General features: G+C 44.9%; 25 protein-coding genes and 1 pseudogene. 12 read left to right on the top strand and 14 right to left on the bottom strand.

Annotated elements, in window-relative coordinates; all coding sequences use genetic code 11:
* Window positions 1–370 precede the first annotated feature (370 nt).
* Together CXF82_RS16365 and CXF82_RS16360 are read right to left on the bottom strand one after the other, a co-directional pair.
* Entirely contained in the window at window positions 371–673 is a 303-nt protein-coding gene (locus tag CXF82_RS16365) for an Mpo1-like protein (protein ID WP_101092713.1), read from the bottom strand.
* Window positions 666–1,304 (bottom strand): GNAT family N-acetyltransferase, encoded by a 639-nt coding sequence (locus CXF82_RS16360; RefSeq protein ID WP_101092712.1) that lies wholly within the window; start codon window positions 1,302–1,304, stop codon window positions 666–668. The genes CXF82_RS16365 and CXF82_RS16360 overlap by 8 nt, the downstream gene beginning before the upstream one ends.
* Before the next feature lie 119 nt (window positions 1,305–1,423).
* Here CXF82_RS16360 and CXF82_RS16355 point away from each other — a divergent pair, with 119 nt between their 5' ends.
* Window positions 1,424–1,753 (top strand): DUF2789 domain-containing protein, encoded by a 330-nt coding sequence (locus CXF82_RS16355; protein WP_308304388.1) that lies wholly within the window; start codon window positions 1,424–1,426, stop codon window positions 1,751–1,753.
* A 32-nt stretch (window positions 1,754–1,785) separates the two neighbouring features.
* Here CXF82_RS16355 and CXF82_RS16350 read toward each other — a convergent pair whose 3' ends face one another.
* Window positions 1,786–2,157: a DUF3192 domain-containing protein gene (locus CXF82_RS16350; RefSeq protein WP_101092711.1), complete on the bottom strand. Its 372-nt coding sequence runs from the start codon at window positions 2,155–2,157 to the stop codon at window positions 1,786–1,788.
* A 148-nt stretch (window positions 2,158–2,305) separates the two neighbouring features.
* Here CXF82_RS16350 and CXF82_RS16345 point away from each other — a divergent pair, with 148 nt between their 5' ends.
* Both CXF82_RS16345 and CXF82_RS16340 read left to right on the top strand, forming a co-directional pair.
* Window positions 2,306–2,665: a hypothetical protein gene (locus tag CXF82_RS16345; RefSeq protein ID WP_101092710.1), complete on the top strand. Its 360-nt coding sequence runs from the start codon at window positions 2,306–2,308 to the stop codon at window positions 2,663–2,665.
* A complete protein-coding gene (locus CXF82_RS16340; RefSeq protein ID WP_101092709.1) occupies window positions 2,665–3,438 on the top strand; it encodes a Zn-ribbon-containing protein in 774 nt (257 codons plus the stop codon). The genes CXF82_RS16345 and CXF82_RS16340 overlap by 1 nt, the downstream gene beginning before the upstream one ends.
* Window positions 3,439–3,526: 88 nt before the next feature.
* Here the strand turns inward: CXF82_RS16340 and syd are convergent, their stop codons facing one another.
* Window positions 3,527–4,174 (bottom strand): SecY-interacting protein, encoded by a 648-nt coding sequence (syd, locus tag CXF82_RS16335; RefSeq protein ID WP_102039344.1) that lies wholly within the window; start codon window positions 4,172–4,174, stop codon window positions 3,527–3,529.
* A gap of 59 nt (window positions 4,175–4,233) precedes the next feature.
* On the opposite strand from syd, the gene queF reads away from it, so the two are divergent.
* Complete coding sequence (gene queF, locus CXF82_RS16330; protein WP_180961077.1) at window positions 4,234–5,091, top strand: NADPH-dependent 7-cyano-7-deazaguanine reductase QueF; 858 nt, start codon at window positions 4,234–4,236, stop codon at window positions 5,089–5,091.
* A gap of 39 nt (window positions 5,092–5,130) precedes the next feature.
* Here queF and CXF82_RS16325 read toward each other — a convergent pair whose 3' ends face one another.
* Window positions 5,131–6,045 (bottom strand): LysR family transcriptional regulator, encoded by a 915-nt coding sequence (locus CXF82_RS16325; RefSeq protein WP_101092706.1) that lies wholly within the window; start codon window positions 6,043–6,045, stop codon window positions 5,131–5,133.
* Window positions 6,046–6,219: 174 nt separating this feature from the next.
* On the opposite strand from CXF82_RS16325, the gene CXF82_RS16320 reads away from it, so the two are divergent.
* Window positions 6,220–8,217, top strand: coding sequence for an alkyl/aryl-sulfatase (locus tag CXF82_RS16320; protein ID WP_102044580.1), 1,998 nt, complete (start codon window positions 6,220–6,222; stop codon window positions 8,215–8,217).
* An 82-nt stretch (window positions 8,218–8,299) separates the two neighbouring features.
* Here CXF82_RS16320 and CXF82_RS16315 read toward each other — a convergent pair whose 3' ends face one another.
* Together CXF82_RS16315 and fusA are read right to left on the bottom strand one after the other, a co-directional pair.
* The gene (locus CXF82_RS16315) at window positions 8,300–9,211 is read right to left on the bottom strand and encodes a 4'-phosphopantetheinyl transferase family protein (protein ID WP_102044579.1); all 912 of its coding nucleotides are present in this window, start codon (window positions 9,209–9,211) and stop codon (window positions 8,300–8,302) included.
* Between the two features lie 116 nt (window positions 9,212–9,327).
* A complete protein-coding gene (gene fusA, locus CXF82_RS16310) occupies window positions 9,328–11,361 on the bottom strand; it encodes an elongation factor G (RefSeq protein WP_102044578.1) in 2,034 nt (677 codons plus the stop codon).
* Window positions 11,362–11,724: 363 nt separating this feature from the next.
* On the opposite strand from fusA, the gene CXF82_RS16305 reads away from it, so the two are divergent.
* The 5 genes from CXF82_RS16305 (at window position 11,725) to pfaD (ending at window position 30,902) form a co-directional block, all read left to right on the top strand.
* Complete coding sequence (locus CXF82_RS16305) at window positions 11,725–12,591, top strand: helix-turn-helix domain-containing protein (RefSeq protein ID WP_101092702.1); 867 nt, start codon at window positions 11,725–11,727, stop codon at window positions 12,589–12,591.
* Window positions 12,591–20,819, top strand: coding sequence for a type I polyketide synthase (locus CXF82_RS16300; RefSeq protein ID WP_102044577.1), 8,229 nt, complete (start codon window positions 12,591–12,593; stop codon window positions 20,817–20,819). The genes CXF82_RS16305 and CXF82_RS16300 overlap by 1 nt, the downstream gene beginning before the upstream one ends.
* On the top strand, window positions 20,819–23,197 hold the full coding sequence (locus CXF82_RS16295) for a PfaB family protein (protein WP_308304387.1): 2,379 nt from the start codon (window positions 20,819–20,821) through the stop codon (window positions 23,195–23,197). The genes CXF82_RS16300 and CXF82_RS16295 overlap by 1 nt, the downstream gene beginning before the upstream one ends.
* Window positions 23,197–29,073 (top strand): hotdog fold thioesterase, encoded by a 5,877-nt coding sequence (locus CXF82_RS16290; RefSeq protein ID WP_102044576.1) that lies wholly within the window; start codon window positions 23,197–23,199, stop codon window positions 29,071–29,073. Before CXF82_RS16295 ends, CXF82_RS16290 begins: the two co-directional genes overlap by 1 nt.
* Before the next feature lie 200 nt (window positions 29,074–29,273).
* A complete protein-coding gene (gene pfaD / locus CXF82_RS16285) occupies window positions 29,274–30,902 on the top strand; it encodes an eicosapentaenoate synthase subunit PfaD (protein ID WP_102044575.1) in 1,629 nt (542 codons plus the stop codon).
* 126 nt (window positions 30,903–31,028) lie between these two features.
* On the opposite strand, the gene CXF82_RS16280 is transcribed toward pfaD, so the two are convergent.
* On the bottom strand, window positions 31,029–31,877 hold the full coding sequence (locus CXF82_RS16280; protein ID WP_102044574.1) for a KTSC domain-containing protein: 849 nt from the start codon (window positions 31,875–31,877) through the stop codon (window positions 31,029–31,031).
* Window positions 31,878–32,136: 259 nt separating this feature from the next.
* Entirely contained in the window at window positions 32,137–32,940 is an 804-nt protein-coding gene (locus tag CXF82_RS16275) for a hypothetical protein (RefSeq protein WP_102044573.1), read from the bottom strand.
* A gap of 147 nt (window positions 32,941–33,087) precedes the next feature.
* Here CXF82_RS16275 and CXF82_RS16270 point away from each other — a divergent pair.
* Window positions 33,088–33,314: pseudogene (locus CXF82_RS16270) on the top strand (2-nitropropane dioxygenase); the annotation flags it as partial.
* A 284-nt stretch (window positions 33,315–33,598) separates the two neighbouring features.
* On the opposite strand, the gene CXF82_RS16265 reads toward CXF82_RS16270, so the two are convergent.
* Both CXF82_RS16265 and CXF82_RS16260 read right to left on the bottom strand, forming a co-directional pair.
* Entirely contained in the window at window positions 33,599–38,836 is a 5,238-nt protein-coding gene (locus tag CXF82_RS16265) for an Ig-like domain-containing protein (protein ID WP_102044572.1), read from the bottom strand.
* Between the two features lie 2 nt (window positions 38,837–38,838).
* Window positions 38,839–39,960: an OmpA family protein gene (locus tag CXF82_RS16260; RefSeq protein ID WP_102044571.1), complete on the bottom strand. Its 1,122-nt coding sequence runs from the start codon at window positions 39,958–39,960 to the stop codon at window positions 38,839–38,841.
* 1,058 nt (window positions 39,961–41,018) lie between these two features.
* On the opposite strand from CXF82_RS16260, the gene CXF82_RS16255 reads away from it, so the two are divergent.
* Window positions 41,019–42,629 carry a sensor domain-containing diguanylate cyclase gene (locus tag CXF82_RS16255; protein WP_145991699.1) on the top strand — a complete coding sequence of 537 codons (1,611 nt, stop codon included), beginning with the start codon at window positions 41,019–41,021 and terminating at the stop codon, window positions 42,627–42,629.
* On the opposite strand, the gene CXF82_RS16250 is transcribed toward CXF82_RS16255, so the two are convergent.
* The 3 genes from CXF82_RS16250 to CXF82_RS16240 form a co-directional block, all read right to left on the bottom strand.
* Window positions 42,613–43,581 carry a lipid A deacylase LpxR family protein gene (locus tag CXF82_RS16250; protein WP_101092695.1) on the bottom strand — a complete coding sequence of 323 codons (969 nt, stop codon included), beginning with the start codon at window positions 43,579–43,581 and terminating at the stop codon, window positions 42,613–42,615. The two genes, CXF82_RS16255 and CXF82_RS16250, sit on opposite strands and share 17 nt — an antisense overlap.
* Window positions 43,582–43,783: 202 nt before the next feature.
* On the bottom strand, window positions 43,784–44,284 hold the full coding sequence (locus CXF82_RS16245; RefSeq protein ID WP_102039333.1) for a hypothetical protein: 501 nt from the start codon (window positions 44,282–44,284) through the stop codon (window positions 43,784–43,786).
* 314 nt (window positions 44,285–44,598) lie between these two features.
* On the bottom strand, window positions 44,599–44,947 hold a 349-nt coding region (locus tag CXF82_RS16240), incomplete at its 5' end, for a penicillin acylase family protein (RefSeq protein ID WP_145991698.1).

The raw sequence follows: 44,947 nt of genomic DNA, 5'->3' as shown, positions 1-44,947 counted from the left end.
TAGATATGACTAAAATATCTATATCCAATGGCTGCTAACTTATCCTTAAACTAGCAGCTGGCCTATCCACTCACTAAATATGTAAACTTGAGAATCAAAATGGTAATGATGATTTACAGCGAACTCTATCGCTAACAAGGCTTACCAATTGATTGCTTGAGTTAACTTTATACGCTTATCAGTCCAGTGCGACGGTCTTTTAGCAAACACTCAAGATCGTAACATTTACGCAACTTGTAGGGGTTTTTATAACGTACTGATTATAAACAACTAAGACTATCTATAGTGACTATATCAACAGTATTACCATTTGATGTCCCACATAAAAGTAAGAGATCTCTTACGCCAAGGACATCCGAATCCGATATTTTTATCTCTTCTTGCCTGAAAAGGCTTCAAATAACATCACCCAATCAGCCATTAAACTATAAATGGGATATTTAAATGTCGCCGGTTTGTTCTTTTCAAATACAAAGTGCCCAATCCAAGCAAAACTATAACCAATGACGGGTAACAAACATAACAGTAACCATTGCCCTGAATAGAGCGCGAAAATAGTCACTAAGATAACCAGAGAGCTGCCAATATAGTGTAGCGCTCTGCACGTTATATTTTGATGTTGCGACAGGTAAAAGGGATAGAATTCAGCGAAATTATTAAAACGTTTAGTCATTAGTCTGGCCTCGATAAAACATCAATTCCCCCGTCACCTTGCCTATTTCTAGATCCTCCAATTTGTCGAAACCATGATTCGAAAATAATGCAATATGTGCTGGATCGCTAACAAACACACCAACGCCATCAAGCTGCAACTGTTCATCACACCAACTCAATACTGTTTTAACTAATTGACTACCGTAACCTTTGCCTTGCTCATTTGTTGATATAGCAATGAACTGCAAAATACCGCAACGACTATTGGGCAGGTTTTCTATAATTTGGTGTTCTTTTTTGATCCAAGCTTGGGTCGATTGCCAACCAGCACTTATCAACATTTTCAAACGCCAATGCCAGTAACGGGCTTCACCAAGCGGGACTTGTTGAGTGGCAATACAGGCAACCCCTATCAGTCGTTCTCCAGAAAACATGCCGATTAACCCTTGTTCCTGTTGCCACAGCGCATTTAACTCTTCACGAATAGCGCCACGCAGTTTTTGCTCATATTGCACCTTGTCATCATCATAGAGTGCATCCATAAAAAATGGATCATCGTGGTAAGCATTGTAAAGAATTGAGGCGGCAATACGTAAATCTTCAGCCGTTAGATAGACCGCTCGACACTCTTCCATGATTTGATTTTCCATTGTTATTTTCCTTGACCTAGATCACATAAATACCAATGTAACAAGCCCATAGAAAAGTGCAATTAATAATCAACATTCACTTTGTCAGAAATTTAATGTTGTTCTAAAACGAGCATCTGATGAGTCATTGGGTGTCAAAAAGTATCGATACTAAACTTGGAGGATTAGGTCGTTTTCTACCATACTGGAAGCAACACGATAGCAACGGAGCGTTAATCATGGACACCACCCCTTTGGATCTAGAACATCTATTTCAACAGCTCGGTTTACCAAGTGATGCTAAAGCAATTGAACTGTTTATACGAAAACATACGATTACTAAAGGGCTGCTTATTCATCAAGCGGGATTTTGGACAATATCACAGCAACATTTTCTAGCAGAGGCATTAGCGGAAGATGCCCAATGGTCGGATTTAATTGACCATTTAGACACCCTATTAAGAAAGTAACTTCACCATATTAAAGAAATATAGAAAGATAATTATATTTTGGTGTAGGCCTTTTCGCCCCATCCAACAACGGCATTATTGCTAATAACCACGGGAGTACACTCATCTTTGGTTGTCTTGCCGTCGCCCTTAACTCGTTGTGTGCGATAAAACAGCACATGCACTTCTTTATCTTGTTGGATATAGGCTTCATTAAAATCAGCAGTACCCATTAGCGTTGTCACCTGCTCTTTTGACATCCCCAGTGAGATCCTCGATAGGCCGTCACGGTTACTTTCTTGGATTTTCTCCCAAGCTCCATTGTTATCCCAATCAGATTCACCATCACCTACATTGATAACGCAACCAGTTAACCCTATGCTTGCTATCCCAAAAAACGCTAAACTTAGTAGATTATTCTTCACATTAACTTCCTGTATTTATATTGATTTTATAAATATCATTAAAGCAAACTACATGCCACATGTTAAAGCATTGTTTAATAATGATTTAATTTTAATTAATTACTGTTAATGAACTAAATATACTAATGAGTAAGGAATTTAACCAACGATGAGCCCTCTAGACCAAGTACTCTGCGCCGCCAAACAGCTCAGCGATGAAGGTAAAAAACCCACTCTTGCATTAATTAAAACTAAGCTAGGTGTCAGTGTTGCAATGCTGACTTTGATCCAAGGCTTACAACAGTACAAATCGATGAATGCTGTAGACAAAGCCGCAATCCCGACTAAGGCGCAGTTAACCGCATCAGCGCAAGCACCTCTGCAACTTCCAACCAACACTCAACAACAGCAAAGAATTACGCAACTTGAGCAGGAGCTGTTAACCCTTAAAACCAACTATCAAGCCGTAATCAACAGATTAACAGCGCTTGAATCAGCATCGCTTAATGCTAGTGGAGCCAAGAAATAATGCATGTTGTTGAATTAAGATTTGAATGCTTCGATAACACGACAATCACTGCCGCCGAAAAAGCCATTAATGGCTTGTTAGAAGCTTATCGCGCCAATGGTCAAATACTCGGTCGAGAATTTGCTGTCGCTTTCAATGACGGTGAGTTTAGAGCTCGCTTGTTGATGCCAGAAAAAAGTAGCCTTGCCAAGCGATTTAATAGCCCTTGGGTCGAGAAAACCTTAATTGAATTAACAGACGCTAAACTACTTGCTCCTCGCGAGAAGTATATTGGCCAAGATATCAATTCAGAAGTGTCTAGCCAAGAGACACCAAGTTGGCAGCTGCTTTATACCAGTTATGTGCATATGTGCTCGCCACTAAGAAATGGTGATACGCTGCAGCCAATTCCACTTTACCAAGTACCAGCGACAGCCAATGGCGATCATAAACGGCTGATCCGCTGGCAAACCGAATGGCAAGCTTGTGATGAAATACAAATGGCCGCGGGGACTAAAGCCGAGTTTGCAGCACTTGAGCAGCTAACCAGCCACAAAAGTGACCTCTTTAGACGCGGCTGGGACTTGCGTGGCCGAGTTGAATTCCTGACAAAAATCCCAACCTATTACTATCTTTATCGCGTTGGTGGAGAAAGCCTAGCCAATGAGAAAAAACGTTGCTGTCCAAAATGTGGTAGTGACCACTGGCTATTAGATGAGCCGCTATTGGATATGTTTCACTTCCGCTGCGAACCATGCCGTATCGTGTCGAATATCTCTTGGGATCATCTCTAAAAGAGACAAAAAAGGTCTAAATTGCAGTGCAATTTAGACCTCTTCTTTCAAGCTAATAGTTTAAGCTTCTAGCGTTAAATTTTACCCGCTATTTCCCACGTAAGTTCTGCCACATTATTTTCATACGCTGCCAAATACCTGGGTGATCGAGTACTGGCATATCTTCTTCCACCAGCTTAACCGGTGGCGTCACTCGCGCCGTAAGCTCAGCGATAAAACCATTTAACGAATCTGCTAACTTTTTACTCTGATTTTCCCCAGGGATTTCAATCCAAACGCTGCCATCGGTATTGTTAATAGTGATCATTTTATCTTCATCATCAAACACACCAATAAACCAGGTAGGATCTTGTTTGAGCTTCTTTTTCATCATCAAATGTCCGATGATATTCTGCTGTAGATACTCAAAATCAGTCTGGCTCCACGCCTGCAATAACTCTCCCGTTCCCCAAGGTGAGTCAAACATCAATGGCGCGGCAAAATGTGCCCCATAAAATGCACTAAGATCGGCATGTAAAGATAGCTCTAGTGCATGTTCGACATTATCAAAAACACCCGGCACGTCACGCGAGACTGATTTCCATTGCAATGCTTCTTCAGAACCAACGTCAACATCGCCCAAAATACACTCTGACGCTTGTTGCTGCGCATAATATCGAGGGTACTCTCCCAACGCATCTAAGTAGGCTTGTTGGTAGTCGTTTAAAAAAATATCCAGAGCAGGTAAAGAAGACACTTAAGCCGATCCCAAAATCAGTTATAATAAGAGTCTATTTTGACATGGAAACCGTATTGATGACACAACATCATGATCCCTATAGTGACGCACCCGAACTTTCAGAGCTTACATTAGGAAAGTCCACAGGCTACCAAGAACATTATGATGCGTCTTTACTGCAGGGCGTGCCGCGTAAGTTGAACCGTGACGCAATAGGCCTTACTACCGAACTGCCGTTTCACGGCTGTGATATTTGGACCGGATATGAGCTTTCATGGCTAAATGCCAAAGGTAAGCCAATGGTCGCCATCGCGGAGTTTAGCCTAGACTTTCAAAGTGCCAACCTAATTGAGTCTAAGTCGTTTAAGTTATATTTGAACAGCTTTAACCAAACTCAATTTGATGATGTTGAAGCGGTTCAATCTACCTTGACCAAAGATCTATGCCAATGTGCACAAGGTGATGTTAGCGTTAAAGTAATTGAACCGAAAAACTTTAGCCATCAACGTATTGTAGAACTACCAGGCACTTGTATCGATGATTTGGATATTGAAGTCAGCGACTACAACTTTAACCCAGACTACCTTGTCGACAGTGTTGATGACAAAGTGATGGTTGCCGAGACGCTAACCTCTAATCTACTTAAATCAAATTGCTTAATTACCTCTCAGCCTGATTGGGGTACGGTAATGATCCGCTATCAAGGCCCTAAAATTGATCGCGAAAAACTGCTTAGATACTTGATCTCATTTAGACAGCACAATGAGTTTCACGAGCAATGTGTCGAGCGTATTTTTGTCGACTTAAAACGTTTCTGCCAATGTGCAAAATTAACGGTTTATGCGCGTTACACTCGACGTGGCGGGTTAGATATCAACCCCTATCGTAGTGATTTTGAAAACCCAGCTGAGAACCAACGCTTAGCAAGACAATAAGACATCACGAAACCGAGTATTAATGCTCGGTTTTATTTTTTAAGTCTCTAGCGCCTGCATTTGTAAAGCTATCATCTCTCTTAGCCAAGCATTGGCGCTATTGCTCTGCAACTTTTTACTCCAAATCATATGGTACTCAATTGGCCTTGTATCAAAAGGCAATGGGTATTGCGTCAGATTAAACAGCTCAGCATACTCTTTAAGATAATGAGTGGAAGCGATGGCAATAGCATCGCTTTTTGATGCTGTGGCTAACATGGTCAGTAGCGACGATTGCTCACTATAGGTTTTACGTTGCGGCATGACGGCTTCGCTATAAAGTTCCGCGATGGCTAGATTTGAGCGCCGCATTTTGAAGATGACATGCTTTTCAGCAAAATAGGCATTAACGTTAAGTGTATCTTGGATCCTTGGATGATCTTTTCTCGCCACACAGACCAACTTATCGCGCATCAACAGGGCTGCATTTAACGCCACTGGTATTTGGCTCATTATGTCAACGGCAAGATCTATACGCTCAAACTGCAAGTCAGACTGTAACTGCTCCTCATTGGATGGCGGCTCCTTAAAGATAATATCAACCGCCAAGTCAGCCGTCAGCTTATCTATTGGCGCTTGCAATAGTTGCATTATCACTTCATTGGCATACACGTAGAATTCACGCTGATGTATTTTAGGGTCAAACTTCTCCAAACCCGCAACAACACCATCAATAGCATTGAAATGCTGCTCCAACTGTTGATATAAATCATGTCCGGCAGCTGTAGGTTCAACACCGCGTCCAACACGATTAAACAACTCTTCATCTACCTGTTTTTTAAGGCGGTTAATCGCATTACTGACTGAAGATTGGGTTAAATCAAGTTGTTCTGCGGCGCGGCTAAATGAGCGGCAGCGATACACGGCAAGAAATACCGGAAATAGATTAAGGTCAAACTGTTTTGTCTGCGGCATATGACTCAATACTATTTACACTGTGAATATTAATTAGCAATCTAGCGATAATTACTAAATAACACAAGCACTCTACACTAGCCTCAATTCAATTTGTATTGACTCGGTTCAGGCTCCCCTACTCTGCTAAGAGCCTGCTATGAACCTTCTATGAACGACCTTTGAGGAATCACAATGAAAATATCTCCGCTTACAATCGCGATCATCAGTAGCGTAACACTGGGCCTGTCTTCAACTGCAAATGCTGCACAACATGAACACGACCATATAACCGTGCACTATGAGGGCAAGGCCGCGACTGCAGATACGATTAAGCATAACCAAGCCATTGCCCAAACGCTCAACTTTGCAGATACCACCGCATTTGAGCAATCATCTAAGAATCTTATCGCAAAATTTGATAAAGCGACTGCAGACATTCTGCGCGCTGAATTTGCCTTTATTGGTGAGCAAACCCCCGATTCGGTCAACCCATCACTTTATCGTCAAGCTCAACTTAATATGGTGCCTAATGGCTTATATAAAGTGAGCGACGGGATCTATCAAGTACGCGGGACAGACTTATCAAACCTAACTCTCATTAAGGGCGATTCTGGTTGGATTGCTTACGATGTATTACTGACTAAAGAAGCGGCTAAGGCGTCACTGACCTTCGCACTAAAACACTTGCCAGAAGGCAGTGAACTTCCTGTGGTAGCCATGATCTATTCTCATAGTCATGCTGACCACTTTGGTGGTGCTCGCGGCGTTCAAGAGATGTTTCCTGACGTGAAAGTCTATGGATCACACAACATCGCCAAAGAGATTGTTGATGAAAACGTACTGGCTGGAAACGCGATGAGTCGCCGCGCAGCTTATCAATATGGGGCCACTTTAGGTAAGGATAACCACGGTATTGTCGATGCCGCGTTGGGCAAAGGTTTATCAAAAGGTGAAATCACCTATGTCGCACCAGACTACACCTTAAATGGCAAAGGCAAATGGGAAACGCTTAAGATAGATGGGCTTGAAATGGTGTTTATGGATGCATCAGGTACTGAAGCAGAATCTGAGATGATAACTTTTATTCCTTCAAAGAATGCACTTTGGAGCGGCGAACTGACCTACCAAGGTATGCATAACATCTACACCTTACGCGGGGCAAAAGTGCGTGACGCACTAAAATGGTCAAAAGATATCAACGAAATGATCACTGCCTTTGGCAGCAAAGTTGAGGTACTGTTTTCTGCACATTCGGCGCCAGTTTGGGGCAATGAAGAGGTCAATCAATTCTTGCGCCTACAACGTGATAATTATGGTCTGGTACATAACCAAACTTTAAGGCTGGCCAATAATGGCGTAGGCATTCAAGATATTGGCGATGCAATACAAGCGACTATTCCTGAGACTGTCTATAAAACCTGGCACACCAACGGTTATCACGGCACCTATAGCCATAATGCCAAAGCGGTTTACAATAAGTACTTAGGTTACTTTGATATGAACCCTGCCAACTTAAACCCATTAACAACAAAGTTAGAATCTGCCAAGTTTGTAGAGTATATGGGGGGCGCGGAAGCAACGGTTAAACGAGCCCAAAGTGACTACATCCAAGGGGAGTATCGCTTTGTTGCTACAGCATTAAACAAAGTCATTATGGCCGATCCTAATAATGATACAGCAAGACAACTTTTAGCCGATACCTATGAGCAATTAGGTTATCAATCTGAAGGTGCAGGCTGGAGAAACATCTACTTAACCGGCGCCCAAGAGCTGCGTGTAGGCATTCAAAAAGGGGCTCCTAAAACAGCATCAGCAGATGTGATTAGTGAGATGGATATGCCAACCTTATTCGATTTTTTAGCCGTGAAAATCGATAGCCAAAAAGCAGCGAAACACGGTCTAGTGAAGATGAACATCATCACGCCAGATACCAAAAGTATTCTCTACATTGAGCTTAGCAACGGTAACTTGAGTAACAATGTGGTGGATGATGAACAAACAGCAGATGCTAACCTCATCGTCAATAAATCAGACGTGACCCAAATCCTACTTGGCAAGACAACCCTCAAAGCACTACTGGCATCGGGTGATGCTAAAATTACAGGCGACAAAACAGCCTTTAGTAAAATAGCGGGCAGCATGGTGGAATTCAATCCAGAATTTGAAATTGTGCCAACACCTAAGAAATAACAAGCCAAGAAAGCTAACACATCACAAGGGACGCATATCGCGTCCCTTCTCTATCAGCCATATTGACACCGCTTCCCCAGCGCTAAGCCATCGCTTTAACGACATCATTAATCGAGGCTATTTCTGCGTCATACTCGATGGGTTTGTGTTGGCAACTTAGCCCTTTAACACTAATAGCAAAGCGATAATCGTCATCCAAATGTCCCAAAGCACAATGCCAATTGGCCGCTTCCTCCACCAGCGTGTCATTTGTAGCAGCAACCATCACCTCTGTTTTGCTGCTAAAGAGCTGTAAAGCAACCCCCTGCTTGAACACCATCTGCTGACTAAATCCCGATTTTAACTGTCCAAATTTAGTGTGTTCGCTCGATTTAAGTGCCAATATACGCTGCTCCATTGTGCTTAAATCAAAGCCAAACGATTTAAGCGACAACGCTAAACCCAACCCTTTAGCCTTGATATAAGACTCTTTCAATGCCCATAAATCAAAGAAGCGATCACGCTGTAACTCATTGGGTAAAGCAAGTAACGCGGCGGTTTCTGGCTCAGAGAAGTAGTGATTTAATATTGAATGGATATTGGTACTTGTGCGGCAGCGCTCAATATCGACTCCCAGCTCCAGTGTCGATGGAACCTTGTCCTCTATAGGCTGTTGATGGATAGCTAACAGCAACCAATCGCCACTATGGCTAAGATTAAAATCTATTCCTGTTCGCTCAAACTGAGCTTGCGTTAACCGCGGTTTACCTTTTTCACCATATTCAAATTGCCACTCATCAGGCTGTAATTTTCCATGGTGAGACAACAATGCGCGTAAATATCCGCGAACCATCAAACCTTGTACTTTGGCGGTTTGCTGAATATAACGATCGACCTTGTCAATTTCATCTTGTGGTAACCACGAGCGGATCGTCGCCGCTATTTCACTCTTAATCAATGAAGATGATAACGGGCAGAAATACAAGTTTACGCAGGGAGGATTAGAGTTAGACAACGACAGCTCAATAACGGTGATTTATAGGATCATTGTGGCCTCTTTTACCGCAAAACAACAGAGGGGCATACCGCAAAATAGCGTGTAGCCCCACAAGATGTTACATAACATACTGATTATTCAATTAACGCCAAAGCCTTAAATGCTTTATCAGGAATAATGCCATAGCGACTAAAACTCATCGAAAAGACACCATCGCCACCCGTCATCGATTTGAGCCTGGTGGAGTAATCGCCAACATTCGCCAGTGGTGCTTCAACGCTCACGACAACAATGCCACTAGCCTTAGCTTGAGTGCCACAAATAATGCCCCTAGAAGCGTTCATGTCACCCGTGATTTCACCGACATGACTTTGCTCTACCGAGATCTGCATATCAACAATAGGCTCTAAAATCACAGGTTGTGCCAGTGCAACTGCATCAATGAAGGCTTTCTTACCCGCCATAACAAACGCTATCTCTTTCGAATCAACATTATGATGTTTGCCGTCTAATACCGTGACTTTGATATCCTGCATAGGGAACCCGCCAAGCGCGCCAGCTAACATGGCTTCGCGAACGCCTTTTTCAACTGCGGGTATATATTGACTCGGTACAGTCCCTCCCACCACCTTACTGACAAATTCAAACCCTTGCCCCCGCGGCAGTGGTTCAACCTTAAGTTCAACTTCGCCAAACTGCCCCGAACCACCTGATTGTTTTTTATGCCTAAAACGGGCTGCAGCCTCTGCCAATATCGTTTCTCGATAAGCGACGGCTGGTGTATCTGTGTCCATATCGACATTAAACAAGGTTTGCGCTTTTTCTAATACTATTTGCAGATGGAGATCCCCCAGCCCTTGTAAAATAGTTTGTCCCAGTGCTTCACTGCGTCTAATCTGAAGGCTGGGATCTTCCGCCACTAATTTATGCAGCACTTCGGATATTTTTTGCTCATCCCCGCGCCGCTTTGGTGATACGGCTAAACCAAAAATGGGCTGAGGCAGCTTAATTTCAGGTAGATGAAACTCGTCTTCATCGTGGCTATCATGTAACACAGCGCCCACTTCTAGTTCATCAATTTTGGCTATCACGCAGATATCACCTGGAATGGCTTGGCTAACATCAATCAGTTTATCCCCCTGTAGCTTAGCCAAATGGCTCACTTTAAAGGGCTTGCGTCCGTGACCAACAAACAATTTCATTCCAATATTTAACGTGCCTTGGTAAAGCCTAAATACACCCATTCGGCCGAAGAATGGATCAATTGACACCCTAAAAACATGTGCTAATACGTGATCATTTGGACTTTGGCTGACATCGATCGGCACAGCATCTTTGCCAAACCCTTTAACAAATAGCGGCGGATTGGCTTCAAGTGGATTTGGCAGTAATTTCACTAACAGTTCTAGCAACGAACCTATGCCGATATCTTGTTCTGCACTGGTAAAACAAACGGGCACTAGATGCCCCATACGCAATGCAGTCTCAAGCGGAGCATGCAGCTGCTCTGGCGTTAACGACTCGCCCTGATCCAAATACAGCTCCATAAGCTGCTCATCTTCTTCAAGCACTGTATCGACTAACTCATCACGGGCGGCCTGTGCCCCGATAAAGGCGGTTTCAGCTTGTTCATCACAATGAAGATAGCAATCAACGACTTGGTCGGCTGCGGCATTGGGCAAGTTAATGGGCAGACAACGATGGCCAAATTGTTGCTGAATATTACCCAATAACTCCGCTAATCCAGCTTCATTACCATCAATATGGTTAATCGCAATGAGTACGACTTTGCCTTGGCTACGCGCTGCTTCAAATGCACGTTTTGTAACGGTTTCAATACCAACACCCGCATGGATCACCAATAGCACCGACTCAACACCCGGTAGCGGCAACAGTGCACGGCCGAAAAAGTCGGGTAAACCGGGAGTATCGATAAGGTTGATGTGGTGGTTGGCGTAATCAAGATTGAGAAATGAAGGTTCTAAGCTGTGGCGATGGGATTTTTCTTGGGCAGTGAAATCAGCATGATTTGTGCCCTTATCGACCCTGCCTTTTAAGGTTATCGCATTCGCACGAAACAGCAATGCTTCTAATAACGAGGACTTTCCTGATCCTGTGTGTCCGAGCACAGCCAAATTGCGGATCTGCTCAGTGTTGAACTCAGCCATAACGGCCTCCTTTGTCACATTATTAAACTTAGGTGTTTTCAATAAGACAATATTCCGGAGTTGTTAACACCAAGTATAAACGTGTAACAAAGTACAATATTTGACCTAGGTCACTCTTTAACCCATTTACGTTACTTGGTACACAAAATAACACTTTAACTTACAAGTGTTCGCTGAATCTGGTCGTATCTGTAATTATTAAGTCCCAGGTGATTGTATTGCCCTGAAACCTGATGTAGTCTGCTCATCCAGTAGTCAAATTATACCGATTAAATTACGATGTACGGTGAACTCTCGCGAAGTTTACTCGTCACAAAAACGTAATCAAGTCCCAGTAGATTATTAACGGATACCGCTAAATTGATGGCTGAGCAAGTTAATGAAAGTGTAAGTTCGGAAAGCACTAATTCGAATAAGCGTACGCAAAGTACCACTGAAACTCGGCACAGCAATGCCACCACGACACCAGAGATGCGTCGATTCATCCAAGAGTCAGACCTCAGTGTCAGTCAACTTTCAAAAGTGTTGAATATCAGTGAAGCTACAGTTCGAAAGTGGCGTAAGCGTGATTCAATAGAAAACACGCCTAATACACCGCACCATCTCAACACGACGCTAACGCCGCTACAGGAATATGTTGTTGTTGGATTAAGATATCAGCTGAAAATGCCACTCGATAGATTACTGACAGCCACGCAGAAATTTATTAACCCTAATGTTTCTCGCTCAGGACTGGCGCGCTGCTTAAAGCGCTACGGGGTCTCCCGTGTGGGCGATATAAAAAGCCCGCATGTACCGATGCGCTATTTTAATCAGCTGCCGATCACCCAAGGCAGTGATGTAAAAACCTATACCTTGCATTATGAAACGCTAGCGCAGACTTTAGCGTTGCCAAGCCCTGATGCAGATAATGTGGTGCAAGTGGTCTCTTTGACTATCCCACCACAATTAACCGAACAACAACCCAGCTCAATCTTGCTTGGCGTCGATCCTCATAGTGACTGGATCTACCTCGACATCTACCAAGATGGTAATACCCAAGCAACCAACAGATACATGGCCTATGTGCTTAAACATGGGCCGTTCCATTTACGAAAGTTACTTGTCAGTAACTATCAAAGTTTTATACAGCGCTTTCCTGGTGCGACGCCAAATCGCCGCACCTCAAAAGACAAGCCCAAAACAAACAATAAGATGCCTGAAAAACAAGCATCCACTGGAGACTCATAATGAGCCAGACCTCTAAACCTGAACAATCATCAGCTACACCAGAGCAAGCACAAGACTCGCAAGCTGATATTCGCTTAAATAAACGTTTAAAAGACATGCCAGTGGCAATTGTTGGTATGGCGAGCATTTTTGCTAACTCGCGTTATCTCAACAAGTTTTGGGATCTTATCAGCGAAAAAATTGATGCTATCACCGAGTTGCCAGACACCCACTGGAAGAAAGAAGATTACTTCGATAGCAATAAAAGCACGCCAGATAAAAGCTACTGTAAGCGCGGTGGCTTTTTACCCGATGTCGACTTCAACCCTATGGAGTTTGGCCTGCCGCCAAATATCCTAGAACTGACTGACTCATCACAGCTACTGTCTTTGATTGTCGCAAAAGAGGTCCTTGCCGATGCTAACCTGCCTGAAGGTTACGACAGAGACAAAATAGGTATTACGCTAGGCGTGGGTGGCGGACAAAAAATCAGCCACAGCTTAACAGCGCGTCTGCAATATCCTGTGCTTAAGAAAGTATTTGCCAACAGTGGCATTAGCGACGAAGACAGCGAAATGCTGATCAAAAAGTTCCAAGACCAATATGTACATTGGGAAGAGAACTCGTTCCCAGGTTCACTCGGTAACGTGATTGCCGGCCGAATTGCTAACCGTTTCGATTTCGGTGGTATGAACTGCGTGGTTGACGCTGCATGTGCAGGCTCTTTAGCCGCTATGCGTATGGCGCTTAGTGAACTTGTTGAAGGTCGCTCAGAGATGATGATCACTGGCGGCGTCTGTACCGACAACTCGCCTTCTATGTACATGAGTTTTTCAAAGACGCCTGCATTCACCACTAACGAAACGATTCAGCCATTTGATATTGATTCAAAAGGGATGATGATTGGTGAAGGTATCGGCATGATCGCGTTGAAGCGTCTTGAAGATGCTGAGCGCGATGGCGACCGAATTTACTCGGTCATTAAAGGCATGGGGTCTTCATCAGATGGTAAGTTTAAATCTATCTATGCACCACGCCCTGAAGGTCAAGCAAAAGCGCTTAACCGCGCTTATGACGATGCTGGTTTTGCACCGCACACGTTAGGGCTTATCGAAGCGCACGGAACAGGTACTGCCGCAGGTGACGCCGCAGAATTTGCCGGTCTGTGTTCAGTCTTCAGTGAAGGCGATGACACCAAGCAGCACATTGCTCTTGGCTCAGTGAAATCACAGATTGGCCACACTAAATCAACCGCGGGTACCGCTGGACTGATTAAAGCGGCTTTAGCACTACACCATAAAGTATTGCCAGCAACGATTAACGTTAGCCAGCCGAGTCCAAAGCTTGATATCGAAAACTCGCCTTTCTATCTCAATACTGAAACACGCCCTTGGTTACCACGTGTCGATGGTACGCCGCGCCGTGCGGGTATTAGCTCATTTGGTTTTGGTGGTACTAACTTCCACTTTGTATTAGAAGAGTACAAACCAGAACATAGCCGTATCGACAGCGAAAAAGCAAAATATCGCCAACGCCAAGTGGCGCAAAGCTTCCTAGTCAGTGCTCAAAGCAAAGATGCACTCATCAAAGAACTGAATGCATTAGCAGCCTCAAGCGCTGAATCTGCCTTTAACCTTAAAGATGCTGCTGAAAACTTCACAGTACGTGAGCTCGCCGCCAACGCACCGCGTATCGGCCTTGTCGCCAATAACGCTGCAGAATTAACCACCTTTATTAAGCAAACCGTCGCTAAGCTATCAAATAGTGATGACACTCAATGGCAACTACCGGGTGGCATCAGCTACCGTGCTAGCGCCATTGTCGATGCTGCAAACAAAGCCTCAGGCAAAGTCGCTGCATTGTTCGCTGGTCAAGGTTCGCAGTACCTCAACATGGGACGCGACCTTGCTTGTTACTACCCAGAGATGCGTCAGCAATTAGTCACTGCAGATAAAGTGTTTGCCGCCAACGACAAAACACCTCTATCGCAAATCTTGTATCCAAAACCTGTCTTTAATAAAGATGATGTGAAGACACAAGAAGCGGTATTGACTAATACCGCTAATGCGCAAAGCGCTATCGGCGCTGTTTCAATGGGTCAATACGCACTATTTACTGCAGCTGGTTTTAATGCCGATATGGTTGCAGGTCACAGCTTTGGAGAGCTAAGCGCATTATGTGCTGCTGGCGTTATTTCAGCTGACGACTATTACAAACTGGCCTTTGCCCGTGGCGATGCCATGGCAACTAAAGCCGCGGCTAAAGACGGTGTTGAAGCTGACACTGGTGCCATGTTTGCCATCATTCATAAAGCGGATGATTTAGCCACGCTTGAAAGTACTATCGCTAAGTTCGATGGTGTTAAAGTGGCTAACTATAACGCGCCGACACAATCAGTCATTGCCGGCCCTACAGCCACAACAGGCGACGCTGCAAAAGCACTAAGTGAGTTAGGTTACAAAGCGATTAACTTGCCAGTGTCAGGTGCTTTCCACACCGAGCTTGTCGGTCACGCTCAAGCGCCTTTCGCTAAAGCAATTGATACTGCCAAGTTTACCAAGCCAAGCCGCGCGTTATATTCAAACGCAACGGGTGCACTCTACGACAATACAGCTGCCAAGGTTAAGGCGTCGTTCAAGAAACATATGCTTCAATCAGTGCGTTTCACTACGCAACTAGAAGCTATGTATGATGCTGGCGCGCGAGTATTTGTTGAGTTTGGTCCGAAGAACATTTTGCAAAAGCTAGTACAGGGTACGTTGAGCGACAAGTTAAACGAACTTTGCATCATCTCTGTTAACCCAAGCCCTAAGGGCGACAGTGACCTACAGCTTAAACAAGCTGCAGTGCAACTTGCCGTTGCGGGTGTGCAACTTGATAATATCGATCCATACCAAGCTGATATTGCCGCGCCAGCTAAACGCTCACCGATGAATATCACACTGAACGCTGCTAACCATATTAGCCCAGCGACTCGCGCTAAAATGGCTAAGTCGCTTGAGACTGGAACAGTTACAAGCACAATCATCATCGAAGAGAAAATCGTCGAAAAGATTGTTGAAGTTGAAAAAATCGTCGAAGTGCAAACTGTTATTGAAAAAGAAGTAGAGAAGATCGTGGAGATTGCAGTACCAATGTCTAATGAGCATGTAGCGCCTAATGGCCAAATCGTTCCAAGTGCAGCCGCACAACCTGCCAAAGTTCAGGCAGCAAGAGTTCAGCCAGCAACCGTCAGTGTTAGCACTGATGCATTGTCGCAGTTCTTTGCCGCGCAGCAACAAGCAGCGGAGCTGCATCAGCAATTCCTTAGTATTCCACAGCAATATGGTGAGACGTTTACCACCTTAATGACTGAGCAAACTAAACTGGCTGGCGCAGGTGTTGCTTTACCTGAAAGCTTGCAACGTTCGATGGAGCAGTTCCATCAGCTACAAGCACAAACAGTACAAAGCCACACTCAATTCTTAGAGATGCAAGCAGGCAACAATAATGCCGCGCTTAACATGCTTAACGGCACTGCGATTGTCAGCCCAGTTTATGCGCCTGTTACTCAAAATCTTGCACCTGCACTAGCAGCACCTGTTGTTGCAACAATCGTTGCGCCAAGAGTAGCGGCTCCTGTAGTTGCTCCAGTAGTGAATGCGCCACACGTTACAGCGACGCAAGTTCAGCGCCAAGCTGCACCCGCAGCGCGTATCGAACCTGTTGCCGCGCCAGTTGTCGCTGCACCAGTATCTCCTACAGTCAGCGCGACTCTGTCTGCAGAGAAGGTACAAGCGACCATGCTTGAAGTTGTGGCAGAAAAGACTGGTTACCCAACCGAGATGCTTGAACTTGAAATGGATATGGAAGCCGATTTAGGTATCGACTCTATCAAACGTGTTGAGATTTTAGGTACTGTGCAGGATGAGCTACCAGGCTTACCAGAGCTAAGCCCAGAAGATTTAGCCGAGTGTCGTACACTGGGTGAAATCGTTAGCTACATGAACAGCAAACTCTCAACAAGTGCCGCTGAAGGCTCTCAACTTTCTTCAAATGTTGCTCCTCAAGTAAACGTAGCTCCAGTAACTAATGGCCTATCAGCAGAAAAAGTACAGGCGACCATGATGTCTGTTGTTGCTGAAAAGACCGGTTACCCTACCGAGATGCTCGAGCTTGAAATGGATATGGAAGCCGATTTAGGTATCGATTCTATCAAGCGCGTTGAGATCTTGGGTACTGTGCAAGATGAGCTACCTGGTCTGCCTGAGCTTAACCCTGAAGATTTAGCTGAGTGTCGTACTCTTGGCGAAATCGTGGCTTACATGAACAGCAAACTCTCAACAAGTGCCGCTGAAGGCTCTCAACTTTCTTCAAGTGTTGCTCCTCAAGTGAACGCAGCTCCAGTAACCACTGGCCTATCAGCAGAAAAAGTACAGGCGACCATGATGTCTGTTGTCGCTGAAAAGACCGGTTACCCTACCGAAATGCTCGAACTTGAAATGGATATGGAAGCCGATTTAGGTATCGACTCTATCAAGCGTGTAGAAATTCTAGGTACAGTGCAGGATGAGCTACCAGCTCTGCCTGAGCTTAACCCTGAAGATTTAGCTGAGTGTCGTACTCTTGGCGAAATCGTTAGCTACATGAACAGCAAGCTTTCACCAGCAGCAAGTGTTAACGAAGCGCCAGTGACTGCAGTTTCATCTAACGACCTATCTGCTGAGAAAGTACAAGCGACCATGATGTCAGTGGTTGCAGACAAGACCGGTTACCCAACTGAAATGCTTGAACTGAGCATGGATATGGAAGCTGATCTTGGTATCGACTCTATCAAACGCGTTGAAATTCTCGGTACGGTACAAGATGAGCTTCCTGGTCTGCCTGAGCTTAACCCTGAAGATTTAGCAGAGTGTCGTACTCTTGGCGAAATTGTTAGCTACATGAACAGCAAGCTTTCTACATCTGCAACACCCGTTATTAATGAAGCACCTGCTGCTTCAACAGCAACTAGCGGTTTGAGCGCAGAGAAAGTACAAGCCACCATGATGTCAGTGGTTGCAGACAAGACCGGTTACCCAACTGAAATGCTTGAACTGAGCATGGATATGGAAGCTGATCTTGGTATCGACTCTATCAAACGTGTTGAAATTCTCGGAACGGTACAAGATGAGCTTCCAGGTTTACCTGAACTCAACCCTGAAGATCTAGCAGAGTGTCGTACTCTTGGCGAAATCGTTAGCTACATGAACTCTAAGCTGTCTGCTGAAAATTCTACAGCACCAAGCACAAGCGTTGCAGACACTTTACCTTTACAAGCCGCTGAGGGCTCGCTCTCTGCAGAGAAAGTACAAGCCACCATGATGTCAGTAGTTGCCGACAAGACTGGCTACCCAACTGAAATGCTTGAATTGAGCATGGATATGGAAGCTGACCTTGGTATCGACTCTATCAAGCGCGTTGAGATTTTAGGGACTGTACAAGATGAGCTTCCGAGCTTGCCTGAACTCAATCCTGAAGATCTAGCCGAGTGTCGCACCTTAGGCGAAATCGTTAGCTATATGAACTCTAAGCTGGCTGATGGTTCTTCAAGTGCAACAGCAACTCAAACAATTGCAGTCTCTGCAGAGCCAAGTGTTGAACTACCACCTCATAGCGAGGTGGCGCTAAAAAAGCTTAGTGCGGCGGACAAATTAGAAAACTGTTTCGCCGCAGACACAAACGTTGTGATCACAGATGATGGCCACAACGCAGGTGTACTAGCAGAGAAACTGGTTAAACAAGGGCTAAAAGTGGCTGTTGTTCGACTACCTGAAGGCAATGCTCATTCACCGCTTTCAAGCGATGTAGCAAGCTTTCAAGCAACATCAGCAGACGAAGCTGGTATTAACGCTGTCATTGCACAAATCGAGCAACAGCTCGGTGCAATCGGTGGATTCATTCACCTACAGCCAGAAGCCAGTGATAGTAATCAAGGCGACGCAGTAAACTTAAATGAGCAAAGCTTTAACCACCTGAGCCAAGCGTTCTTATGGGCTAAACTGCTGCAACCAAAGTTGACTGTCGATAACAATGCACGTCGTTGTTTCGTGACAGTCAGTCGTATTGATGGTGGCTTTGGCTACCTCAATACTCAAGCATTACAAACTGCAGAGCTTAACCAAGCGGCGTTAGCAGGATTAACTAAAACACTCGGTCACGAATGGCCAACTGTTTTTTGCCGCGCATTAGATATCGCCACCGATGTTGATGCAACGCACTTCGCAGATGCTATTACCAACGAGCTTTTTGATGCCAATACCCAATTACCTGAAGTGGGTATTGCAACCGATAAGCACGGCGATATTAGCCGCGTAACCTTAATTGCAGGCGAAGCGAGCAATAAATCGGCGAAAGCAGAGCTAAACAGTTCAGATAAAATACTGGTGACCGGGGGAGCTAAAGGCGTCACGTTCGAATGTGCACTAGCCCTAGCCCGTCGCACTCAGTCTCACTTTATCTTAGCGGGTCGTAGTGAATTACAAGCATTGCCAAGTTGGGCTGCGGGTAAGCAAACCAGCGAGCTTAAATCTGCCGCTATTGCGCATATTATCGCAACGGGTCAAAAGCCAACGCCAAAGCAAGTTGATGCCCTAGTGTGGCCAGTGCAGAGCAGCATTGAAATCAATACTGCATTAAACGCCTTTGCTAGCGTCGGCGCATCAGCTGAATACGTCAGCATGGATGTCACCGATACCACTGCTATTAGCGCAGCACTACAAGGTCGTTCAAGCGAAATAACCGGCCTAATACATGGTGCTGGCGTACTTGCTGATAAGCATATTCAAGACAAAACACTGGCAGAGCTAGCACGAGTTTACGGCACTAAGGTTAATGGCCTTAAAGCACTGCTTGCTACACTTGAGCCAAGTAACATCAAACTGCTAGCGATGTTCTCATCGGCTGCAGGTTTTTACGGCAACACTGGCCAAAGTGATTACGCCATGTCTAACGACATCCTTAACAAGGCGGCGCTGCAGTTCACTGCTCGCAACCCACAAGCTAAAGTCATGAGCTTTAACTGGGGCCCTTGGGATGGCGGCATGGTCACAGCAGCATTGAAGAAGATGTTCACCGACCGCGGTGTATATGTCATTCCTTTGCAAGCAGGCGCTGAACTATTTGCGACTCAGCTACTCAGTGAGACGGGGGCACAGTTGTTAGTTGGTACCTCTATGCAAGGCGCTGACGCTTCGACTGGAGCAGCATCTGTAAAAAAGCTTAATGCGGGTGAGGTGCAAACTGCATCGCGCTCGCAGCATGATGCAAAAAAGTTCGGCCACGGTCAGCTAACTGCAGTCACACTCACTCGTCGCCTTAACCCCAATGCATTGGTCTTTATTCAAGACCACCGCATTGGCGGTAACCCTGTGCTACCCACGGTGTGTGCTATCCAATGGATGCGCGAAGCGGCAAGTGAAATGTTAGGTACTTGCGTAAAGGTGATTGATTACAAATTACTGAAAGGCATTGTATTTGACGACTTAGCGCCGCAAGAGATGACGCTAGCGTTAACCCCATCTGATGATGGCAAGACGCTTAGCGCCCTCATCAGTAGCCAAGGTCGCCCGCAATATAAAGCGACATTAATCGCCAGCAGTGATAGCGACTTTGACAATGCATCTGTCCGTACACAACCGCTAACACCGGCGATGTATGCGCTAGATGCAAGCCAAGCGGTAACCACTGCAGCAACCCTGTATGCCAACGGAACCTTGTTTCATGGTCCACGTTTGCAGGGCATCGACACAGTGACGCAATTTGATGACCACAGTTTAATCACCACAGTGAAACTCGCTGAGGTTGATGCTAATGACTGCGCTCAGTTTGTTGCACAATCACATGTCGGTGGTTGCCAGCCCTTTGCTGAAGATTTGTTACTGCAAGCGATGTTAGTCTGGGCCAGACTTAAACATGGCGCGGCTAGCCTGCCCTCATCAATTGGTGAGTTTGTGGTCAACAGCCCAATGGCATTTGGTGAGCGCGGCTTTATTAAGTTAGACGTGGTTAAAACCAGCGCGCGTTCGCTAGCGGCTAACGTGGCTCTGTACCATGAAAATGGTGAGCTAAGCGCTAAGATGACCGCGGCTAAAGTGACCATTAGTAAAAGTCTGAATGATGCGTTTATCGCCCATTCAACTCTTTCGAATGACAGCACACTTGTTCATAACAGCACACTTGTTCATAACAGCACGCTCGCTCATGACAACACGCTTGGCGAGGCTAAATAGTGACCACTAAACCACTAAGCCCAGCGACTGAGTCAGCCATCGACAAAATTGCGATGCCACTGCGCATCGCACTTTTGGTGTTGCCATCAATAGAGCTAAACAATGATGAACTGACAGCATTGCTGCCAGAACTTAACCGCACTGATTTTAACCGCTCTGTTGTTAACAGCTCAGGGCTTAACAACCCTGGCTCTAACAGTGCAGAGCTAGCCTCTACACAAGAGGCTTCGTTAGTCGACAGTATTGTGAAAATCACTGTCGATGACTTTAAAGACGCTAGTTTTGAAAAACAGTTAGACCGCACAATTAGCGCCATTGAAGATGGTAAGTTAGTACAGCTAAACACAACCGAGCATGCGTTATTAATGATGCCCGCGTTGAAAGCGGCCCAACTTAGAATACATCCACACGCACAGCTCACTGCCATGCAGCGAGCTAATACCAACAGCAACAGTGCAGATAGTAGCTTGACGAGTGCACTCGCGCAGGCAAAGCGTGACGGTGCACATTTAAGTAAGCTTGAGCAACATAATGACCTTGATAGCAAAGCGCAGTTCGCTGCCGTGCATCAACTTATTAGCCAACTTGCCAGTCGCACTCACTATCGAGATGAGCTTAATAACGGCGTAGCATTAAGCCCAAAGCAAGCCAGAAGCCATTATTGGTTTACCGAGTATCATCAAGCCCGCGTTGCAGCTATTAGCTTTAACAATGGTCCGCAATCGGTGAGCTTTGTGATAGCTCAAGGCACTGGTTTTATCGCGGCTAAATCTTTACTTAATCATCAGCGTTTACAGTTTATCGTGTGCGGTGACAACCAAGCAGAGCTTAGCCTTGCGATTACCACGTTAGCGGCAGAACTTGAAGCCCTAACGACTGAACACTCTGGGCACACTGCTCACAGTGATACCAGCGTGTTGCAAGCCATGGTCAATAATTTAAAGCAGTACAAAGCAAATAGCGCTAAAACAGAGACAAAAGCTCAGCTTTGTGCCGTACTCAATGCGACTTCAGTTGCCGCTATGCAGCTTGAACTAAGTGCATTAAAGGCAGCAGTGGCTAAAACCATTGCCGAGCAGACACAGTACAAAACCCCAAGCGGCAGCTACTTCACCGCTCATGCGCTGGGTAATCAAGCTGAGGCAGGCCTTGCCTTTGTCTATCCTGGTGTTGGTACGGTTTACGCCGACATGTTAAGTGAACTGCATCAATACTTTCCAGCGCTATATGCCAAACTTGAACGTGAAGGCGATCTAAAATCTATGCTGCAAGCTGAGCAGATCTATCATTTAGATCCCAAGCATGCAGCCGCGATGGACTTAGGTGACTTAGCCATTGCGGGTGTTGGCAGCAGTTATATCCTGACGCAGTTATTAACCGATGAATTTAAGGTTCGTCCAGACTTTGCATTGGGTTACTCTATGGGTGAAGCGTCGATGTGGGCCAGTCTTGGGGTGTGGAAAAATCCCCATGAGTTGATTAGCAAAACCCAAACAGATGCTCTCTTTACCTCGGTGATTTCAGGAAAATTGACCGCCGTTAGACAAGCGTGGCAACTGGGCAATAATGAGCCCGATATTGTCTGGAATAGTTTTGTGGTTCGCAGCCCAGCAGCGCCTATCAAAGCTTTGCTAGTCGATTACCCGCGCGCCTATATTGCGATCATCCAAGGCGATACTTGCGTCATCGCAGGCTGCGAAAGCCAATGTAGAGCGTTACTGTCTGCACTGGGTAAACGTGGCATTGCGGCTAATCGAGTCACCGCCATGCATACTCCCCCAGCAATGGTGGAGCATCACAATGTGGTTAGCTTTTATCAGCAACCGCTTCGAGACGAACTGCCCAATGAGATTAAATTCATTAGCGCAGCAAACCTCTGTGGTAGTGAGCCACGCCATCAAGCGATTAACCAAGCGAGTCAACTCAATAGCCAGCTTGTCGCCCAATCGATTGCCGACACCTTTTGTCATACCTTGGACTTTACCGCGCTTATCCATAGCGCCCAACGTCAAGGCGCGAAGCTATTTGTTGAGCTTGGGGCTGACAGACAAAACTGCACCTTAATTGACAAGATTGCGAAGCAAGATAGTCAGGATGCAAACGCAGCCGCGCTACTTGAAAACGCACCTTGCTGCACTGTGCCAATGAATGCAAAAGGCAGCAGCGATGCCGTCAACTTAATTAAAGCACTAGGGCAACTGATTAGCCATGGCGTGCCAATGTCAGTCACACCGCTTATTGATGGACTAGTGCGCGAGATAGCCCGCACCACCTTATTGAGCAAGCAACGACCGAATAGCACTGGCCAAGGCCAACAAGACCGCAGCAATGCTGTCGCTTCGTCCTATGACACTACATCACTCAAAGGGGAAGTCTAATGTCTGTAACAGACAACACTTCTAACCACGTTTCGAGCAAGCAAAGCAAGATTGCCATCGTCGGTTTAGCCACTCTGTACCCAGATGCTAATAGCCCGCAACAGTTTTGGCAGAACTTACTCGATAAGCGAGATTCTCGCAGCACCTTGACCGATAAAAAGTTAGGTGCAAACAGCGCTGACTACCAAGGTGTGCAAGGCCAGTCAGACCGTTTTTATTGTGATAAAGGCGGCTACATTGAGAACTTCAGCTTTGACTCAGCCGGCTACAAACTCTCTGCTGATAGCTTAGACGGTTTAGACCATAGCTTTTTATGGGCACTCGACACCAGTCGTAAAGCCCTTGAAGATGCTGGTATTTCACTTGATAACGATGAATTACTCAGCCGCACAGGCGTTATCATGGGCGCATTGTCATTCCCGACAGAGCGCTCAAACGACCTGTTTTTACCGATTTATCACAGTGCAGTAGAAAAAGCGCTGCAAGATAAATTGGCCAGCAACAACTTTAAGCTCAGCCCGACCAATGCAGACACTGCCCGAGCCAATAACGAAGCAACCCTTGAAAGTGCTAACGGCGCAATTGCCCACAACACTTCTAAAGTGGTTGCGGATGCATTAGGCCTTGGCAGCACCCAGCTTAGTCTTGATGCCGCTTGTGCCAGCTCAGTTTACTCACTCAAACTTGCCTGTGATTACTTAAGCACGGGCAAAGCAGATGTGATGCTGGCGGGCGCAGTTTCTGGCGCAGATCCGTTCTTCATCAATATGGGATTCTCAATCTTCCATGCTTACCCAGATCATGGCGTATCAGTGCCATTTGACGGTGATAGTAAAGGCTTGTTCGCCGGTGAAGGTGCTGGCGTATTAGTGCTTAAGCGTCTTGAAGATGCCGAGCGTGACAACGATAAAATCTACGCCGTAGTCAGTGGTGTCGGTTTATCGAATGACGGTAAAGGCCAGTTTGTACTGAGCCCGAACCCTAAAGGTCAGGTAAAAGCCTTCGAGCGTGCCTTTGCTGCCAGTGATATAGAACCAAAAGACATTGAAGTGATTGAATGTCATGCCACCGGAACGCCGCTTGGGGACAAAATAGAGCTCACCTCAATGGAGACCTTTTTTGGAGACAAGCTGCAAGGGTCGAGCGCGCCGCTTATCGGTTCAGCAAAATCCAACCTAGGCCATTTGCTCACCGCGGCAGGAATGCCAGGGATCATGAAGATGATCTTTGCCATGAAAGAGGGTTTATTGCCGCCAAGCATTAACATTAGCGATGCGATTGCATCACCTAATAAGTTATTTGGTAAAGCCACACTGCCAAGCTTAGTCCAAGGTTGGCCAGATAAAGCCAGCAATACGATAGCAGGGGTTAAAACCCGTCATGCTGGTGTGTCGGTATTTGGTTTTGGTGGTTGCAACGCGCACCTGTTACTTGAATCTTATACGCCAACCTCCGCTGATGCTCCCAAGCTAAAAGCGGTTGTTGCACCTGCGGCACCAGCGCCGCTTAAAATTGTCGGGCTAAGCTCGCACTTTGGTCCACTGAGCAATATTAATCAGCTGGATACCGCCATTGCAACTAATAGCGATGCCTTTATTGCCCTGCCAACCAAGCGTTGGAAGGGCTTAGAAAAGCATCCTGAATTATTGGCTCAGTTTGGCCTCAACGGCGCGCCAAAAGGCGCTTATGTTGATAATTTCGAACTGGATTTCTTACGCTTTAAACTGCCACCGAATGAAGACGATCGCTTGATCTCACAGCAACTGATGTTGATGCGAGTCACCGATGAAGCCATTCGTGATGCCAAGCTACAACCGGGCCAGAAGGTGGCTGTGTTAGTGGCGATGGAAACCGAGCTAGAACTGCATCAGTTCCGTGGCCGCGTTAACTTGCACACTCAGTTGCAGCAAAGCCTTGCGGCGATTGGCGTGAACTTAACGGCAGATGAATATCAAGCACTCGAAGCGATTGCAATGGACAGCGTCCTTGATGCCGCAAAACTGAATCAGTACACCAGTTTTATTGGTAACATCATGGCGTCTCGCGTGTCATCGCTGTGGGACTTTAATGGTCCAGCCTTTACCATCTCTGCAGCAGAGCAGTCAGTCAGCCGCTGTATTGATGTGGCGCAAAACCTGATGACTGAAGACAACCTTGATGCCGTCGTTATTGCTGCAGTGGACTTGTCTGGCAGTTTTGAGCAGGTGATCTTAAAGAACAGTATTGCTCCAGTGGCCATGACGCCTAATACTAATACAAGTACTAATACTGGTAACAGTTGGAATGTGGGTGAAGGTGCAGGTGCGGTTGTCTTGGTTAAAGATGAAAGTACCTCTGGCCGTGCCTACGGTCAAATTGATGCACTGGCATTTGGTCATACGCAGCAACTATCAAGTGTTACCGCTACCCTTTTAAGCCAAGCTGCAACCAATAGCGCCTGTGTTAGTGTGCTAGAAACCAACATCGCGCCAGGCAGCTTAACGACCACAACAGCAAGCCACTCGCTTAGCGCAGCGTTTCCTAACGCGATGACCACCAGCGCAGATAGCCGTGTTGGCCACTGCTTTGCCGCCGCCGGTATGGCAAGTTTGCTGCACGGGTTATTAACGGTTTCGCGCACGAAAGTGTCTAATAGCAAAGCGATAGTGACCAACGTGAGCGAGAATCAAGTTTCTCAGCTGCTGCTAAGCCAGAGCGATATCGAGCAACAAGCGCTGCGTGCACGTTTAGCCAGCGAGCTAAAATCTGACGCCAAACATCAGCTAATAAAACAAGTGACCTTGGGGGGTCGTGACATTTATCAGCATATTTATGATGCGCCGTTAGCTGCTCTAAGCTCGATTCAGAACAAATTTGCCAATGGTAGCGCTTCTAGCGTACGCCCGCTGCCAAGCAAACCTATTATTGCCAGAGCGCAACAGACAGCTCAGCAATCTACCTTACCTATGAGTACAACAACTGCCCCCGTTCCAGTAACAGCTGCTGTTTCGGCTCAAGCATTAGGCACTTTATCTATGACGACTCAAGTTAAACCGACTCAAGTAAGCAATACAGCCACTGCAATTGACGTATCAGCAGGTGACTTAGCTGCGTTTCAACAGAATCAGCAATTAGCGCAGCAAGCGCATCATGCCTTTCTGAAAAGTCGCTCAGCAGGAATGCTGGTTGCCGATGCACTATTAAAGCAACAATTGGCACAAGTTACCGGCCAAGCAATCGTATCAGCACCGGCACCCGTGTTAACCGCACCAGCCACTATACAAGCTATGCCGGTAAGCGCTGCTAACGTCGCTGTCATTGCGCCGGATCATGCCAACGTCGCGCCTTATATTGCGCCAAGCCCTGCGCTTAAACCTTGTATCTGGAACTACGCCGATCTTGTGGAATATGCAGAAGGCGATATTGGCAATGTATTTGGTAGTGATTACGCCATCATCGACAGTTATTCGCGTCGCGTTCGCCTACCCACCACAGATTACCTGTTGGTATCACGTGTCACCAAACTTGATGCCACCATGAACGAGTACAAGCCTTGTTCAATGACCACTGAATACGACATCCCTGAAGATGCGCCTTACCTAGTCGATGGCCAGATCCCATGGGCGGTTGCGGTAGAGTCTGGTCAATGTGACTTAATGTTGATCAGCTATTTGGGTATCGACTTTGAAAACAAAGGTGAGCGTGTTTATCGCCTACTTGATTGTACTCTGACCTTCCTTGGCGATTTGCCACGTGGCGGCGACACCTTGCGTTACGATATTAAGATCAACAACTATGCTCGTAACGGCGAAACACTGTTGTTCTTCTTCTCTTACGAGTGTTTTGTTGGCGACACCATGATCCTTAAAATGGACGGCGGTTGTGCTGGTTTCTTCACTGATGAAGAACTGGCTGACGGCAAAGGTGTTATTCGCACTGAAGACGAAGTTAAAGCCCGTAGCTTAGTCGTAAAGAAAACCTTTAACCCACTGCTAGATTGTCCTAAAACCAGCTTTAGCTACCCTGAGATCCATAAACTTCTCAGCGCAGATATCGAAGGCTGTTTTGGTCCTAGTCATCAAGGGGCAGCTCAACCGTCACTTTGCTTCGCATCAGAGAAGTTCTTGATGATCGAACAAGTGAGCAAGATTGACCGCAATGGCGGCACTTGGGGTTTAGGGCTTATTGAAGGCCATAAGCAACTAGAGGCAAACCATTGGTACTTCCCTTGTCACTTCCAAGGTGACCAAGTGATGGCAGGCTCTCTTATGGCTGAAGGTTGTGGTCAACTATTGCAGTTCTATATGCTGCACCTAGGTATGCACACTCAAACGCAAAACGGTCGTTTCCAACCGCTTGAAAATGCATCGCAACAAGTGCGTTGTCGCGGACAGGTATTGCCACAATCTGGCGTACTGACTTACCGCATGGAAATCACTGAAATCGGTTTTAGTCCTCGCCCGTATGCCAAAGCCAATATCGACATCTTGCTTAACGGCAAAGCCGTGGTTGATTTCCAAAACCTAGGCGTGATGATAAAAGAGGAAAACGAATGTGTTCGCTACCCTCTTTTAGAGCGCACGGCAGAGAAACAAGTACCGAGTGCATCAACTAAGCAAGGCTACCAAGCTGCATCAGTTAACGCCCCGCTAATGGCGCAAATTCCTGATTTGAGCAAAGCACCGAACAAAGGCGTTATCCCAATTTCACATGTCGAAGCGCCTATCACGCCGGACTATCCAAACCGTGTGCCTGATACTGTGCCGTTTACGCCGTATCACATGTTTGAATTTGCTACGGGTAACATCGAAAACTGCTTCGGCCCAGAGTTTTCAATCTACCGCGGCATGATCCCACCACGTACCCCTTGTGGCGATTTGCAAGTCACCACGCGTGTTATTGAAGTTAACGGTAAACGTGGCGAATTTAAAAAGCCTTCATCGTGTATTGCTGAGTACGAAGTGCCAAGCGACGCGTGGTATTTCGACAAGAATAACCACGCATCCACCATGCCATACTCGATATTGATGGAAATTTCACTGCAGCCTAACGGCTTTATTTCAGGTTACATGGGCACCACATTAGGCTTCCCAGGACTTGAACTATTTTTCCGTAACCTAGATGGCGCAGGTGAATTACTGCGTGAAGTGGATTTACGCGGTAAAACTATTCGCAATGACTCACGCTTACTTTCTACGGTAATGGCCGGCACCAACATCATCCAAAGCTTCAGCTTCGAACTCAGTACTGATGGTGAACCTTTCTATCGCGGCACCGCAGTGTTTGGTTACTTTAAAGGTGAGGCGCTGAAAGATCAGCTTGGTCTGGATAATGGTAAAGTGACTCAACCTTGGCATGTTGCAAAAGGCATTGCCGCAGACACCACAGTCAACTTACTGGACAAAGGTGCTCGTCACTTTAATGCACCAGCAAGCCAACCACATTACCGTTTGGCCGGTGGTCAGCTTAACTTTATCGACAGTGTCGAGATTGTTGATAATGGCGGCACTGCAGGTTTAGGTTATCTGTATGCTGAACGTACGATTGACCCAAGCGATTGGTTCTTCCAGTTCCACTTCCATCAAGATCCAGTGATGCCTGGCTCACTAGGTGTTGAAGCAATTATCGAAACCATGCAAACTTATGCGATTAGCAAGGATTTGGGTGCGGGCTTTAAAAATCCAAAGTTCGGCCAAATTTTGTCGAACATCAAATGGAAGTATCGTGGTCAGATCAACCCATTAAACAAGCAGATGTCTATGGATGTCAGCATCACTTCAGTCGAAGATGACAAAGATGGCAAGAAGGTCATCACCGGTAATGCCAGCCTAAGTAAAGATGGTCTGCGTATTTATGAAGTGTTTGATATTGCCATCTCTATCGAAGAAGCCCTTTAATGGCTGATTAGCTTGCTATTGTCGCCATGCTTCCTTGTCGAAGGTGCTCACCTATAAATATAGGCTGCGCGCCTTCTCCTAGAAGCAAGACGAACTAGCATCGCCCTCAGCCATTAAAATATCGCGCGATAAGAAAAAATTTAGAAAGAGCTTAAATAGAACAAGTAGCTCAAAACAAATAATTAAGGGTCTTAAATATAATGAATCCTACGACAACAAACGAAATGCTATCTCCGTGGCCTTGGGCTGTAAATGAGTCCAACATCAGCTTTGATGCCACCGTGATGGAGCAACAGCTAAAAGACTTCAGCCGTGGCTGCTACGTGGTCAATCATAGTAATAAAGGCTTTGGTATAGCGCAGACTGCCGACCTAGTCTCTGAGCACGCCGCTAACAGCAATGCCCTGCCTGTCGCAGCATTCACTCCCGCCCTTGGCACTGAAAGCTTAGGTGATAGCAATTTCCGCCGCGTTCACGGTGTAAAGTATGCTTATTACGCCGGTGCAATGGCTAATGGCATTTCGTCTGAAGAGCTCGTTATCGCACTCGGTCAAGCGGGTATCCTTTGCTCGTTTGGTGCAGCAGGCCTAATCCCTAGCCGCGTAGAAGCGGCCATTAACCGCATTCAAAAAGCACTGCCGAACGGCCCTTACATGTTTAACCTTATTCATAGCCCAAGTGAGCCAGCGTTAGAGCGTGGCAGCGTTGAGCTATTTTTAAAGCATAAAGTGCGCACCGTTGAAGCGTCGGCCTTTTTAGGCCTGACACCACAAATCGTCTATTACCGCGCTGCGGGTCTCAGCCGTGATGCACAAGGCAATGTGGTTATCGCTAACAAGGTAATTGCCAAAGTGAGCCGTACTGAAGTGGCTGAAAAATTCATGATGCCAGCGCCAGCTAAAATGCTGCAAAAATTGGTCGATGATGGTTCAATCACTCGCGAGCAGATGGAACTGGCACTCACTGTGCCTATGGCAGATGACATCACTGCCGAAGCTGACTCCGGCGGTCATACCGATAACCGTCCATTAGTGACACTGTTACCTACTATTTTGGCGCTTAAAGAAGAAATTCAAGATAAGTACCAGTACCCAATACCCATTCGCGTCGGCTGTGGCGGCGGCGTTGGAACACCCGATGCGGCGCTCGCAACCTTTAACATGGGCGCGGCGTACATTGTTACTGGTTCAGTCAACCAAGCTTGCGTAGAAGCTGGTGCCAGTGAGCATACGCGTAAGTTGCTTTCGACCACCGAAATGGCCGATGTGACTATGGCACCTGCTGCAGATATGTTCGAGATGGGCGTAAAACTGCAAGTGGTTAAGCGCGGTACCTTGTTCCCAATGCGAGCCAACAAGCTGTATGAGCTCTACACCCGTTATGACTCTATCGAAGCAATTCCAGCCGCTGAGCGTGAGAAGCTTGAAAAGCAAGTTTTCCGCTCAAGCCTAGATGAGATCTGGGCCGGTACTGTTGCACACTTTAATGAACGTGACCCTAAGCAAATTGAACGCGCTGAAGGCAACCCTAAACGTAAAATGGCACTCATCTTCCGCTGGTACTTGGGGCTTTCTAGCCGCTGGTCAAATTCAGGTGAAGTCGGCCGTGAAATGGACTACCAAATTTGGGCGGGTCCTGCATTAGGCGCTTTCAACCAATGGGCTAAAGGCAGCTATTTAGATAACTACCAACACCGAAATGCCGTCGATGTGGCTAAGCACCTGATGTATGGCGCAGCGTACCTTAACCGCGTTAATAGCTTAACTTCACAAGGCGTTAAGTTACCGACACAGTTGCTACGCTGGAAGCCAACGCAGAGAATGGCATAAAGCCGCCTTGAGCGGCTCTTAGATAAAGGTAAGCTGCAAAAAGAGACAAGCCCCCAGCACATCTAGTTCTAAACTAGATGTGCTGGGGGCTTTTTTATTTGTACAAAATACTATATTTATTGCCTCTCAAGGCAAGGATATACTCTCGAAGCTGTAAACTCCCCTTATATTGATATTGAAATACTGCCCCTTAGATAACGCGGCTTCAAACTCTTCAATCGCACTAACTGGAACTGTTCTATATCGATATAAACCACCTTTAATAAAGTTCAAATCAAGAATTTGATTCTTCTTGGACGAACCATAACTTGAGAATGCAGATGAAGAGGATAATGTTTGATTATAAACAGGAACAGGGGTCATATTCATTGCAATATCAAGGATCTGGCTCGCTAAATTGCTAGCTTGTCCAGCAGATAGAAGGTAAGAATCAATTAAACCATGTCCAGACCAATCATGTGCATTAAATTCAGCGTCATAACTTGAAGCGATTGAACCGATAATATTTCTAACACATTGCATAATAAGGTCGTTATCATTGGTTAAATGCCCAACTAAATTTTCATTATTCCTACCAAAATCTCCTGCTACAACCTCTGAGGGATTTGCCACTCCCACTTGACCTAGAATTGGATATTGACTCAGTCTCCACCCACCAGGAAAAGTGAACTGTGAATACATACCTTCTACTACTGAATTCCCATAAAAATTCCCTTGCGAATGAGAGATTAAAACAGTTCTACTGCAACCTTCCATGACACTACTAAGAGCAGTATAGGCTGTCATGTAATCTTGTTCTTGGTTCATTTTAGACAAAAACTGTCCCAACGTTTCAGCCAAGGAGTAAAGTAAAACCTCATAGTTTTGCGCACCGACAGTGACTACATTACCAGTTAAAAACTGACTCAAAATATCAAAGTAGTGACCTAACTCTTCACTTGACTCAGACTTATCTTCTAGTTTCTGCCTTGTCACCAGAAGAACCTGTAATAAAGCTGCTTCATCATTATTGTACGAGCCTTTTACGGCCCCTGCTGAAGGAATTTCTGAATTGAGGTACTCTCTTGGAACTTGGATAATTCCCTTTTATTATCAAGATAGGATACATATGAAGTAAACATACCGTTAATATAAAAAAGGCGAAGGTAATCAACATAGTCTGCACATGTTTTGGGGGCTGACAGCACCGAAAATGAGCATAAACATAAAGTTGGTGCGATTAAAAATTTCATATTTACTCACCTCCAATGTTTGTAATATATTTGCAGGGCTCACTGGGTACTTTTGGTTCATAGTCGTCGCCAAGCACCTCATATAACAACTTTTGAGCCATTAAAAATTCCTCAAAGCGTTCTGGTGTATTTACATATTTATGCTGGTACCCATTGAAACCATTCTCCGTTCTAATGTTCTGGCGGTTGCAAACACGTAAAGAAACAAGCTGGTCAGTAAGTAATGCCAGCTCTTGAATAGAAGTTTCATCAATGTCTACCCGTGCTATAGCAAATAACTTTCGATAAAGTTGTGCAGCCTGCAAACCTAAATGGCGTAAGACTGGATCAGTGTGCTCCATTACCACAAAGATTTCATAATCATCCCTGATACCGTTGAAATTAGAGTCAACACCATCAACAGCCAAGTTCGCACTCTCATAATCGATATCTGGCAGCTCATATCCAATTGCAGGATGAGAAAACGCCTCCCATTGATAGCCACCTCTATTCGTTTCTGGTTTTGCAAACCCAAACTTTCTGACAAAATAGAATTTCTTTTGATGGCTCACCGCATTGCCTAGAAAGTATAAGTGGCCATAACGCCACTCATCTATGTTAGTCAGAGCTACTTGGCCCCACTTCCAAGAATTTTTAGCGGGTTCATGGTTAACACTTGGGAGTTTGGATACCCATAAGTGGTTGTGATACGAGACGATATCCCCCCTGCGGTACGACTGAGTGCTATCAAATCTTGGATATTCAGCATAATCGAGCGCAAAAGCGAAAATAGGAAAAGTGAGCAGTAAAACCAATATCCTAATCATTGTAAATTCCTTTTACATGAATGGTATAAGTCAATAATCATGAGAAATTTTGATATATCGATTACCAAATCGTCAAACAATTACTCGTCCTTGAGCTACACACTAAGCTTAGCTTCCACTGCATATTATGCGAGATATGAATTACCGATCTGGGCGGGTCCAGCACTAGGCGCATTCAAGCTATAGGCTAAAGGCTAAAGGCAGTTATCTAGATTACTCCTGTTGAAAACAAGCAACACCGAAATGCCGTCGATGTGGCTAAGCACCTGATGTATGGCGCAGCGTACCTTAACCGCGTTAATAGCTTAACCTCACAAGGCGTTAAGTTACCGACTCAGTTACTACGCTGGAAACCAACACAGCGCATGGCTTAGGAGCTTAAGGACATTACTAGAAAGCGCTACAGAACTTCGCCCCCTTAAAACTTAAGCTTTAAGGGGTCTCATCAATAGACCAAAACTAGAATCCTAATGCCAACACAAACGAGCGAAACTCCCATACTATCGTCGTTGCAGTATCGGTAATAAGTGATGTGGGCCATTTTGGAAATTTGGCTTGCTCAACAACAGTTTCAGCTCAGAACTATCGACATTTAAGATAGAAATGCTGAGTAGCACATTGCTTTGATGACAATTTAGTGTCTTTAACCCTTATGTTACTACTGAATCGTCAGTTTAGACTGGCTATCTTTACCACCATAACTGCAAGTAATCGTCGTATTCCCTGCAATGCTCAAGGCAGTAATTGTTTGATACGTACCGTTATTGCTACCAATAACCGCTAATCTAGTATCGCTTGAACTATAACTTGCGAGGCCCGTAACAAACTTTTCAGCTTGTTCAATCCCATTAATTGCAGTTCTTGCAGAGCAGAGATAGTTAAGTGACCCGCCTTTAGCCAATATTGCCGATGGAGCAGGCTGGATACTGACTGACAACACTTCCTCATTAGTCACAGTGACATTGACCGACGTCGCCGTTAAGCTTTGGTAATTGGCATTTATTTTAGTCGCTCCCACTTTTTTAGCTAAAGCGATACCATTCTTTTTCCCGATAGCAACAAGCTTGTTATCACTACTTGACCAATTACCCGCATTGTTTTGTGTAAGCTCTGCGGTGCAGCCATTAAACCAGAGCCCGAAAAGGGTGTACTGCATTTCGGTATTTAAGCTGATTATTGCATTCTCTGGTCGAATATAGATGGTATCTGGCTTCTTATTACCACAACTTGCACCAACGGTAAGGCTAGTAGAGGTACTGACACCTTTAAATGTTGCCTGGATTGTTGTGCTCCCTGTCGATACTCCAGTTGCGATACCGGCGTTGCTATAATTTTGTATTGAGGCGATGCTAGTATTCATGCTTTTCCAGCTGGTATCTTTGGTGATATTAACTTCACTACCATCGCTATATAGAGCCTTGGCTTGATACTGTAGAGTCGAACCCAACGAAATGGTTTCGTCTAACGGTGTGATACTAATAGAGTCCAAAGTCGCTGGGATTATCACCAAGTTGGCATTAGCGCTGAGATTATCATAATCCGCTTTGACGATGGCATTACCTGTTGTGATCCCCTCAACAGTAACAAACAGCTCTTCTTGGTCAATAATTTCAATGTCGGCAGTCCCAGAACTGCTCTTAATGACATCATTAGTTACGTTCTCGGTTGTGCCGTCTGACAGACGAGCTATAACGGTAAAATCTAAGGTCGTATGTACAGCCATTTCATAGTAACTAGGAGTAATTGCTAACGCGGTAGCGACTGCATTAGTGACGGTGAGTCCTTGGCTATTCTCTTTGCCTCCGAAATAGATATTCACATTAGTAGTGCCGATATTCACACCATATACTAAGCCTTTGATCACGACGGCTACCGCAGTATCATCGATTTTCCATGTAGCATCTCGAGTAATATCGACAACACTTTCATCATTATAGGTCGCGAAGGCCGTAAAGTGTTTGGTCGTTCCTTTCGGAAATATCGCATCATCTTCGACCACGATTTCGATTGAAACCAACTCTTTCTCTTTAACGCTAATGGTCGCAGTATTACTTGTTAACCCCTCAAAATCAGCACTAATCGTCGTCATACCGATACCAACAGCCCTAGCAAAACCAGCATTTTCGCCCGTGGGCAGGATATTAATAATACTTGTATCTGCAGAAGACCAAGCAACTAGCTGAGTGATGTTTTTGATCGTATTATCCGCATAATACAAGGTGGCAGTATAGCGACCTAATGTTCCTTGCGGCACATCAATACTTACGGGAGTAATCTCAATGGTTGGCGAGATTGGTGAGGGAGCTGAAACATGTAAGAACTCTCTTTCACTGGTAACCCCTTGATAAACGGTCGTAAGCTCAGCAGTCCCACTCCCTACCGCCGTCATCATGTTATTTGCATCGAAAGTGGCAACATTTGGACTTAAGCTCTGTATTTGAGAATAAGCGGTGACATCTTTAAGGGACAAATCATCATAGACAGCACTGACTTTATACTGCTCAGTTTGGCCCATTTTATAACTTTTATTATTAGGCGTAATTTGGACATTATCGAGAGTTTTACTGGCCACTGTAATTTGAGCACTATTGCTAATAACAGTATTCAATACAGCAGTAATATTCGCTATGCCGGCGCTTATAGCATGAGCAAAGCCACCATTATCACCAATGGGAGTAATATTCACGATATCAGTGTTATCAGAAAGCCAAGTAGCCTGCGTGGTAACATCTCCACTTGATCCGTTTGAATAATAGGCCGTTGCAATAAACTGTTGTTGAGCGTCAATCGCAACATTTGCTATTGCGGGTGTGACTTGAATAGCGGTTAGTGTTAGCGGTGTAACATTTAGTACAGCTTCATTACTCACAATATCGCCAACACGAGCAGTTATAATTGTTGTACCTTCACCAATCGCAGTCGCTAAGGCATTGGTAACCCCTGTAACCTGAATGGTGGCAACATCTATATTTGAACTTTGCCACAATCCATTACTTGGCAAATTATGAAATGAACCATCGCTAAATTTACAGATGGCTTGGTAGTTAATCCTATCACCTATATCTGTTGAGCTAATAACAGGGTTTATATAAATATTGCTCAATACGGCTGCCGTTACCCTAGCATTCGTTTTGGCTGATAACCCATCAATTGTTGCGGTTATTTCACTCACCCCAACCTTATCAGCACTAGCAGTACCTCCGCTCGCTCCACTAGCGGTTATCTGTACGATATCAGTATTGCTTGAGGTCCAAGTTGCACTCTGAGTCACATTTGCAGCATAGCCATCGGTGTAATAAACCGTAGCAACAAATTGACTCACTGTGCCTAGCGGCTTACTTGGATTAACCGGGGTGACCTGTAAACGGCTTGGCGTGGCATCTGTGATGGTTAGTGACGCACTAGCACTTAACCCTTGATAAGTTCCCGTGATAACGGTTTGCCACTCTTGATAGGTCGTCGCAAGTCCTTGTGGATCTATCGTAGCCGCTACGGGATCTCCTGACAGCCAATCACTTATATTAGTCACTTCACGACTAGTACGGTCAGAAAATAGGGCGAATAACCGATACTGTTGGGTCAAACCTGCTGCGACGGTTTTAGATACTGGTGTGATGCTTACACTTTCTAATACAGCTGCCGTAACGGTAGTGATATTAGTCGCGATTTCACCTTTAAAGCTGGCTGTGACAGTATCAACACCTTCACTAATTCCCAGCACGACCCCTGCATTTTCATTGGTATTATCTACCGAGGCAATATCGCCATTTTCAACACTCCAAGCTGCCTGCTGGCTTACATCATTACTTAAGCCATCGGTATAAAATGCAAATGCTTGTAACTGCCCCTTATGACCAACTGATATGTTTTGCTTAGCCGGTATCACCGTAATAAATTCAAGTACACCATCAGACACCGATAGAGATGCCGTTGCTTGCATGCCGATATATGATGCTGTAATGGTCACCAAATTTTCAGACTTAATATGGGCACTTGCCAATGCTGAGCTATCAATAGATGCCACATGGGGTTCGCTACTCTGATAACTAGCAAATGTGGTTAAATCGTGGTTTGTACCATCAGTGAACACACCAAACACTTGATACTGCTGCGTAGTGCCTGCAGGTACAGATACTTGAGGTGGGCTTAACGATAATGACTCAAGTACAGCCGCTGTGACAGTCACTCTGGTAGTGACACTTTGGCCATCAAAGCTCGCCGTAAGTAGAGCTGAACCTTGAGCTAGGGCTTCAGCGTAACCTCCTAATTCGCCAGTAGGCACTACAGTCACCACAGAATAGTCGTCAACGACCCAATATGCCGTATCGGTGACATCTGAAGTGGTATGATCAGAATAATAGGCTATGGCACGAAATTGCCCTTCTATACCCACCGGCACCTCTGGTGATAGCGGTGATATTTGTAGCTTATTAACCACAGCATCACTAACAGTAAGTGAGGTCGATTGGGTTATATCCTGATAAGTGACAGATATGTCAGTAACGCCAACATTAAATGCATTCGCTTGACCCGACTTACCTCCACGAAACCCGACAGCGGCAATACTCGGATCACTACTTGACCACGCGCTAAGTTCGGTAATATTTCGCTTACTACCATCAGAATAAAAGGCATGTGCTTGGTAGTTAATAACCGTACCAACTGGCGTTTTTTCATCATGTGGGCTAAGGCTAATCGCTCTGATTTCCGCCGCGGTGACTTCAACATTAGTACTCGCAGTCACCGATAAAAATGTCGCACTCACAGTGGTTTTACCAGGAATGAGCGCAATGCTATCGCCACCAAAAACCCCTGAACCGACGATACTTCCAATTTTACTGTCGGCAATACTCCATGAGACTTCACGAGTAACATTGATAACATTACCATCGGAAAAGTAAGCCTCTGCATGGTAAACACCCATTTTACCCACGGGGAATTTGCCATTATTGGGACTGATGACTAAATTGCTAAGAGTCGCTTGGTTAACGGTTAATGCAGCACTATCACTGAGCGTTACGCCATCATGCACTATTGTTGCTTGAACTTGCGTATCCCCTATAGCCACAGCGGTTAGCCAAGCACTCGCATCTATACTGGCAATATCCGTATCAGATACAAGCCAAGTTGCCCAGGAGGTAACATCAATCACTTCATTGTTTACCGTGGTCAAATAGGCACTATATTGCGTTGCCGCTCCAACCGACATCACCAAACTGGCAGGAGTAATGACTAATGTTTCTGGGACTGAATTGATAACGGTGAGCTGGGCGACAATACTGGCGCCATTATACTCCGCAGAAATAACAGCAAGGCCATGAGTAAGCCCAGTGGCAACAACATTAGCACCATCGACACTCATAGTCGCAATACTGGGACTGTCTGATGTCCAGTTAACACGCTCAGTGATATTCAACTGAACGCCATTGGGTAATATGGCAAACGCTTGGTAGGGCTGCACCATTCCGGTAAGAATACTGGCTTGACTCGGGCTAATACCAAAAGTGACAGCACCAACAGAGAGCGCAGCGGTATCATTAAGCCCTCGATAAGTTGCTGCTATAATCGTTACGCCGTTAGCTAATCCAGTGGCGACAACTAAGCTATCATCTTGATCAATAACCGCAATAGCAGTGTCTTCAACACTCCATGAGACGAGCTCTGTGATATCTGTTTCACTGCCATCAGTTAACGTCGCTACCGCCTGATATGTTTGTGTATCACCAAGGAGTATGGCGGATTTGTTTGGGGTAATGGTAAAAGCACTGACACACGGGTCATCGCTACCGCCGCAGTCAGCGGTAGGAAAGCCTGAGTTACTACCGTCACCACAAGCCGATAGCAAGATAAGTAACAGTGATGCAATATATAATTTAGTCACAGATAATCGTTTCATTATTATTGCTCCTGCTGTGGCATGACTTCTGGAAGAGTGAGTTGTGGTAGCAATATTTGAACGTGGCGATTCAAATGCCTATGCTCTTCGGTCAAGTTATCTGTGACGGGGTTTTGATCACCAAAATACTCACTAACAATCTGTTTATCATTGACGCCTTGAGCAATCAAATATTGATAAACACTCGTGGTTCGTCGCTTCGAGAGAGCTAAGTTATATGCACTACTTCCTCTGGAATCAGAGTATCCGCGTAAAATAACCTGTGCTTGTGAATATCTTGTTAAACGCTCAACGATGACTTGCAATGGTTCACTCGAGTGTAATTCACTGCTATCAAAGTCAAACAGATAAGGGAACGTTATCTGTTCCAACACTATCGGAGGCGTGGCTACCACGGCGGCTGTGACTTTTGTTTCATTGATGCTGATTTCAGTCACTGGGGACTCTGTCATTGGTGCCGCTCTCGTTCGGCCAAACTGATAACTTATTCCGATAGCCGTAACATGGGCATTGGTGCCACCTAAGATGTCATTACCTAACTGATGAAAATATTGATATTCAAACCGGGCTTGCCATGAATCCGTTAGCTGATAACTCATTCCTGCACCTAAGCTAGGCGCCCAGTCATTTTCAGATACGGTTGAGAATGGCCCTGAGTTTTCACCATGCCAGTTAAACGCACCCACCTTCGCAAAAATAGATAAGTCCTCGATCAGTTCAATAGATCCCAGTACTGACAAATTCAACCCTTGCATGGTTCCTTGATACTTTTGTGCTATACCCCCCTCTAAATAAGTGGCATTTGCTTCTCCTAAATCAAGATAAGCAGCTTCAAAAGCAAAATGGTTATTTATCTGGTAACCCGCAAAAAAACCAGCCGCGTTGCTGTTTCTATCACAATCTAGGCTCCAAGATTCACAACCATGCTGATAATAGTTAACCCCTAACTCTGCACCTAGATAAAAATATGCAGGAGATAACTCAGTTTTAAGTGAGGGGTTGTTTTCGACTGATGAATGTACGCTGCGGTCTTCAGAAGCCGCGGCGAAACTGCTAACAAAAAGCGCCACAGGCACAAAGAGTGTCAACAAACAGTGAGAGCATCTCTTAAGAATTGTAAGCATTGCGTTGCACCTTTGGGAACATCGAAGCGGTCATTTAACATAGAGTATACACAGGAAGTGTATAAAAAAAAGTCAGGTTAGGTAACTAGTCTCATTGATAATAGTTAACTTAAAAAGGAGGTAAAACAGTAATAAACACTGCTTAGTATAAAAGTACTAGCTGATATTTCCCCCTTCACCTTTCAGAAAATAACCCATCAGCACTCCCTGAAAACGAACCCCACTTTCATTCAGCAACCAACAACGGTAAGAGTAGTCACTCGTTATACGAACGGCATAGCCACCGAGAACGACTTAAAGTTGTATATTGACCCGATTAGTGCAAACAAACTGTCACCCTTTATGACTCTATCAAAGCGATTCCAGCTGATGAGAGTGCAAGCTTAAAAACAACAGGTATTCCGTTCAAACCTAGATGATATTAAGGTTGTTGGAACAGAGTTGGCTTATTAGGTTGAGCAGAGTATAAATGCTTGTAAGTAAGAAAGTATAAAGCAGCTTTACTATGCTCTCGGTCAGGTAATATTAAATTCATTTGGAGTCATTGTGTTTACTATTCTCGTTTCAACCTGGGGATTGTTGATGATGTGTTCTGTCATTGCAGAGTATCAATATTATAATGCAGTTAAAACTCTTGAACCGCAGGTCTGACAGGAGCTTGGAACTCCCAAACACTTAAACATTACTTTTGTTTTTTATCAACCAAAATCTTGATTTTACTACAAAAACTTAACCGTAAAACCATTTATCTGAAAGCCAAAAAACATCGCCAAGCTCGAATACAACTTTTGGTTTATGTGGTGCAGGTGCTAGTGATAAGCACCTTGTATTTCAAATTAGCTTAATGGTTATCTATACTCAAACGAGAACGCTCTTTACGCAATTTCACGACTCGCATAGTTAAAGCCTCTTTCCAAAAGGCTGATTAATGGCAATACATTTACAACAACTTACCTCACCAAAGACCAAGCGAATTATCTAGCCACTGCTACAATTAACTCAAATTCTCGCCAGTACACGCCACTAAAAGTACTGTTTATAGAGGCACCTAAGAGATTTTGAGAACTCTAAGTTTCAACCAACTTCAAGTTAGGGTATTTACGCTCATCGTCGTGTTATTCACTGCGGTGATCCTCAGCTATCGCATTTTCATTCAGATCCCACAACTTGAAGCCACCATGCTCAAGCTGTCTGAACGAGAGTTAAATAGCTTGGTTTTTGCTATTAATCGAATTAATAAACCCATGGTTACCCTAAATTACGATTATGCCGTTTGGGATGAGACCTATGAATTTGTGCAGCAACCTAATTCGCCGCACAGCCAGCGTTACTTAATTGAAAACTATCTCAATGATACATTCATCAGATTAGAAATTGACGGTGTATTTATTTTCAACAACCAATCCAAGCTCTTATACTCAAAAGGTTACCACCATAAAAACAAACACGATCTCAGTTTTAACTTGCATAACTTTGAGGATTCTCCTGAAAATAGGGTGTTAATCGACACTCCCTATAATGGCAAAAAAGTCATCCCTAAAACGGGCGTTATCTCCACCCAATCAGGGGCGGCATTCTACAGTTCTACCCCTATTTTACTTTCTGACAAAAGTTTAGCCTCTAATGGTTTTCTGGTATTTATCCGCCTCATTAACCAAGAGCTAATCGATGAGCTATCACTGTTTACAGCAACGCCAGTACTTATAACGCCAGTCAACAGTAATATAGATATTGACGGGCTCAAAGATTGGAACGCTGCAGTGAAACTGACCCAAATAACCCCTTTCACCCGCAGATTAATCCGCAATACTAACGGAGAACCGATCCTCAAAATTACCTTATATCATACCAATAGCCAGACTCCCTCCATTTGGGGCCTTGGTATGCTCAGCTTGGTACTTGCGATGATAGTGCTGGTCATCACCGTCTATCTGCTGCTTGCTGGGTTCATTATTGGCCCAATTCAACGCCTTGCAAAACATGTTAAAGCCATGGACAAAAAGCAACGTTACAAAGAACTGCCAAAAAACTACATTATTACCGAGTTAAGAAAGATATCATTTCACTTCAACGCACTTATGAGCACAGTGCAGAGGCAAAATACATTATTGAGTCAGCAAGTCTATGTCGATGAGTTAACCCAAATTTCTAATCGCCGTGCATTTGAATTGCACTTAGAAGCTCAAATTCAATTATTAAGGCGGCAGAACATTGGCTTCACACTGATATTGGCTGATATCGATTATTTTAAAAGATATAACGACACATTAGGGCACATTGCGGGCGATGAAGCACTTAAAACCGTGGCCGCTTTATTGGACCAACATTTTCAACGTGCTGAGGATATGTGTGCACGCTTTGGCGGAGAAGAATTTATAATGCTCTACAGTGATATTCCATTCGCTCCGCTTGAACGTAAGCTAGCAAGCATTTTAGAATCACTGCAAACCTTAGCCTTACCTCATCCAAGCTCTGATGTGGCAGATTTTGTCACTGTGAGTTTTGGGGTATGCCAAGTCTTACCTGCGCCAGTAGAGACATACTGTGCAGAGACCTTTATTAGCGGAAAACAGATCACTGAAATCGCGGATAAAGCGCTTTACCAAGCCAAGAAAAGTGGAAGGAACCAGTATTATAAAGTGACCATTACGGCTAATAATGATAACTAATACTGGCCGCGCCATAGTTAGTATTGGGTATCTGCCCTTCATATTGCTGACTCCCTCGAAGCGTAGAGAATAAAATCCCCCAACTTCCCCAGCGCATGGCAAACCCCATACTAAGCTGACCTTGTTCATGAATGAGTTCCACAGAGTGGCTATCTTTAAAAGTATTACCATCCATAGTGATGTCATTCAGCACGTAACGACCGTAAGCTGACATAAACAACATCCAGTTAAACCCTCGATCAGACATATAGGCATAAGGATTGGCGCTATGAGATGCGGTCGGGTTAATACTGGCATAGGTTTCATCAAGCCCACTGCCGACTCTAAACGTTAATCCAAAGCCCGCATCGCTAAGTAAATTACCGATTCCGGCCTGAGTGTAAAAGCTCACGTCAGTTGCCACACGGTGTGATAGTGCTAATTGAGCAAAACGATATAAATACTCAGATTGGACACGAAAAACAGGCTCATTATCAATTTGATAGTCCCACCCTTGTGGATCTTTAGCACCAATCATACCGTGGATGATACTTTGCGTTTGTTCCGCGAATGAAGCGGGGCCAACCACACCGACATCAAGTATTAAACTGGTTGCAATATCATCCTCAAATTGGCGTAATTTGACCTGCCAAAGTAGTACTCCAGCGTACGGTCTATCATCAGGGATGAGTTGGCGATCTTCTAAGTCTGATGGGGTAAACATCCCCTGTAAAATGGCATAGCTTAAAGTGTATTGACCTCTATCAGCTTGGTTAATATAGGTCCAATCGCTAGCCCATCGCACCCAATCTGGCATATCAATATCGTCAAAGTTAGCGATAGGCGCCTTTCCCCATGCATAACCAACACCATTGCTGTAGCCATCATCAGTGGGTTCTAGCACACCGAAAGCATCATTTTCAAAGATGAATTGTCCCCAGCTGTTTTGACGAAGGTCATCTTCTGCAGCCATAGCTGAACAGGTAAAAAAGGAAAGAGTCAGAACAATAAATGAGATAATAGGTTTTAGCACACACTTTACAGATTGAATGAGGACGTAAAAGGATTATAGATGACGATGGTTAAAGCTGGAAATGAATAAAACAGCATGCATGTTATTAATCTCAAAAATGGAAAAGTTGATATATTTATAAATAGATATATTGAGAGGCAAATTAGAGTTGAGTCAATTCCTCATCTTTTTTAAATCGAATGCCTCCATTTGCAAGCTCAACATCAATCTCGCAATCAAGCGGCGATTGGTCCAGTTTTTCACACCGATTGAGTGTTAATTTGTACTGTTTATTTCTCAGTGCCGAAAGTACTTCATCGCAACCAAATGACTTTTGATTAATTTCTTTAAAACACAAACCTTGCCTGCTGGCTTGATCGCCATCTTTGCCTATTAAGTAATCCCAGTCATCTCCCCATGACTTTATCTTCATGGTGTACTGTTCATTATCGGTAAAAATAGTCAACTCTGGGGCAATTTTAACCCCAAAGTCCATTTCATTAATGGCATAGATACCAATATCACATGCAACAGACTCTTGTTGTGTATCTTCACTATAACGGGTTGTTTCAGCTGCGAGGGCTATCTCAAAAGTCAGGCCTTTTTGACATGCTGATAAACTGAGTAGCCCTAAGACAACACCAATATATTTAGCCGTAATCATTGAGTTTTCATTCAGATGTAATTATTTGTATCGCATATTAACAAATACCAAACATTATGTTTAGTATTAAACCTGACGTCAAAAATAAGAGATTAGATATAACGCAATGAAATAGATGTTTATTTTGGCACAATGATACAACTAAGAGCATATATGCCACCACATGTGCTGTTAGCGAGTAAATAGTCAGCGTTATATCTTCACCTTTTATTTATCACCAATTTATCGAACTCATATTGATAACCGCTGAGCAGAAGATAAAGGCACCGAAGTGCCTTTATTGAATGACCCTAATGCATCAATTAATACTTAGCTCACTTTGCACTGATCTCTATTCGATGCAGTCGCCTGCTTGGCAATAAAGGCGTCTGTTGCTGAGCAGCATACTCGGTAAAACCAGCCCTATAAAAGTCTGATAATGGGTGGCCAGACTGCCCCCCTGGAATCGCTAATACTCCATTAGCTTCATCACCTGGCTGAACAATAAAACGCTGAGATGCACCGAATGAGGCTCCTTGAACAGCCGGCATATAGCTATCACCAAATCCGGTGACGGTAGGCATATCTAACAGCGTGCTTAATATCGGGATCTGTTTCGAAAATGGGTGCTGTATCTTTAGCTCGTTAACACTTCCCCATGCTAAGTCATCCATATTGTCGTCT

The sequence above is a fragment of the Shewanella sp. GutDb-MelDb genome (assembly GCF_002836075.1).
Taxonomy (GTDB): Bacteria; Pseudomonadota; Gammaproteobacteria; order Enterobacterales; family Shewanellaceae; genus Shewanella.
The sequence above is the reverse complement of the archived record's forward strand: the minus strand, read 5'-3'. Positions and strand labels throughout refer to the sequence as shown.

Coding starts and splice junctions, on each gene's coding strand:
- CXF82_RS16250 (WP_101092695.1), bottom strand. CDS start 43,581: ATGGCTGCAGAAGATGACCTTCGTCAAAACAGCTGGGGACAATTCATC.
- CXF82_RS16340 (WP_101092709.1), top strand. CDS start 2,665: ATGCATGTTGTTGAATTAAGATTTGAATGCTTCGATAACACGACAATC.
- CXF82_RS16245 (WP_102039333.1), bottom strand. CDS start 44,284: ATGATTACGGCTAAATATATTGGTGTTGTCTTAGGGCTACTCAGTTTA.
- CXF82_RS16300 (WP_102044577.1), top strand. CDS start 12,591: ATGAGCCAGACCTCTAAACCTGAACAATCATCAGCTACACCAGAGCAA.
- queF (WP_180961077.1), top strand. CDS start 4,234: ATGACACAACATCATGATCCCTATAGTGACGCACCCGAACTTTCAGAG.
- CXF82_RS16365 (WP_101092713.1), bottom strand. CDS start 673: ATGACTAAACGTTTTAATAATTTCGCTGAATTCTATCCCTTTTACCTG.
- CXF82_RS16305 (WP_101092702.1), top strand. CDS start 11,725: ATGGCTGAGCAAGTTAATGAAAGTGTAAGTTCGGAAAGCACTAATTCG.
- pfaD (WP_102044575.1), top strand. CDS start 29,274: ATGAATCCTACGACAACAAACGAAATGCTATCTCCGTGGCCTTGGGCT.
- CXF82_RS16320 (WP_102044580.1), top strand. CDS start 6,220: ATGAAAATATCTCCGCTTACAATCGCGATCATCAGTAGCGTAACACTG.
- CXF82_RS16275 (WP_102044573.1), bottom strand. CDS start 32,940: ATGATTAGGATATTGGTTTTACTGCTCACTTTTCCTATTTTCGCTTTT.
- CXF82_RS16345 (WP_101092710.1), top strand. CDS start 2,306: ATGAGCCCTCTAGACCAAGTACTCTGCGCCGCCAAACAGCTCAGCGAT.
- CXF82_RS16360 (WP_101092712.1), bottom strand. CDS start 1,304: ATGGAAAATCAAATCATGGAAGAGTGTCGAGCGGTCTATCTAACGGCT.
- CXF82_RS16355 (WP_308304388.1), top strand. CDS start 1,424: ATGAGTCATTGGGTGTCAAAAAGTATCGATACTAAACTTGGAGGATTA.
- CXF82_RS16290 (WP_102044576.1), top strand. CDS start 23,197: ATGTCTGTAACAGACAACACTTCTAACCACGTTTCGAGCAAGCAAAGC.
- CXF82_RS16325 (WP_101092706.1), bottom strand. CDS start 6,045: ATGCCGCAGACAAAACAGTTTGACCTTAATCTATTTCCGGTATTTCTT.
- CXF82_RS16260 (WP_102044571.1), bottom strand. CDS start 39,960: ATGCTTACAATTCTTAAGAGATGCTCTCACTGTTTGTTGACACTCTTT.
- CXF82_RS16265 (WP_102044572.1), bottom strand. CDS start 38,836: ATGAAACGATTATCTGTGACTAAATTATATATTGCATCACTGTTACTT.
- fusA (WP_102044578.1), bottom strand. CDS start 11,361: ATGGCTGAGTTCAACACTGAGCAGATCCGCAATTTGGCTGTGCTCGGA.